54 protein-coding genes, 1 tRNA gene and 1 riboswitch (1 of these 56 cut by a window edge) are annotated in these 54,910 nt (G+C 68.6%); of the genes, 32 read left to right on the top strand and 23 right to left on the bottom strand.

Going from position 1 to position 54,910, the window contains the following annotated elements:
- Positions 1 to 736 carry the 5' portion of a tRNA (cytosine(32)/uridine(32)-2'-O)-methyltransferase TrmJ gene (gene trmJ, locus QLQ85_RS07980; protein WP_282738505.1) on the bottom strand. 41 nt of this gene lie to the left of the window's left edge, so only the first 736 of its 777 coding nucleotides appear in the window; it begins with the start codon at positions 734 to 736; the stop codon falls past the left edge of the window.
- Positions 737 to 902: 166 nt separating this feature from the next.
- Here trmJ and QLQ85_RS07975 point away from each other — a divergent pair, with 166 nt between their 5' ends.
- The gene (locus tag QLQ85_RS07975; protein ID WP_282738504.1) at positions 903 to 1,697 is read left to right on the top strand and encodes an inositol monophosphatase family protein; all 795 of its coding nucleotides are present in this window, start codon (positions 903 to 905) and stop codon (positions 1,695 to 1,697) included.
- A gap of 142 nt (positions 1,698 to 1,839) precedes the next feature.
- On the opposite strand, the gene secF is transcribed toward QLQ85_RS07975, so the two are convergent.
- The 5 genes from secF to queA form a co-directional block, all read right to left on the bottom strand.
- Positions 1,840 to 2,766, bottom strand: coding sequence for a protein translocase subunit SecF (secF, locus tag QLQ85_RS07970; protein ID WP_282738503.1), 927 nt, complete (start codon positions 2,764 to 2,766; stop codon positions 1,840 to 1,842).
- A 22-nt stretch (positions 2,767 to 2,788) separates the two neighbouring features.
- The gene (gene secD, locus QLQ85_RS07965) at positions 2,789 to 4,639 is read right to left on the bottom strand and encodes a protein translocase subunit SecD (protein WP_282738502.1); all 1,851 of its coding nucleotides are present in this window, start codon (positions 4,637 to 4,639) and stop codon (positions 2,789 to 2,791) included.
- Positions 4,640 to 4,781: 142 nt separating this feature from the next.
- Positions 4,782 to 5,117 (bottom strand): preprotein translocase subunit YajC, encoded by a 336-nt coding sequence (gene yajC / locus QLQ85_RS07960; RefSeq protein WP_102629134.1) that lies wholly within the window; start codon positions 5,115 to 5,117, stop codon positions 4,782 to 4,784.
- A gap of 106 nt (positions 5,118 to 5,223) precedes the next feature.
- Positions 5,224 to 6,342: a tRNA guanosine(34) transglycosylase Tgt gene (gene tgt, locus QLQ85_RS07955; protein WP_282738573.1), complete on the bottom strand. Its 1,119-nt coding sequence runs from the start codon at positions 6,340 to 6,342 to the stop codon at positions 5,224 to 5,226.
- Positions 6,343 to 6,414: 72 nt separating this feature from the next.
- On the bottom strand, positions 6,415 to 7,470 hold the full coding sequence (gene queA, locus QLQ85_RS07950) for a tRNA preQ1(34) S-adenosylmethionine ribosyltransferase-isomerase QueA (protein ID WP_282738501.1): 1,056 nt from the start codon (positions 7,468 to 7,470) through the stop codon (positions 6,415 to 6,417).
- Positions 7,471 to 7,617: 147 nt separating this feature from the next.
- Between queA and QLQ85_RS07945 the strand changes: the two genes are divergently transcribed.
- A tRNA-Leu gene (locus QLQ85_RS07945) sits at positions 7,618 to 7,704 on the top strand.
- A 50-nt stretch (positions 7,705 to 7,754) separates the two neighbouring features.
- Here QLQ85_RS07945 and QLQ85_RS07940 read toward each other — a convergent pair.
- The 4 genes from QLQ85_RS07940 to QLQ85_RS07925 all read right to left on the bottom strand — a co-directional run bounded on the left by QLQ85_RS07940 (position 7,755) and on the right by QLQ85_RS07925 (position 9,590).
- Entirely contained in the window at positions 7,755 to 8,030 is a 276-nt protein-coding gene (locus tag QLQ85_RS07940; protein WP_282738500.1) for a hypothetical protein, read from the bottom strand.
- A 233-nt stretch (positions 8,031 to 8,263) separates the two neighbouring features.
- On the bottom strand, positions 8,264 to 8,878 hold the full coding sequence (locus QLQ85_RS07935) for an exopolysaccharide biosynthesis protein (RefSeq protein ID WP_282738499.1): 615 nt from the start codon (positions 8,876 to 8,878) through the stop codon (positions 8,264 to 8,266).
- A complete protein-coding gene (locus tag QLQ85_RS07930; protein WP_282738498.1) occupies positions 8,868 to 9,023 on the bottom strand; it encodes a hypothetical protein in 156 nt (51 codons plus the stop codon). The genes QLQ85_RS07935 and QLQ85_RS07930 overlap by 11 nt, the downstream gene beginning before the upstream one ends.
- 315 nt (positions 9,024 to 9,338) lie before the next feature.
- A complete protein-coding gene (locus QLQ85_RS07925) occupies positions 9,339 to 9,590 on the bottom strand; it encodes a hypothetical protein (protein WP_282738497.1) in 252 nt (83 codons plus the stop codon).
- 594 nt (positions 9,591 to 10,184) lie between these two features.
- On the opposite strand from QLQ85_RS07925, the gene rnk reads away from it, so the two are divergent.
- The 3 genes from rnk to QLQ85_RS07910 all read left to right on the top strand — a co-directional run bounded on the left by rnk (position 10,185) and on the right by QLQ85_RS07910 (position 12,566).
- Entirely contained in the window at positions 10,185 to 10,598 is a 414-nt protein-coding gene (gene rnk / locus QLQ85_RS07920; protein ID WP_282738496.1) for a nucleoside diphosphate kinase regulator, read from the top strand.
- 22 nt (positions 10,599 to 10,620) lie between these two features.
- Entirely contained in the window at positions 10,621 to 11,244 is a 624-nt protein-coding gene (locus QLQ85_RS07915) for a LysE family translocator (protein WP_282738495.1), read from the top strand.
- A gap of 92 nt (positions 11,245 to 11,336) precedes the next feature.
- Positions 11,337 to 12,566 carry an EAL domain-containing response regulator gene (locus QLQ85_RS07910; protein WP_282738494.1) on the top strand — a complete coding sequence of 410 codons (1,230 nt, stop codon included), beginning with the start codon at positions 11,337 to 11,339 and terminating at the stop codon, positions 12,564 to 12,566.
- Here the strand turns inward: QLQ85_RS07910 and QLQ85_RS07905 are convergent.
- Positions 12,506 to 14,176, bottom strand: coding sequence for an acyl-CoA dehydrogenase family protein (locus tag QLQ85_RS07905; RefSeq protein ID WP_282738493.1), 1,671 nt, complete (start codon positions 14,174 to 14,176; stop codon positions 12,506 to 12,508). The genes QLQ85_RS07910 and QLQ85_RS07905 overlap by 61 nt on opposite strands.
- Before the next feature lie 131 nt (positions 14,177 to 14,307).
- Here QLQ85_RS07905 and QLQ85_RS07900 point away from each other — a divergent pair, with 131 nt between their 5' ends.
- From QLQ85_RS07900 to QLQ85_RS07880, 5 genes are all read left to right on the top strand, one after another.
- On the top strand, positions 14,308 to 14,853 hold the full coding sequence (locus tag QLQ85_RS07900; protein WP_282738492.1) for an NUDIX hydrolase: 546 nt from the start codon (positions 14,308 to 14,310) through the stop codon (positions 14,851 to 14,853).
- A complete protein-coding gene (locus QLQ85_RS07895; RefSeq protein WP_282738491.1) occupies positions 14,850 to 15,776 on the top strand; it encodes an AAA family ATPase in 927 nt (308 codons plus the stop codon). Before QLQ85_RS07900 ends, QLQ85_RS07895 begins: the two co-directional genes overlap by 4 nt.
- A 7-nt stretch (positions 15,777 to 15,783) precedes the next feature.
- Positions 15,784 to 16,734, top strand: coding sequence for a DUF58 domain-containing protein (locus QLQ85_RS07890; protein WP_282738490.1), 951 nt, complete (start codon positions 15,784 to 15,786; stop codon positions 16,732 to 16,734).
- Positions 16,734 to 18,848, top strand: coding sequence for a DUF3488 and transglutaminase-like domain-containing protein (locus QLQ85_RS07885; protein WP_282738489.1), 2,115 nt, complete (start codon positions 16,734 to 16,736; stop codon positions 18,846 to 18,848). The genes QLQ85_RS07890 and QLQ85_RS07885 overlap by 1 nt, the downstream gene beginning before the upstream one ends.
- 74 nt (positions 18,849 to 18,922) lie before the next feature.
- The gene (locus QLQ85_RS07880; RefSeq protein WP_282738488.1) at positions 18,923 to 19,408 is read left to right on the top strand and encodes a glutathione peroxidase; all 486 of its coding nucleotides are present in this window, start codon (positions 18,923 to 18,925) and stop codon (positions 19,406 to 19,408) included.
- Between the two features lie 11 nt (positions 19,409 to 19,419).
- Here the strand turns inward: QLQ85_RS07880 and QLQ85_RS07875 are convergent, their stop codons facing one another.
- Complete coding sequence (locus tag QLQ85_RS07875; RefSeq protein WP_282722816.1) at positions 19,420 to 19,806, bottom strand: DUF7079 family protein; 387 nt, start codon at positions 19,804 to 19,806, stop codon at positions 19,420 to 19,422.
- Between the two features lie 169 nt (positions 19,807 to 19,975).
- On the opposite strand from QLQ85_RS07875, the gene fabV reads away from it, so the two are divergent.
- From fabV to zapE, 12 genes are all read left to right on the top strand, one after another.
- Positions 19,976 to 21,187: an enoyl-ACP reductase FabV gene (fabV, locus tag QLQ85_RS07870; RefSeq protein WP_282738487.1), complete on the top strand. Its 1,212-nt coding sequence runs from the start codon at positions 19,976 to 19,978 to the stop codon at positions 21,185 to 21,187.
- 77 nt (positions 21,188 to 21,264) lie between these two features.
- A complete protein-coding gene (locus QLQ85_RS07865; RefSeq protein WP_282722819.1) occupies positions 21,265 to 21,480 on the top strand; it encodes a hypothetical protein in 216 nt (71 codons plus the stop codon).
- A gap of 122 nt (positions 21,481 to 21,602) precedes the next feature.
- Entirely contained in the window at positions 21,603 to 22,580 is a 978-nt protein-coding gene (locus QLQ85_RS07860) for a GlxA family transcriptional regulator (protein ID WP_282738486.1), read from the top strand.
- A gap of 108 nt (positions 22,581 to 22,688) precedes the next feature.
- Complete coding sequence (locus QLQ85_RS07855) at positions 22,689 to 23,246, top strand: isochorismatase family protein (RefSeq protein WP_407650367.1); 558 nt, start codon at positions 22,689 to 22,691, stop codon at positions 23,244 to 23,246.
- A complete protein-coding gene (locus QLQ85_RS07850) occupies positions 23,230 to 24,201 on the top strand; it encodes a GlxA family transcriptional regulator (protein WP_282738484.1) in 972 nt (323 codons plus the stop codon). The genes QLQ85_RS07855 and QLQ85_RS07850 overlap by 17 nt, the downstream gene beginning before the upstream one ends.
- A 193-nt stretch (positions 24,202 to 24,394) precedes the next feature.
- Positions 24,395 to 25,609, top strand: a complete 1,215-nt coding sequence (locus tag QLQ85_RS07845; RefSeq protein WP_282738483.1) for an aspartate aminotransferase family protein — start codon at positions 24,395 to 24,397, stop codon at positions 25,607 to 25,609.
- Positions 25,610 to 25,659: 50 nt separating this feature from the next.
- Positions 25,660 to 26,733, top strand: a complete 1,074-nt coding sequence (locus QLQ85_RS07840; protein WP_282738482.1) for an arginine N-succinyltransferase — start codon at positions 25,660 to 25,662, stop codon at positions 26,731 to 26,733.
- Positions 26,733 to 27,779 carry an arginine N-succinyltransferase gene (gene astA, locus QLQ85_RS07835; protein ID WP_282738481.1) on the top strand — a complete coding sequence of 349 codons (1,047 nt, stop codon included), beginning with the start codon at positions 26,733 to 26,735 and terminating at the stop codon, positions 27,777 to 27,779. The genes QLQ85_RS07840 and astA overlap by 1 nt, the downstream gene beginning before the upstream one ends.
- Positions 27,779 to 29,248 carry a succinylglutamate-semialdehyde dehydrogenase gene (astD, locus tag QLQ85_RS07830; RefSeq protein ID WP_282738480.1) on the top strand — a complete coding sequence of 490 codons (1,470 nt, stop codon included), beginning with the start codon at positions 27,779 to 27,781 and terminating at the stop codon, positions 29,246 to 29,248. Before astA ends, astD begins: the two co-directional genes overlap by 1 nt.
- Positions 29,245 to 30,594, top strand: a complete 1,350-nt coding sequence (gene astB / locus QLQ85_RS07825; protein WP_282738479.1) for an N-succinylarginine dihydrolase — start codon at positions 29,245 to 29,247, stop codon at positions 30,592 to 30,594. Before astD ends, astB begins: the two co-directional genes overlap by 4 nt.
- 89 nt (positions 30,595 to 30,683) lie before the next feature.
- On the top strand, positions 30,684 to 31,178 hold the full coding sequence (locus QLQ85_RS07820; protein WP_282738478.1) for a GNAT family N-acetyltransferase: 495 nt from the start codon (positions 30,684 to 30,686) through the stop codon (positions 31,176 to 31,178).
- Positions 31,175 to 32,350, top strand: coding sequence for a cell division protein ZapE (zapE, locus tag QLQ85_RS07815; RefSeq protein WP_282738477.1), 1,176 nt, complete (start codon positions 31,175 to 31,177; stop codon positions 32,348 to 32,350). The genes QLQ85_RS07820 and zapE overlap by 4 nt, the downstream gene beginning before the upstream one ends.
- Before the next feature lie 134 nt (positions 32,351 to 32,484).
- Here zapE and QLQ85_RS07810 read toward each other — a convergent pair whose 3' ends face one another.
- From QLQ85_RS07810 to QLQ85_RS07780, 7 genes are all read right to left on the bottom strand, one after another.
- Entirely contained in the window at positions 32,485 to 32,940 is a 456-nt protein-coding gene (locus QLQ85_RS07810; protein ID WP_282738476.1) for a hypothetical protein, read from the bottom strand.
- Between the two features lie 40 nt (positions 32,941 to 32,980).
- A complete protein-coding gene (locus tag QLQ85_RS07805; protein WP_240569067.1) occupies positions 32,981 to 33,307 on the bottom strand; it encodes an ArsR/SmtB family transcription factor in 327 nt (108 codons plus the stop codon).
- 155 nt (positions 33,308 to 33,462) lie between these two features.
- On the bottom strand, positions 33,463 to 34,512 hold the full coding sequence (locus QLQ85_RS07800) for an SPFH domain-containing protein (protein ID WP_282738475.1): 1,050 nt from the start codon (positions 34,510 to 34,512) through the stop codon (positions 33,463 to 33,465).
- A 2-nt stretch (positions 34,513 to 34,514) separates the two neighbouring features.
- Positions 34,515 to 35,009, bottom strand: coding sequence for an NfeD family protein (locus tag QLQ85_RS07795; RefSeq protein ID WP_282738474.1), 495 nt, complete (start codon positions 35,007 to 35,009; stop codon positions 34,515 to 34,517).
- A gap of 144 nt (positions 35,010 to 35,153) precedes the next feature.
- The gene (gene proX / locus QLQ85_RS07790) at positions 35,154 to 36,185 is read right to left on the bottom strand and encodes a glycine betaine/L-proline ABC transporter substrate-binding protein ProX (RefSeq protein WP_282738473.1); all 1,032 of its coding nucleotides are present in this window, start codon (positions 36,183 to 36,185) and stop codon (positions 35,154 to 35,156) included.
- Positions 36,186 to 36,281: 96 nt separating this feature from the next.
- Positions 36,282 to 37,187, bottom strand: a complete 906-nt coding sequence (locus tag QLQ85_RS07785; RefSeq protein ID WP_282738472.1) for an ABC transporter permease — start codon at positions 37,185 to 37,187, stop codon at positions 36,282 to 36,284.
- A complete protein-coding gene (locus QLQ85_RS07780) occupies positions 37,184 to 38,440 on the bottom strand; it encodes a quaternary amine ABC transporter ATP-binding protein (RefSeq protein ID WP_282738471.1) in 1,257 nt (418 codons plus the stop codon). The genes QLQ85_RS07785 and QLQ85_RS07780 overlap by 4 nt, the downstream gene beginning before the upstream one ends.
- A 316-nt stretch (positions 38,441 to 38,756) precedes the next feature.
- Between QLQ85_RS07780 and malE the strand changes: the two genes are divergently transcribed.
- From malE to malG, 3 genes are all read left to right on the top strand, one after another.
- A complete protein-coding gene (gene malE / locus QLQ85_RS07775; protein ID WP_282738470.1) occupies positions 38,757 to 39,947 on the top strand; it encodes a maltose/maltodextrin ABC transporter substrate-binding protein MalE in 1,191 nt (396 codons plus the stop codon).
- Positions 39,948 to 40,017: 70 nt separating this feature from the next.
- On the top strand, positions 40,018 to 41,607 hold the full coding sequence (malF, locus tag QLQ85_RS07770) for a maltose ABC transporter permease MalF (RefSeq protein ID WP_282738469.1): 1,590 nt from the start codon (positions 40,018 to 40,020) through the stop codon (positions 41,605 to 41,607).
- A 25-nt stretch (positions 41,608 to 41,632) separates the two neighbouring features.
- The gene (malG, locus tag QLQ85_RS07765) at positions 41,633 to 42,523 is read left to right on the top strand and encodes a maltose ABC transporter permease MalG (RefSeq protein ID WP_282722841.1); all 891 of its coding nucleotides are present in this window, start codon (positions 41,633 to 41,635) and stop codon (positions 42,521 to 42,523) included.
- 98 nt (positions 42,524 to 42,621) lie between these two features.
- Here the strand turns inward: malG and QLQ85_RS07760 are convergent, their stop codons facing one another.
- Entirely contained in the window at positions 42,622 to 43,395 is a 774-nt protein-coding gene (locus QLQ85_RS07760; protein ID WP_282738468.1) for a triose-phosphate isomerase, read from the bottom strand.
- Positions 43,396 to 43,437: 42 nt separating this feature from the next.
- Positions 43,438 to 44,232: a hydroxypyruvate isomerase family protein gene (locus tag QLQ85_RS07755; RefSeq protein ID WP_282738467.1), complete on the bottom strand. Its 795-nt coding sequence runs from the start codon at positions 44,230 to 44,232 to the stop codon at positions 43,438 to 43,440.
- Between the two features lie 189 nt (positions 44,233 to 44,421).
- On the opposite strand from QLQ85_RS07755, the gene QLQ85_RS07750 reads away from it, so the two are divergent.
- The 7 genes from QLQ85_RS07750 to QLQ85_RS07720 all read left to right on the top strand — a co-directional run bounded on the left by QLQ85_RS07750 (position 44,422) and on the right by QLQ85_RS07720 (position 53,174).
- On the top strand, positions 44,422 to 45,405 hold the full coding sequence (locus QLQ85_RS07750; RefSeq protein ID WP_282738466.1) for a sugar-binding transcriptional regulator: 984 nt from the start codon (positions 44,422 to 44,424) through the stop codon (positions 45,403 to 45,405).
- Positions 45,406 to 45,475: 70 nt separating this feature from the next.
- Positions 45,476 to 47,092 carry an FGGY-family carbohydrate kinase gene (locus QLQ85_RS07745; RefSeq protein WP_282738465.1) on the top strand — a complete coding sequence of 539 codons (1,617 nt, stop codon included), beginning with the start codon at positions 45,476 to 45,478 and terminating at the stop codon, positions 47,090 to 47,092.
- Between the two features lie 34 nt (positions 47,093 to 47,126).
- Positions 47,127 to 48,734 (top strand): glycerol-3-phosphate dehydrogenase, encoded by a 1,608-nt coding sequence (locus QLQ85_RS07740; protein WP_282738464.1) that lies wholly within the window; start codon positions 47,127 to 47,129, stop codon positions 48,732 to 48,734.
- 57 nt (positions 48,735 to 48,791) lie between these two features.
- Positions 48,792 to 49,436, top strand: coding sequence for a DUF2291 family protein (locus tag QLQ85_RS07735; RefSeq protein WP_282738463.1), 645 nt, complete (start codon positions 48,792 to 48,794; stop codon positions 49,434 to 49,436).
- 32 nt (positions 49,437 to 49,468) lie between these two features.
- Positions 49,469 to 51,010: a sugar ABC transporter ATP-binding protein gene (locus QLQ85_RS07730; RefSeq protein WP_282738462.1), complete on the top strand. Its 1,542-nt coding sequence runs from the start codon at positions 49,469 to 49,471 to the stop codon at positions 51,008 to 51,010.
- A 28-nt stretch (positions 51,011 to 51,038) separates the two neighbouring features.
- Positions 51,039 to 52,202, top strand: a complete 1,164-nt coding sequence (locus QLQ85_RS07725) for an ABC transporter permease (protein ID WP_282738461.1) — start codon at positions 51,039 to 51,041, stop codon at positions 52,200 to 52,202.
- Positions 52,203 to 52,214: 12 nt separating this feature from the next.
- Positions 52,215 to 53,174, top strand: coding sequence for a D-ribose ABC transporter substrate-binding protein (locus QLQ85_RS07720; protein WP_282738460.1), 960 nt, complete (start codon positions 52,215 to 52,217; stop codon positions 53,172 to 53,174).
- A 99-nt stretch (positions 53,175 to 53,273) separates the two neighbouring features.
- On the opposite strand, the gene QLQ85_RS07715 is transcribed toward QLQ85_RS07720, so the two are convergent.
- On the bottom strand, positions 53,274 to 53,753 hold the full coding sequence (locus tag QLQ85_RS07715) for a 6,7-dimethyl-8-ribityllumazine synthase (protein WP_282738459.1): 480 nt from the start codon (positions 53,751 to 53,753) through the stop codon (positions 53,274 to 53,276).
- 75 nt (positions 53,754 to 53,828) lie between these two features.
- A riboswitch (FMN riboswitch) is annotated at positions 53,829 to 54,005 on the bottom strand.
- A 76-nt stretch (positions 54,006 to 54,081) separates the two neighbouring features.
- Positions 54,082 to 54,910, bottom strand: an 829-nt coding sequence (locus tag QLQ85_RS07710; RefSeq protein WP_282738458.1) for a transketolase family protein, incomplete at its 5' end; no start/stop codon positions are given.

Here is a 54,910-nt window from a genome sequence, read left to right as displayed (position 1 = left end):
CGCCGCTCGCCTGCTTCTCGGTGGCGGAGAGAATCCCGCGCAGGATATTGAGCTCCATGCGCTCGGGGCGACTGCGCAGGGTCAGGCGGCGCAGCCGTGCCATCAGCTGGCGCGGCTGCGCCGGGTCATGGAAGCCGATGGCGATCAGGGTGCGCTCCAGGTGGGCGAAATAGTGTTCGAGCTCCTCGTGGCTGGCCAGCGGCTGGGCCGGCTCGGTGTCGGGGGCGGGCGCCTCCTGCTGCGCCAGCCAGGCCAGCCGGCACTCGTAGGCCAGCACCTGCACCGCGGTGGCCAGGTTCAACGAGCTGAAGTCGGGGTTGGCGGGGATGTGCACATGGGCGTGGCAGCGCTGCAGCTCGGCGTTGGAGAGACCGCTGTCCTCGCGGCCGAAGACCAGGGCGATCCGTGTCTCGGGCCCGGCCAGTTCCTCGGCCAGCCGGTCGCCGAGCTCGCGGGGGGTGATCATCGGCCAGGGCAGGGTGCGTGAGCGGGCGCTGGCGCCCACCACCAGGGTGCAGTCGGCGACCGCCTGCTCCAGGGTCTCGACCGTGCGGGCGCCGTGCACGATGTGATCGGCCCCCGAGGCCCGCGAGATGGTGTCGGCGGTGAGCGGTTCGCAGCGCGGTGCCACCAGGGCCAGGTCCTCGAGCCCCATGTTGTGCATGGCGCGGGCGGTGCCGCCGATGTTGCCGGGGTGGCTGGTGCCGATCAGGACGATGCGGATGCGCTCGAGCATGTGGAGAACCCTTGGGACGGCTGGAAATCGGGGAGAGAAGTCTAACATGCTGCCGTCGAGCTTCGAGTGCGTGGCGCAATCATCCCGGGTCTGCTAGGATGCGCGCCGACAGGTTCCCCCGAACCGCCCCCGTTCTTTAACACCACCGACTCCCCAAGGCCCGATCATGCATCCGATGGTCCAATTCGCGTTGCGCGCCGCGCGCAGCGCCGGCGAACAGTTCCTGCGCATTCGCGAGCGAATCGAGAACGCCCACGAAGAGCACAACCTCGACCGCCTGCTGGAGGACGCCGCCCGCAATGCCGAGACGCTCATCGTCCGCCAGCTCGCCCGCGGCTACCCGCAGCACGGCGTCACCGGCCGCTTCACGCCCTACCGCGCCGGCGAGGGCGACGGCAGCGATACCCTCTGGAAGATCGAACCCTTTCACGGCTATTCCAACCTCACCGTCGCCGCCCCCGGCTTCGCGCTGTCGGTGGTCTGCCTGGTCAAGGGCCGTGCGGAGCATGCGGTGGTGATCTGTCCCTTCAGCGACGATGAATACCTGGCCAGCCGTGGCCGCGGTGCCCAGCTCAACGGCAAGCGCATCCGCGTGCCTAAGGCGTCTGCCGTGGCCGGGACGCGTATCGCCATGGGCCTGCCGGAGACCTGGCTGCGCCCTCGCCATCTGCCGGCCTACCTGACCCTGGTGCAGCAGCTCGGCCCGCAGGTCGAGGTGCTGCGGGCCTCGGGCAGTGGCCTGCTCGACCTGGCCGATCTGGCCGCCGGGCGAGCCGACGCCGCCTTCGTGCTCGGCCTCGAGGAGCAGGACCTGCAGGTCGGCGCCCTGCTGCTCAAGGAGGCCGGTGCGCTGATGGGGAGCCCCGACGGCAAGCCCGCGGTGGAGGTCGAGGGCCGGCTGATGGCCGCCGGGCCGCGTCTCTACAAGGCCCTGGTGCAGCAGCTCCAGCCGCACTTCTGAGTCGTAAGCTGTAAGCCTTAAGCTATAAGCGAAAACCCCACGCGCCAGATGGCGGTGGGGTTTTTTAATGTCGTTGAAAGTGCATTCTATTCAACAGCTTACAGCTTACAGCTTACAGCTTACAGCTTACAGCTTACAGCTTTCAGGGCAGCTGCTCTTCTTCCTCGCTTGCCTCCTTTGGCGGCGGGATCAGGTCCTCGCGCTGGAGCTTGAGCGGCAGCAGCAGGGCCGAGGCCACATAGATGGAGGAGAAGGTGCCCACCACGATGCCGATGATCAGGGCCACGGCGAAACCCTCGATCATGTCGCCGCCCAGGAAGTAGAGGGCGAACAACACCAGCAGGGTGGTGCCCGACGTCGCCAGGGTGCGCGACAGGGTCATGTTGATCGCTTCGTTGAAGATCGCCGGCATGTCGTCGATGCGTGACTTGCGGATCGTCTCGCGGACACGGTCGTAGACCACGATGGTGTCGTTGAGCGAGTAGCCGATCACCGCCAGCAGCGCCGCCAGCACGGTGAGGTCGAACTCGAGCTGGAACAGCGAGAACACGCCGACCACGATGATCACGTCGTGCATCAGCGCCAGCAGGGCGCCGATGGCGAACTTGTACTGGAAGCGGAAGGCCACGTAGAGCATCACGATGCCCAGCGCCACCAGCAGGCCCAGCCCGCTCTGGTCGCGCAACTGCTCGCCGACCTGGGCGCCGACGAACTCGGCACGCACCAGCTCCACCCGGTCGCCGCCCTCGCGCAGCAGCGACACCACCCGGTCACCCACCTCGGGATCGAAGGCCTGCTGCAGGCGGATCAGCACCTCGGTGGAGGCGCCGAAGGTCTGGACCGAGACGTCGCGGAACTCGGCGGCCTCGAGGATCTGGCGCACCGCATCGAGCGAGGGCGCCACGGCGTAGCGGACCTCCACCAGGCTGCCGCCGGTGAAGTCGAGCCCCAGGTTGAGCTGCTGGAACAGCAGCGAGACGATCGACGCCAGGATCATCAGGCCGGAAATCGCGAAGGCGATGCGGCGCTTGCCCATGAAGTCGAACTGTCGGTTGACGAGGGTTTTCATGACCACCTCTGTTGTGAATGCATCAGATCCAGAGCTTCTTGACCGGCTTGCCGCCGTAGATGAGGTTGACCATGGCGCGGGTCACCAGCAGGGCGGTGAACAGCGAGGTCATGATCCCCAGCGACAGGGTCACGGCGAAGCCCTTGACCGGCCCGGTGCCGATCGAGAACAGGATCACCGCCACCAGCAGAGTGGTGATGTTGGCATCGATGATCGAGGTGAAGGCACGCTCGTAGCCGGCATGGATCGCCTGCTGCACCGAGAGCCCGCTGCGCAGCTCCTCGCGTATTCGCTCGAAGATCAGCACGTTGGCGTCCACCGCCATGCCCAGCGTCAGCACGATGCCAGCGATACCCGGCAGGGTCAGGGTGGCCCCGAGCAGCGACATGGCCGCCACCACCAGGGTCAGGTTGAGCGCCAGGGCGAGGTTGGCGAAGACCCCGAACACCTTGTAGCGCACCAGCATGAACAGCACCACCAGCAGCAGGCCGACCTGCACCGACATCACGCCGCGCTCGATGTTCTCGGCGCCCAGGCTCGGGCCGATGGTGCGCTCCTGGACGAAGTAGATCGGCGCCGCCAGCGAGCCGGAGCGCAGCAGCAGGGCGAGTTCGGCCGCCTCGGTGGGCGAGTCGAGCCCGGTGATGCGGAAGCTGTTGCCCAGCGCGCTCTGGATGGTCGCCAGGCTGATCAGGCCGCGTTCGGTGTAGGGCTCGCGCACCGTCACCTCTTCGCCGTCCTCGATCACCACCTGGTCGCGGGTCTTGTGCTCGATGAACAGCACCGCCATGTTGCGGCCGATATTGGTGCGGGTGGCCCGGTTCATCAGGGTGCCACCGGTGCCGTCCAGGTTGATGTTGACCTGGGGGCGACCGTTCTCGTCGAAGCTGCGGCTGGCGCTGGAGACGCTGTCGCCGGTGATGATCACGTCGCGCAGCAGGTCGGCGCGGCGTGACTCGTCGTTGCGGAAGTTGAAGGTCTCGGTCTCGGCGTCCGGGGTGTCCGGGCGGGCCTCGAGGCGGAACTCCAGGTTGGCGGTGGCGCCCACCACCCGCTTGGCCGCCACGGTGTCCTGCACGCCGGGCAGCTCGACCACGATGCGGTCCGGGCCCTGGCGCTGGACCATGGGCTCGGCCACGCCCAGCTCGTCGACCCGGTTGCGCAGGGTCGTGAGGTTCTGGTTGATGGCGTAGTCCTGGAGCTCGTTGACTGCCTGGTCGGTCATGGTCATGACCAGGCGAGCACCGCGCTCTTCGCCTTCGCTGGCGTAGTCGAAGTCGGGAAACTCGCGGCTGATCAGCCGCCGCGCCGCGTCGCGATCCTCGGCGTCGGTGAAGGTGATGGCGAGGGTGCGGTCGTCGATCTCGGTGTCGCGGTAGCGGATGCGCTCGCCGCGCAGCAGCTCGCGCATGGCGCTGGCATTGACCTCGAGGCGCTGCTCGAGGGCGGCGTCCATGTCGACTTCCAGCAGGAAGTGCACGCCGCCGCGCAGGTCCAGCCCCAGGGTCATCGGTGAGGCGGAGAGTGACCGCAGCCAGGGCGGGGTCGACTCGGCCAGGTTGAGGGCCACGACATACTCGTCGCCGAGCAGGGCGGTGATGCGGTCGCGGGCCTTGATCTGGTCATCGGTATCGAGGAGGCGGATCAGTAACCGGTTGTCCTCGTTTTCGATGGCCTTGATCTCGATGCCGGCCTCGCCCAGGGACTCCCGGATGCGCTCGAGCTGGCGCGCGTCGACGGAAGCATCGCCCCGCTCGCTGCTGACCTGCACTGCCGGGTCTTCGGGGAAGAGATTGGGCAGCGAATAGACCAGGCCGCCAATGAGTACGGCAAGTATCAGCAGATACTTCCACAGGGGGTAACGGTTGAGCATGCGAGCCCTGCCCTTGGTTGCTGACAATAGGAGGCTGACGTAATGACGTCATGGCCACCGACGCGTTCCGTTGCGGTGGCCGAAGGGCGGCCCGGCCGGGCGCGGGGGAGGGAGCGCCCGACCGGGCCGAGGAGGGCCCGGGTCAGATGGACTTGATGGTGCCCTTGGGCAGCACGGCGGCCACGGCGTTCTTCTGCACGTTGACCTCGGTGCCGTCCGCGACTTCGATGCGGATGAACTCGCTGTCGTCGCTGACCTTGGTGATACGTCCCAGCATGCCGCCGCCGATAACGATCTCGTCGCCCTTGGAGAGGCTGCCGATCAGTTGCTTGTGCTGCTTGGCGCGCTTGGCCTGGGGGCGCCACAGCAGGAAGTAGAAGATCAGCACGAAACCGACCAGCATGACGATCTGGGCGATGCCGCCACCGGCGGCGCCGGCGTCCTGGGCCATGGCCGGGGAAATGAAGAAGTCCAGCATCTGGATGTGTCTCCTGGGTTGTCAGAAACGATGTGTAGGAAGCGCGTCTTCTGAAACGGGTCCACGGTCGGCGCCGGGTGTCATGGTCCCGGGGGCCGACCGCGGATCAATTCGGAGCGGGAGGTACCGGCAGCCCGCGCTGCGCATAGAAGCCTTCCACGAAGTTCGCCAATGTACCCGCTTCGATGGCACCGCGCAAACCGGCCATCAGGCGCTGATAATGGCGCAGGTTGTGGATGGTATTGAGCATCGAGCCGAGCATCTCGCCGCAGCGATCGAGGTGGTGCAGGTAGGCCCGGGAGAAGTGCCGGCAGGTGTAGCAGTCGCAGCCCTCCTCGAGCGGGCGGGTAGCGTGGCGGTGCTTGGCATTGCGGATCTTGACCGTCCCCTCGGCGGTGAACAGGTGGCCATTGCGGGCGTTGCGGGTGGGCATCACGCAGTCGAACATGTCGACGCCACGCCGCACCCCTTCCACCAGGTCCTCCGGCTTGCCGACGCCCATCAGGTAGCGCGGCTTGTCGTCGGGCATCCAGGTGGGCAGGTAGTCGAGCACCCGGATCATCTCCTCCTTGGGCTCGCCCACCGAGAGGCCGCCGATGGCCAGGCCATCGAAGCCGATCTCCAGCAGCCCGGCGAGCGAACGCTCGCGCAGCGCCGGGTACATGCCGCCCTGGATGATGCCGAACAGTGCCGAGGGCGAATCGCCGTGGGCCTCGCGGGAACGCTGCGCCCAGCGCAGCGAGCGCTCCATGGAGAGTGCGGCTTCCTGCTCGGTGGCCGGGTAAGGGGTGCACTCGTCGAAGATCATCACCACGTCGGACCCCAGCGAGCGCTGTACCGCCATGGACTCCTCGGGGCCCATGAACACCTTGGCGCCGTCCACCGGCGAGCGGAAGTGCACGCCCTGCTCGGTGATCTTGCGCATGGCGCCCAGCGAGAAGACCTGGAAGCCGCCGGAGTCGGTGAGGATCGGCCTGTCCCACTGGGCGAAGTCGTGCAGGTCGCCGTGGGCCTCGATCACCTCCATGCCGGGGCGCAGCCACAGGTGGAAGGTGTTGCCGAGGATGATCTCGGCGCCGATCTCCTCCACCGAGGCCGGGGTCATGCCCTTGACGGTGCCGTAGGTACCCACCGGCATGAAGGCCGGGGTTTCCACTGTTCCCCTGGGGAACGTCAATCGTCCGCGGCGGGCCCGGCCGTCGCTGGCCAGTCGCTCGAAGGACATGAAGCATTCGTTACGCATGTGACTCTCGGCATTGAGACAAGGCGCGCTGAGGCGTTTAGGGCGTCTTGCGGGTCAGGAACTCTTGCGGGTCAGGAACATCGCGTCGCCGTAGCTGAAGAAGGCGTAGCGCTCGCGCACCGCCTCGCGGTAGGCGGCCATCACCTGATCGAAACCGGCGAAGGATGCCACCAGCATCAGCAGGGTCGACTCGGGCAGGTGGAAGTTGGTGATCAGGGCATCGACGCAGCGCCACTCATAGCCCGGGTAGATGAAGATATCGGTCTCGCCGCTGTAGGGAGCGATCTCGCCGCTCTGGTTGCTGCCCCCCTGGCGCTTCAGGCAGGCGCTCTCCAGGCAGCGCACGCTGGTGGTGCCCACCGCGATGACGCGGTTGCCGCGTGCCTTGGCAGAACGCACCTGGGCGCAGGTCGCCTCGTCCACCTCCAGCCACTCGCTGTGCATGCGGTGCTCGCGGATGTCGTCGGCGCGTACCGGCTGGAAGGTGCCGGCGCCCACGTGCAGGGTGACGAAGGCGCTCTCCACGCCCTTGGCGGCCAGGGCTTCGATCAGCGGCTCGTCGAAGTGCAGCCCGGCGGTGGGGGCGGCCACGGCGCCGTCGCGGCGGGCGTAGACGGTCTGGTAGCGCTCCCGGTCGGCGAGCTCGTCGCTGCGGTCGATGTAGGGGGGCAGCGGCATATGGCCATGCTTCTCCAGCAGCTCGACCAGGGGGGTGTCCCCCAGGAAGCGCAGCTCGAACAGGGCGTCGCGGCGGCCTTCGACCACGGCGTGGATGTCGCCCTCGAAGATCAGCTCGGTGCCCGGCTTCGGCGACTTGCTCGAGCGCAGGTGCGCCAGGCCGCGGTGGGCGTCGAGCGGGCGCTCGAGCAGCATCTCCACCTTGCCGCCGCTGACCTTGTGGCCGTGCAACCGTGCCGGGATCACCCGGGTGTCGTTGAACACCAGCAGGTCGCCGGGCGCAAGCAGTTCCAGCAGATCGGGGAAGCGGCGGTGGGCCCGCGCGCCGCTGGCGCCGTCGACGCACAGCAGGCGGCAGTCGCTGCGCCGCTCGGAGGGGTAACGGGCGATCAGCTCGTCGGGAAGCTCGTAATGGAAATCGGCACGCTGCATGCGGATCGGGGACTCGGGAGTGACGGAGGTTGACGAGGCGACGGCGACTGGACCGTCTGGACAAGCCGCCTAGGATACCGTCTCATGCGCGCGAAGTCAGGCGTCCCGATTGACCTGCTCGCACCGCCACGTATAATGCCACGCGCTGCCGGCGTGGCGGAATTGGTAGACGCAGCGGATTCAAAATCCGCCGGGTGCAAGCCCTTGTCGGTTCGAGTCCGACCGCCGGTACCAGAACATCAACCACTTAGCGTTTCCTTCCTCGGTTGATGTCTTGATGTCACTCATACCTCCCAAGCCATTTCCTGCGCGACATGCCCGGGCGTAGAGCGGCGGCGTGAGTCTGGATCGCCGGCACGCCTGTTGCAGACGGCCATGGCCTCGGTCAGGCTTGTGGCCACCGCATTCCACGGCAGCGATGAACCGGCGAGATGGCAGTGGTAGAGGGCGTCGCCATCGATCTCGACACGATGGATGTCGTTGCCCTGAGCGTCCTGCCACCAGTCGGCATGGACGTGCTGCCAATAGGGAGTGAGCGGGGTGATGATGGTGATGGTCATGACGGCTGTCCCTCCTCCAGCGATCCATGTCGGGTACTGGCTCAGGATGCTTTCCGGATCTGCAGGTGGGGCGCTTGTAGCCCGTGCCAGCGGGAGTAGAAGTCGAGCCTGCACCTAGCGTTCCCCTATCTTCAGGATAGTAGAAAAACAGTGTTTGTAAACGCTGTTTTCTAACGCTGTCCTCCCCGGCCATGCGAACAGCGGTGACAGGAGGCTGTCGGCCGATTCCGGTGTCAGACGATCGTGGTGACCACCACGGCGAAGGTGCCGACCGTCAGCAGGTAACCCAGCAGGGCCAGCAGGCCGTCATGGGCGAGCAGCGCCAGACCGAACAGCGTGAGTGCCAGGCCGGCGCCGGTGGCGGTGAAGGGCACCAGTTCCATGGGCGGCATGGCCAGGGCGATCAGCAGGCAGGTCAGGGCCACCGGCAGGTGGGCGGGCGGCCGGGTCAGCCAGGTGAGCCGTGGCTTGAGCAGGCGATCGACCCAGCTCGCCGGGCGCTCCATCCAGCGGGTGGCCTGCACGAAGCGCTCGCGGGCGACATGGCGCTGCAACAGCCAGCGCGGCAGCCAGATATGATCGCGTCCGACCAGCAACTGTGTGGCCGAGAGAACCACCAGGAGGGCCATCAGCGTGGGCACGCCGGGGATGTCACCGAGGATGGGTGCCAGGGTGATCAGCCCAGCGAGCAGCAGGAAAGGGGCGAAGGAGCGTCGGCCCACGCTGTCGAGCAAGGTGTCCAGGCTGACGCTCGTCTCCCGCTCCCCGGCCCGTTGCATGCGTGCCAGCAGACCGGTCAGGTCGGTCGGGCACTCGTTCGGCGGCTCATCGGGGAGCTCACTTGGCATTCTGCCTCCGGGTCCAGAGCAGGATCACGCCGAGCACGATCAGCGTGAGCCCCACGAACGCCGCGGGGTTGGTGGTCAGCCAGCCGACGACCACCAGGACGAGACCCAGCAGCAGCAGGGCGAGGGCGAAGGTGCGGACGTTCATACAGGGCTCCATCGTCGGGTATGCAGACAGTGTACCGGCCTCTCCCACGGGAGTGCAGCCGCCGGGGCTGTCCCGGTGGCCCGGAATGACGTCATGCTGGAGTTATCACCGTCCTTTGCCCGCTGTCGGGTGGAGGGCTATCATCGATCGGTTCGAGGCCGAGCGCCTGCAACGCGTCTCATCGACGAGGCCGACGATAAGGCACTTGCCCTGGCGGAGGCCCTCGACTAAAGGCTCTCCGCCAGCTGATCCGTCCCCTGGTCTATCCGCAGGTTCTCAGTGGCACCGAGGATGGCATCTCGGTGATGGCGCCGGCTACCTCGCCAGGTCGGGTATCAAGGCGTCGTGCGCCGGGCGTGCCCGGGCCCTCGAGGCGATCGCCATGGCCTCGTCCAGGCTCGTGGCCACCGCATCCCACGGCAGCGGCGATCCGGCGAAGTGGCAGTGGTAGAGTGTGACGCCATCGATCTCGGCACGATGGATGTCGTTGCCCTGATCGTCTTGCCACCAGTCGGCATGGACGTGCTGCCAGTGGGATGTGAGCGGGATGACAAGGGTGATGGTCATGATGGCTTCCCTCCTCAAGCATCCTGTCTAGGGCTCTGGCTCAGGATGCTTTCCATATCTGCAGGCGCGGCTCTTGTAACCCGTGCCAGTGGTAGTGGAAGTCGAGCCCGCGCCTGGCATGGTTCCTATTCTTAGCGTAGTATAAAAACAGCGTTTGTAAACGCTGTTCCCGTACCTTGTCTTCCTCGACTTCCGACCAGCGAGGGTCGTGGTGAACCGCCGCGTCGTGCGTCCCCGAGAGCGGTATCGCGGGTTCAGCCGGCCACCGACACCAGGGCCCGCATCAGCCCCGCGCGCCGCAGCGCCTCGAGCAGCTCCCGATAGCACCGATGCAGGTGGCGATGGGCTGCAGCGCACTGCTGGCCAGGGCCGCTTCGCTAACTTGGCGGGTGCGTGTCCAGAGATCGTCCATTTCGCTCCTCCCTGACGGCTGTAACTCCCCAGTGGGGCTATCAAAGCCGGTACCGAGGCCCTATGATGCAAGAAGACACCAGTCCTTCACCTCTCGCGGGTGGGGGGCTGTTTTTGTTGGTTGATGCCGTCATATCACCATTATGGCGCCCGGACCGCTGGCCGGGCGTTCAAGGAGGTCTCATGTCGTCCCGTCCCCCCATCATCATCAATCGGCTCGACGCCGAGCGCCTCCAGCGTCTCATCGACGAGGCCGGCGACAAGGATCTGGCCGTGGCGGAGTTGCTCGAGGAGGAGCTCGAGCGAGGAGAGGTGCTGGACCCCGAGGACATACCCGAGAATGTCGTCAGCATGAACAGTCGGGTGCAGTTCACCGACCTGACCCGCAACCGCCAGATGATCCGCACCCTGGTCTATCCCCATGCGCTGGCCGGCACCGAGGACGGCATCTCGGTGATGGCCCCGGTGGGGGCCGGCCTGATCGGCCTGCGCATCGGTGATATCATCGACTGGCCGCTGCCCGTCGGCGGCGAGATCAGGCTGCGCATCGATGCCATCCTGTGGCAGCCTGAGCGCGAGCAGCAGTTCCACCGCTGACACCACCCGAAAGCGAGCCGACATGCCCTTTTCCCTCTGGATCTCGTTGGTGGCGATCTGTGCCATGGGCGCCATGTCGCCGGGTCCCAGCCTGGCCCTGGTGCTGCGCCATACCCTGGGCGGCGGACGCGCCCCGGGCGTGGTGGCGGCGGTCTCCCATGCGTGCGGCGTCGGTTTCTATGCGCTGCTGACCGTGTGGGGCCTGGGGGCGCTGGTCGTGCGTGTTCCGCCGCTGTTTCAGGCGATCACCTGGATCGGGGCCGGCTACCTGGCCTGGCTCGGCATCAAGGCGCTGCGCGCCGGGCGTGCCGGGGCCCTCGAGGCATCCGCCATGGCCACCACCCAGCGCCAGGCAGCCCGGGAGGGCGTGCTGGTGGCGCTGGGCAACCCCAAGCTGATCCTGTTCTTCGTCGCCCTGCTCAGCCAGTTCGTCACCCCGGAGATGAGCGTTGCGGCGAAGGCCGTCATCGTGCTCACGGCGATGCTCATCGATGGTGGCTGGTACGTGCTGGTGGCGGTGAGCCTGTCGCACTCCCGGGTGCTGCCCTGGCTGCAGGCCCGGGCGCACTGGATCAATCGCCTCACCGGGGTGCTGCTGCTGGCCCTGGCGCTGAGGGTGGTGGCGGGGCCGCTCGGCGGCGCATGACGAAAACGTTGATGTCGGACAACTGCCGCAAGGTGTTGCCGCCCGGTGTCGGTGTTACGCTCGGGACTATTGCCTGACCGGAAATCCTGTCGATGAGCGAACTGTCGAGCGAGACGCAGGCGCTGGCGGTGGTCCTGGAAGCGGACCCCGACGTGGCCGCCGTCCTGTCACTACAGCTTCACGTACTGGGCATGGAGAGCCGCTACTACCGTCAGGCGACCCCGTTGCTGGAGGAGATCGCCCGCTGTCAGCCACAACTGGTGATCATGGGCCTGGAGTTCGGGGAACTGGACGGCATCGCCATGCTGCACCTGCTGGCCGAGTGCGACTACCGCGGGCGGGTGCTGCTGCTCAGCGGGGTGGAGCGCAAGATCGTGCGCATCGCCGAGCGAGTCGGCCAGACCCTGGGGCTGCAGATGCTGGGGTCGCTGGATAAGCCCATGCGGTTGACCGAGCTGCGCCAGCGTCTCGGCAGCCTGCGGGTCGGTCGCGAGGCGCCGGCGGAGGTCGAGGGCGACCCGGTCTTCACCGGCGACGAGCTCGAGCAGGCCCTCGTGCGGGGGGAACTCACCGTTCACTACCAGCCCCAGTTCGAACTCGCCTCGGGCCGCCTCAGCGGGGTCGAGGCCCTGGTGCGCTGGGCCCATCCCGAGATCGGGCTGATCGGGCCGGCGAGCTTCCTGCCGCTGTTGACGCCTGCCCAGAGCAAGCGCCTGACGCATCACGTGCTGCAGCAGGCCCTGGCCGATGCCGAGCAGTGGGGCACCATGGGGCTCGCGCTGTCGCTGTCGGTCAATGTCACCGCCGATGACCTGATGAGCCCCGACCTGGTGGCGTTGACCCGGCACCGCGCGCCGGGGGAGCCGCCGCCGGTGGTGCTCGAGATCACCGAGACCGCGGCCATGGACGACGAGCTGCTCGGCAGCGAGGTCGCGGCTCGCCTGCACCTCAGCGGCATGGAGGTCTCGGTGGACGACTTCGGCGTGGGTTTCTCGTCGCTCTCGCGCCTGCAACTGCTGCCGATCAGCGAACTGAAGATCGATCGCAGTTTCGTGCGCCATCTACACGAGGAGTCCCAGGACGCCGCCATCGTCGAGGCGGTGGCCCTGCTCGGCCGCCGGCTGGGTATCCGCGTGGTGGCCGAAGGGGTCGAGGAGCTGGGTTGCCTGGCGCTGCTCGAGCGCTTCGGCTGTACCCATGTGCAGGGCTTCGGCCTGTCGCGGCCGGTGCCGGCGGAGGCGATCCCCGCGCTGGCCCGCACTCAACTGCCGATCCGCGCCAGTATCGAGGGCAGCGGCGCGTCGCCGGGCAACACCCCGTAGGCCGGCCCGGCCTCGTCGCCGAGCCGGGCGCGGCAGAAGGTCGTGGCCACCTCGGATGGGGCGTGGCGCAGCAGCAGGGCGGCCTGCAGGCACTGGGCCAGGCGCTGGGTGAGCCAGCGGGCCCGGGCTTCGAGCTCCTCCGCGGGGCGGGCCAGGTCGCGCTCGAGTCCGGCCAGGGCGCGGTCGAAGTCGGCCTGTCGACCCTGTGCCCGGGCGAGCTCCGTGCGCAGCGCGGCCACCGCCTCCGGGTGGCGCGAGAGCACACGCAGCAGGTCGAGGCAGATCACGTTGCCCGACCCTTCCCAGATCGAGTTCACCGGTGCTTCCCGGTAGAGCCGGGCGAGCGGCGCCTCCTCCACGTAGCCGATGCCGCCGAGGCACTCCATGGCCTCGGCCATGAAGCCCGGCCCGCGCTTGTTGTGCCAGTACTTGGCCAGTGCCGGGAGCACCCTGGCCAGGGCGCGTTCGTGCTCCTGGTCCATGCCGTCGAAGGCCCTCGCCGTGCGCATCACCAGCGCCACGCCGGCCTCTACCTCCAGCGCCAGGTCGGCGATCACCTGCCGCATCAGCGGCTGTTCGGCGAGGGCGCGACCGAAGGCGTGGCGCTCGCGTACGTGGCGCCACGCCTCGCCCAGCGCCTGGCGCATCATGCCCACCGGGGCGGTGGCGGCATCCAGGCGGGTCTGCTGCACCATGGCGAGGATGGTGGCGACGCCGCGCCCCGGCTCACCCACCGCCTCGGCCCAGGCCCCGCGATACTCGATCTCCGCCGAGGCGTTGGCGCGATTGCCGCACTTCTCCTTGAGCCGCTGCAGCTCGATGGCGTTGCGCTCGCCGTCGGGGGTGAAGCGTGGCACCAGGAAACAGCCCAGGCCCTCGTCGCTGCGGGCCAGGGTCAGGAAGGCGTCGGACATCGGCGCACTGCAGAACCACTTGTGGCCGGTCAGCCGCCAGCCATCCTCCCCGGACTCGGCTCGCGTGGTGGCGAGGGGTTCGGCTCGCGTGGAATTGCTGCGCACGTCGCTGCCGCCCTGCTTCTCGGTCATCGCCATGCCGAAGGTCAGTCCGCTCTTGTCGGCCGCGGGCAGGGGGCGGGGGTCGTAGTCCCAGGCCAGCAGCCCGGTGGCCCAGCGCGTCTCCAGGCGCGACGACTGGCGCAGCACCGGCATGGCGGCGTGGGTCATGGTGATCGGACAGCAGAAGCCGGGCTCGGCCTGGGTCAGCAGGTAGAGGGCGGCGACATGGGCCTGATGGCCGCCGCGGCCCTCCTCCTGCCAGGCCACGGCGTGCCAGCCGTGGTCGATGGCCAGGTGCATCAGCTCGTGGTAGGCGGGGTGGTAGGCCACCTCGTCGAGGCGCCGGCCATGGCGGTCGAAGAGCCGCAGCTCGGGGGGGTGGCGGTTGGCCGCCTCCCCCAGCGCCTGGACGCGTGCGCTGCCGGCCTCGCGGCCCAGGGCGGCGAGGCGCCGGGCGACCCAGTCGGGGGCCTCGCGGTCCAGGGCCTCCTGCAGCGGCAGGTCCGTGGCCAGCAGGTCGCGGTCTCCGCCGGGGGCGGGCTGGTTGGTCACCTCGTGGGTGGCCAGCCGCGTGCGGGGGGCATGGTCGGACATGGGAGGGAACTCCGTGGTGCCTGCCTCTTCCGAGCATGGTGGCCGGACGCGGCGGGGTCAACGTGCGATCCCCGCGCGTGACGCTGTCGACGTGACTGGTTAGGCTGAAGGCATTTCCCAGGGAGAATGCCATGACCGATGCCTTAGGGCCCGGAGCGCTGATGGTGCCGTTCATCGCCGACGAGAGCATCCAGTTGGTGGATGCCCGCAACCGCCCCTGTGGCAGCGCCCCCCGGGTGCAGATGCGCCGCTTGGGTTTCTGGCACCGGGCTACCTACATCGTGGTGTGCAACGGTCGCGGCGAGATCTGCGTGCAGCGCCGCACCCTGACCAAGGAGGTCTTCCCCGGCGGGCTCGACCTGGCCGCCGGCGGCGTGGTGGGGGCCGGCGAGGCGGTCCACGTGGCGGCCCGCCGCGAGCTGGCCGAGGAGCTCGGCATCCGGGGCGTGCCGCTGCGCCATGTGCTGGAGTTCGTCCATGCCGAGGGGGGGCACCATATCTTCGGTAGCCTCTTCCTGGTCGATCATGACGGCCCGTTGACGCTGCAGGCCGAGGAGGTCGCCGACGCCTTCTGGCTGCCGCCCGCCGAGGCCCTGACCCTGGAGGCGGTCACCCCGGATACCCGCCAGGCCCTGGAGGCGTTGCTCGAGACCGGCCTCCTGGAGCCGAGATCATGAATCATCAGGCGCGCCTCGACAGTCTCGAGGCGGTGGTCGCCGCCCTCGAGGGCGTGGTGCTCGGCAAGCCCCGGGAGGTGCGCCTGGCGCTCTGTTGCCTGCTGTGTCGCGGCCACCTGCTGATCGAGGACCTGCCGGGGCTCGGCAAGACCACCCTGGCCCAGGCTTTGGCGCGGGTCACCGGGCTCGACATGCAACGCCTGCAGTTCACCAGCGACCTGCTCCCCGCCGATGTGCTGGGGGTGTCGGTGTTCGATCCACGCGAGGCGCGCTTCACCTTCCACCCGGGCCCGGTATTTCACGGCGTGGTGCTGGCCGACGAGATCAACCGCGCCACCCCCAAGACCCAGAGCGCCCTGCTCGAGGCGATGGAGGAGGGGCGGGTGACCGTGGAGGGCGAGACCCGCTCGCTGCCGGACCCCTTCTTCGTCATCGCCACCCAGAACCCCCAGGAGCAGGCGGGCACCTTCGCCCTGCCGGAATCCCAGCTCGACCGCTTCCTGATGCGCCTCTCCCTGGGCTACCCGGCCCCGCGAGCCGAGCGCGAGATCCTGCGCGGCCAGGCCGGGCGAGTGAAGCTGGGCTCGCTGCCGGTGCTGCTCGATGCCGAACGCTTGCGCACCTGGCAGGCGCGCCTTGGCGATATCCACGTGGCCGAGGCATTGCTCGACTATGTCCAGGCGCTGGCGGCGGCCAGCCGCGAGCATCCGGAGCTGGCCTGGGGGCTCTCCACCCGCGGCGCGCTGGCGCTGCTGCAGGCCTCCCGGGGCTGGGCGCTGCTCGAGGGGCGCGATCATGTGCTGCCCGAGGACGTCCAGGCGGTCTGGGTGGCGGTGGCGGGGCATCGGCTCAGCAGTGGGCGTCGGGAGGAGGGCGAGGCCCTGGCGCGCCACCTGCTCGCCCGCGTGCCGGTGATGGGGTAGCGTCGCCATGCCGGCGTGGGTCGCCTCGAGCTGGCGGGAACGCCTGCGCCGCCGCTGGCTCGGTCGCCTGACGGCACCGCTGGAGGCGCCCCTGCCGCAGAGCCGCCTGTTCCTGCTGCCGACCCGTTTCGGCCTCGGCTGGGCGGGGCTGGTGGTGGTGCTGGTGCTGTTCGGCATCAACTACCAGAACAGCCTGGCCTATGCGCTGGCCTTCTGGCTGTTCGCCCTCGGCGTGGTGACGCTGCTGCGCACCTGGCGCAACCTGCTCGGGGTGAGGGTCGCCCTGCGCCTGCCCCAGGAGGTCTTCGCCGGCAACGAGGCGCGCCTCGGCGTGACCCTGGAGGGAACGCGGCCGCGTACCGCCCTGACGCTGCGGGCCGGCGGGGCATCGGCACGGGCGGACCTGCCCGAGGGCCGGGGCGAGACGACCCTGGCGCTGTCGGCGCCCAGTCGCGGGGTACAGCCGCTTCCGCCGCTGCGCATCGAGAGCCGCTGGCCGCTGGGGCTGGTGCGGGTGATGGCCTGGCTCGAACCGGGCGGCCAACTGCTGGTCTATCCCCGACCGCTCGACGAGGACGAGCCGATGCACCGCCGCGCCGGCGCCGGCCTGGAGGCCGGCGACTTCGCCGGGTTGCGCCGCGCGGTACCCGGCGACAGCCCCGCGCGCCTGGCCTGGAAGCAGTGGAGCCGTACCGGCGTGCTCGCCGCCAAGGTGTTCAGCGTGCCACCGCGCCAGCAGCTGTGGCTCGACTACGACGCCTGCCAGGGCGAGGCCGAGCGACGCCTCTCGGTGCTCTGTGCCCGGGTGCTGGCCCACCACCTGGCCGGTGACCGCTATGGCCTGCGCCTGCCCGGCCTGACCCTGGCCCAGGGCGAGGGGGCTCGCCAGCGGCGGCTGGCCCTCGAGGCGCTGGCGCGCTTCGCTCCGCCGCCGGCGAACCCGGTGGAGGGCACGTGATGCGCCGGCGGCGCCCCGGCCAGGCCCCGGCGGTGCTGGCCGACGGCCGCGCCCTGAGTGCAGCGATGCTGCGCCAGCTGTTCGTCGGCCAGTGCCTGGTACTCGCCCTGCACCTGCCCTGGATGCCGGTCTGGCTGGTGGGGCTCGCCGTGGCGGTGGCCGGCTATCGCCATCTGCAGCTGCGGCGACGCCTGCCGCGGGCCAGCATGCTGCTGCGGCTCACCGCCGTGGGCGGCCTACTGGTGGCACTGTGGCTGGAGTTCGGCACCCTGCACGGCATGGATGGCCTGATCGGCCTGCTGCTCGGGGTCTATCTGCTCAAGTTGCTCGAGACCCACAACCGTCGTGATGCCCGGGTGGTGGTGATGATCGGCATGGTCGTTGCCACCGCGGCCTTCCTGCACGACCAGAGCCTGCCGATGGCCGGCGGCGCCCTGCTGGCGCTGGGCTGGCTGGTACAGTCGCTGGTATGGCTGAGTGGGGCCACCGGGGCCCGCCAGGCCTGGCGGGAGACGGCCTGGTTGCTGGGGCTCTCGGCGCCACTGATGGCGCTGCTGTTCGTCACCTTCCCCCGGGTCGGGCCACTGTGGAGCCTGCCCCAGGTCGACCGGGCCTCCACCGGCCTCACCGACGAGATCGCCCCCGGCGACATCGCCGAGCTGTCGCGCAGCGATGCCCGGGCCTTCCGGGCGCGCTTCGAGGGGCGCGAGCCGTCTCCCTACGAGCGCTACTGGCGGGTCTACACCCTCTCGCACTTCGACGGCGTGCGCTGGTCCCGCGCCGCGCCGCGCGAGCTTGCCGAGGCGCTGGGGCACCCGCTCGACCGCTTCGTGCGGGAGGGACTGCGCTCCCCCTGGCAGGCGAGCGGCGCCCCCCGTTTCACCGCCGAGCTGCTGCTCGAGCCCGACAGTCGGCCCTGGCGACCCTCGCTGGGCACCCCGCTGGCCAGTGACAGCCGGCAGCGCTTCCTCGCCGACGGCACCCTGGAGGGGCTGACGTCGCTGGGCTCGCGTAGCCTGCTGCGCCTGTCGAGCAGCGGCGCGGCCCCTTCGAGCCCCGATCCCGCCGGCCTCGCCTGGCACGCCATGCTGCCGGCGGAGGGCAATCCGCGCACCCGGGAGCTGGCCGAACGCCTCTGGCGCGAGAGCAACGGTGACGCTCGCACCTTCCTCGCCGCGGTGATGGCGCGCTTCGGCGAGGCGCCGTTTCGCTACACGCTTTCCCCGCCCCGGCTGACCTCCGCCGACCGGGTCGACGAGTTCCTGTTCGGGAGCCGCGCCGGCTACTGTACCCACTACGCCTCGGCGATGGCGGTGCTGGCCCGGGCGGCGGGGCTTTCGGCCCGGGTGGTGGCGGGCTTCCTCGGTGGCGAGCGGCACCCGGATGGTCATGTCACGGTGCGCGACTACGACGCCCATGCCTGGGTCGAGGTATGGCTGGACGGGGCCTGGCAGCGCCTGGATCCCACCGCAGCGATCGCCCCGGAGCGCATCGAGGAGGGTCCCCAGGCGATCCGCGACGGCAGGTCGGTGTTCCTGGCCGACGCGCCCTTCTCGGTGCTGCGCCTGCGCGAGCTGGATTGGGTCAACCGCCTGCGCCTGGAGTGGGAGCGCCTGGAGTACCGCTGGCAGCGCGGGGTGATCGGCTATCAGCGAGAGTCACGGCGGGCCCTGATGGCGCGCGTCTCCGAGTGGCTGCGCGGCCTGTGGGCCTGGCTCGTCGAGGTCTCGCCGGGGCGCGGGGCCCTGGTGACCGGGCTGACCCTGCTGGCCGCCCTGGGTAGCCTGGCGGGGGGCGCGTGGCTGCTGTGGCTGGGATGGCGGTACCACCGCCGCGCCCGCGACGAGCGGGGCCTGCTGCTGGCCCTGCAGGCCTGGCTGGCCCGGCGAGGCCTGGGACCGGAACCCGGCGAGTCCCCGGCGGCGCACCTGCGGCGTATCGCGCCACGGGCGGGGCCGGCCGGCCCCGCCCTGGAGGAGAGCGCCCGCCATCTCGAGCGACTCGTCTATGCCCCGGTGGGGAGCGCGGAGCGTCGCGAGCGGCAGCGTCGACTGGCGCGGCGAGTGGCCGAAGCGCGCCGGCGGCTGGGGCGCCGGAAATCCTCTGCCCCATGAGCCGGGACCGTCGAGGCTGGCATGCGGCCGGCGGGCGTGGCATCGTGGACACCATCACCCCTGAAGCTTCGACCATGTCAATTCACGATTACCAATGCCGCAACTATCGCGGCGAGCCCTTCAACCTCGGTGCCCTGCGCGGCCAGGTGCTGCTGATCGTCAACGTGGCCAGTCGCTGCGGCTTCACCCCTCAGTTGCGGGAGCTCGAGCGACTCTACCGCCGCTATCGCGACCGGGGGTTCACCGTGCTGGGCTTTCCCTGCAACCAGTTCGGCCACCAGACACCGGAGTCGGCGCTGGACTTCTGCGCCTTCAGCGAGCGGGAGTACCGGGTCAGCTTTCCGCTGATGGAGAAGGTCAAGGTCAACGGCGCCGACGCCCACCCGCTGTTCGAGGAACTCAAGCGCGAGGCACCTGGTGTGCTGGGCACCACCCTGATCAAGTGGAACTTCACCAAGTTCCTGGTGGGCCGCGACGGCCGGGTGATCCGCCGTTTCTCGCCCCGGGACGGCGAGTTGGAGCTTCGCGAGGCCCTGGAGAAGGCCCTCGATGAGCCCTGACGGTCGTTCGGTCAGGGCATCTCGCCGCGCTCGACCATCAGCCGCACCACCAGCTCGTTCCAGCGGTGACGCGTCATCATCGTGGTGAGCCCGGAGAACAGGGCCCAGCTCTTGCGGCGCCAGCCCGTGAGGCGCAGGTTGTGGGCCACCAACTGCTTCATCAGCTTGTGGTCGTCGAAGTGGCGCCACTCGCCGACCACCGACATCTGGTGGCGTGCCAGCACCGGCGCCAGCTCCAGCCGGAAGATCCACTCCAGCTCGTGCAGCGTCAGTTGGTGACGTTCGATGATCTCGATCATGCGGGCATAGTCGCGTTCGCCGGGCTCGCGTTCGAGCCACAACGGTGCCAGCGTCAGCCACAGCTCGCCGCGCTCGTCGACCAGGGTCTGTGCATCCATCTCGTGCCTCCAGCAAGAGGTCGTGCCCGGGAAGAGCATCCTGCCCCAGCGTTGCGCGCGGCTCAAGGGCGGACAGGATGCGGCGTGGTCGCTAGAATGTGCCCACTGTCACTCCGAATCAACGGGCGAGGCCAGGTGCCATGCCCGACACCCATCAGCGAGGTCTGTCGTGATCATCAAACCCAAGGTTCGCGGTTTCATCTGTACCACCACCCACCCCGTCGGTTGCGAGAAGAACGTGCTCGAGCAGATCGAGGCCACCCGGGCCCGGGGCCTGGACAAGAGTGCCGGGCCGAAGAAGGTGCTGGTGATCGGCGCCTCCAGCGGCTACGGCCTGGCCGCTCGCATCACCGCGGCCTTCGGCTATGGCGCCGACACCCTGGGGGTGTTCTTCGAGAAGCCGGGCAGCGAGAAGAAGCCGGGCACCGCCGGCTGGTACAACGCCGCGGCCTTCGACAAGTTCGCCAAGGCCGAGGGGCTCTACAGCAAATCGATCAACGGCGACGCCTTCTCCCACGAGGCCCGCGACACGGCGATCGAGCTGATCAAGCAGGACCTCGGCCAGGTCGACCTGGTGGTCTACTCGCTGGCCTCGCCGGTGCGCAAGCTCCCCGACTCGGGCGAGCTCAAGCGCTCGAGCCTCAAGCCGATCGGCGAGACCTACCGCGCCACCGCCATCGACACCAACAAGGACATCGTCATCGAGGCCGAGGTCGAGCCGGCCACCGAGCAGGAAATCGAGGACACCAGGGCGGTGATGGGCGGCGAGGACTGGGAACTGTGGATCGATGCCCTGGACAGGGCCGGCGTGCTCGCGCCCGGCGCGCGCAGCGTGGCCTTCAGCTACATCGGCACCGAGATCACCTGGCCGATCTACTGGCACGGTGCCCTGGGCAAGGCCAAGGAGGACCTGGACCGGGCCGCCGGCGAGATCGACGCCAGGCTCAAGGCCAGCGGCGGTGGCGCCAACGTGGCGGTGCTCAAGTCGGTGGTGACCCAGGCCAGCGCCGCCATTCCGGTGATGCCGCTCTACATCGCCATGGTCTACAAGGTGATGAAGGAGCAGGGCCTGCACGAGGGTACCATCGACCAGCTCAACCGCCTGTTCGGCGAGCGGCTCTATTCGCGTGAAGGCCAGGGCGGGGCGTTCATCACCGACGAGGCGGGCCGCCTGCGCCTGGACGACTGGGAGCTGCGCGACGACGTCCAGCAGGCGTGCAAGGCGCTCTGGCCCCGGGTGACCACCGAGAACCTGTTCGAGATAACCGACTATGCTGGTTACAAGCACGAGTTCCTCAAGCTGTTCGGGTTCGAGCGCGACGATGTGGACTATGACGCCGACGTGGACCCGGTGGCGGAATTCGATGTCGTAAACCTGTAGGCGGGCATTCCCGACCCGGCGTCTTCCCGGGCCACGCGCCTGCCACTCATCGACGACGGGATGCGCAGGAGGTCCGTATGGATACCAGGGAAAGCAAGACCCCGGAGGAAGAAAGGAACCACGTGATGGGGCAGCGTACTCCGGAGGACTACGACAACCCCGAGCCGGACGAAGAGCAACCCGAAGCGAAGGCCCCCTCCCACGGGCTTCATCGCGTGTTGCCCATCGTCATCGTCGTTCTCGGCCTGGTGGTGGCGGCGATGCTGATCTTCAGCGGTGGTGTCGGCGACTGACCTCCCGCCACCGGGCCTGCCGGTCCGGTGGCGCCTGATCCCTGGCCCGTTGTGAGGCGGGGCTGTGGTTCGCCCCGGCCTTGGGTAAGATAAGCCTTTGCCCGGCCAAGGCTCCGCTTCGCATGTCCGACTCCGTATCTCCTTCCCGCACGTCGACCCTGACGCGGCATGTCGGTGTCGTGGTGCTGCCCGGCTTCTCGCTGCTGGCCCAGGCCTGTGCCACCGAGCCGCTGGCGGTGGCCAACCAGCTCGCCGGCCGGACCCTCTATCGGCTTACCACCTTCGGCCTCGACGCCCGCCCGGTGACCAGTAGCTCCCAGCAGGCGCTGCTGGCCCAGGAGCGGGCCGGCGAGGCCTTCGTCGGGCTCGACATGCTGCTGGTCTGTGCCACCGGACCGCTGGCGGCGGGGGTGCCCGAGGCCCTCTTCGAGTGGCTGAAACGGCTGGCGACCCGTGGGGTGGTGCTGGGGGGCATCGGCGGCGGGACCGAGGTGCTGGCCCGGGCCGGGGTGCTCGACGGCTACCGAGCCACGCTGCCCTGGCAGCGCTTCGACGCCTTCGCACGGGCCTACCCCCGGGTGAGGCTTTCCCAGCAACTGTTCGAGATCGACCGCGACCGCCTCACCTGCGGTGGCGGCACCGCGGCCATGGACATGATGATGACCCTGATCGGCAGCCAGCAGGGCAGCCAACTGGCCGAGCGGGTCTCGGAGCACTTCGTGCTCGAGCGGGTGCGCATGGGTGACGAACCCCAGCAGGTCTCGCTGCGCTCGCGGCTGGGCCATGCCCCCCAGAGCCTGATCGAGGCGGTAGCCCTGATGGAGGCCAACATCGAGGAGCCGCTCACCACCCATGAGCTCGCCGAGCACCTGGGCATCTCGCGGCGCCAGCTCGAGCGGCTGTTCAAGAAGTACCTGCAGGCGGTGCCGAGCCGGTATTACCTGGGCCTGCGGCTACAGCAGGCGCGCAAGCTGCTGCGCGAGAGCGACCGCCCCGCCGGGGAGATCGCCCTGCAGACCGGTTTCTCCTCGGCGGCGCATTTCTCCACCGCCTACCGCAACCACTTCGGCATGACACCGCGGGAGGAACGGCTGGGGTAACCATAGTGAAATGGCCGAAAATGTCCGATGATGAGCCGCTCGTGGCCTGAGCGGGACGCGCGAAGACCGCTATGCTGGCATGACCATCCCCCACCGGAGACCATGCCGATGAGCAGCGCACTATTGATGATCGACGTCCAGGCGTCCTTCCCCGCCCGCGACTACTGGGATGAGGCCCTGGCAGAGCCGTGGCGCCAGCGGCAGCGCGCCTTGCTGGATAGCGCCCGGGAGGCCGGCATCCCCCTGGTGCGCATCTTCCACGAAGCGCCGGGTAGCGGTACGCCTTTCGATCCCGCGAATGGCCTGATTCATCCGCTCGAGGGATTCGACGATCCGGCTGCGACGACCTTCCACAAGCGCGCTCACAACGCCTTCACCGATACCGAACTGGCAAGCTGGCTGCGCGAGCGCGGCATCGGGCATCTGCTCGTCAGCGGCATCCGTACCGAGCAGTGCTGCGAGACCACCACCCGCGTTGCCTCTGATCTCGGCTTCACGGTGGACTTCGTGAGCGAGGCGACACTGACCTTCCCGATGCACCGCGCCGGTAGGACCTGGAGCGCCGAGGAGATCCGCGCGCGCACCGAGCTGGTGCTGGAGGGACGTTTTGCGCGCATCGTCGACGTCGCCACCCTGGGCGAGGAGTGGCGTGCACGGGTCGCCTGAGGGGCGGCCGATCCGGGTCGGGGTGCTGATGCTCCCCGGCCAGGTGCCGCTCGACCTGGTCGGCCCATTGCAGGTGCTGCACGGTGCCCAGCGGCACTGCGAAGGCATCTCGATCCGCTACTTCGGGCCCTGCGCCTCGCTCGACTGGCTGGGGCCGCTGTCGCTGTCGGGCATCGAGCCCCTGCCTGTGCGAGTCGAGTCGTGGGATCTGTTGCTGGTGCCGGGGCAATATCGTCGCGGCATCGTTCCCGCCTTCCAGCCGGTCTGCGTCGACTGGCTGAGGCGCCAGGCCACCGGCGCCGACACGCTGATGGCCGTGTGCTCGGGGGCGCTGCTGCTGGGTGAGGCGGGGCTGCTCGACGGTCGTCGCTGCACCACCCACCATACCTTGCTGGATCGCCTGCGGGGCGTGGCGCCCGGGGCCCAGGTACAAGGGGACTGTATCTTCATCGAGGATGGCCCCGTGCTGACCAGCGCCGGTATTTCCACCGGCGTTGATACCATGCTGCACTGGGTGACCCGTCGTCTCGGCCATCGTCTGGCACTGGGCGTGGCCCGCGAGATGGTGCTTTACCTGCGGCGCAGCGGCCAGGAACCACAGCTGGCCGGCTGGCTGGAAGGGCGCAACCATGTCGATGAGCGCATGCACCGCCTGCAGGATGCCCTCTGCGAGCGCCTGCGAGAACGCTGGACCCTGGAGGACATGGCCGAGGTGGCGGTGATGAGCGAGCGCCACCTGCGGCGTCGCTTTGTCGAGGTGGCCGGGATGTCGCCGCTGGACTATCTGGCGCGACTGCGCCTGCAATTGGCGCGACAGTTGATCGAGGAGACCCCCTGGAGCCTGGCGCGCATCGCCGAGGAGGTCGGGCTGGGCGGCGACCGGCAACTCAGGCGCGCCTGGAAGCGCTATGCGTCGGGCTCCCCCGGCGAGTGGCGGCGGTCCCGAGCCGACTGAGCGCCACCATCGATTCTTGCCGGCCGGCCACGCTGTCACGGAGAGAGGGGCGCGTGGCGATCGTCGCGCAGGCGGCTCCCCTCGCCGCTGCGTTTTCACAAGTTGGGGTCCCATTGCTGAAAGCTTCCCTCGACGTCGCTCCCTATACTCGAGTCTCATCCAGTGATTCCCGACCGATGGAGTGGAGACCGACATGAGCCAGACCCCGACCCGCGCCGATTTCGACCAGTACATGGTGCCCAACTACGCCCCCCAGAAGGCGATACCGGTGCGCGGCGAGGGGAGCCGCCTGTGGGACCAGGAGGGGCGCGAATACATCGACTTCGCCGGTGGCATCGCCGTCAACTCGCTCGGTCATTGCCATCCGGTGCTGGTCGAGGCCCTCACCGCGCAGGCGAGCCGGCTCTGGCACCTCTCCAACGTCTATACCAACGAGCCGGCGCTGGCCCTGGCGCGCAGCCTGGTCGAGCGCACCTTCGCCGACAAGGTCTACCTCTGCTCGTCCGGCGGCGAGGCCAACGAGGCGGCCCTGAAACTGGCCCGGCGCTGGGCCCATGACCGCCATGGCGAGCACAAGCACCGCATCGTCTCCTTCGCGCAGTCCTTCCACGGTCGCACCTTCTTCACCGTCAGCGTCGGCGGCCAGCCCAAGTACTCCGCCGGCTTCGGCCCGGTGCCGGGCGGCATCGTCCACGGCGAGTACAACAACCTCGACAGCGTGCGCGACCTGATCGACGACGACACCTGCGCGGTGATGGTCGAGCCGATGCAGGGCGAGGGCGGCATCATTCCCGCCACGCCGGAGTTCCTCCAGGGACTGCGCGACCTGTGCGATGCCCACGACGCCCTGCTGATCTTCGACGAGGTGCAGACCGGCGCCGGCCGCACCGGCTCGCTCTACGCCTACCAGCAGTACGGCGTGACGCCGGACATCCTGACCAGCGCCAAGTCGCTGGGGGGCGGCATCCCGGTGGGCGCCATGCTGACCACCGATGCCGTCGCCGGGGTCTTCACTCTGGGCACCCACGGCTCCACCTACGGCGGCAACCCGCTCGCCTCGGCGGTGGCGCTCGCGGCGGTCGAGTTCATCGATACCCCCGAGGTACTGGCGGGCGTGAAGCAGCGCCACGACCTCATCCGCGAGCACCTGGAGGCGATCAACCGCAAGCACGGCGTGTTCCGCGAGGTTCGCGGCATGGGGCTGCTGATCGGCGCCGAGATGGCCACCGACTACGAAGGCCGGGCCAAGGACATCCTGCCGCTGGCCCTCGAGGAGGGGCTGATGGCACTGATCGCCGGGCCCAACGTGCTGCGCCTGGCGCCGTCGCTGGTGATTCCCGAGGCCGACATCGCCGAAGGCATGGCACGCCTCGAGCGGGCCGTGGCGCGGCTGGTGGCGGCGCAGTGAGTCGCAGCTCCGCCATGGTTGACGACGAATCCCGATCCGGAGGCACCGCCATGCTGGTCGTACGCCCCGTCCGCTCGGCGGACCTGCCGGCCCTGGAGCGGCTGGCCGGGACCGCCACCCCGCGGTTGACCAACCTGCCGGCCCATCGCGACCGCCTCGAGGAGCGCATCACCCGCTCCCGCCAGGCCTTCGGCCACGAGGTGGAGTTTCCCGGCGACGAGCACTACACCTTCGTGCTCGAGGACCTGGAGCGCGGCGAGATCGTGGGCACCGCCACCGTGCGTGCCCAGGCCGGCGCCCGCGAGGCCTACTACACCTATCGCCAGGAAACGCTGATCCACGCCTCGCAGCAGCTCGACGTGCGTCGCGAGGTGCAGACCCTGGCGCTCTCCCACGAGGTCTCCGAGGCGAGCCTGCTGTGCGCCCTGTCGCTGGATCCGCGCTACAAGGGGACTAGCGCCGAGAGCCTGCTGCGTCGGGCGCGGCTGATGTTCATCGCCCAGTACCCGGAGCGCTTCGCCGACATCCTGGCGATGGCCTTCCCCGGCTACCTGGACGACGGCGGCGAGTCGCCGTTCTGGAACAGCGTGGGCCGCCACTTCTTCGTCCGCGACTACCAGGAGATCAACTACCTGGCCGGGGTGCGCTCGAAGAGCTTCATCGCCGAGGTGATGCCGCAGTTCCCGCTCTACCTGGCGCTGCTCACCCCCCAGGCCCGGGCCGCCATCGGCCGCGAGCATCCCGACCATGAGGAGGCCCTGGCCGAGATGCTGGCCGAGGGCTTCCTGCGCTCGCGCCACGTGGACATCTTCGACGCCGGCCCGGTGATCAAGGGCGAGCGCGAGCGGCTCGCCAGCTTCCGGCGGGCCGCCTGGCACCCGGTGCGCATCCGCCCGGAGCATGCCCTGCCCGATGCCGAGCCGGCCATGGTCGCCAACCAGCAGCTGGCAGACTTCCGCTGCGTGGTGACGCGCTATGCGCTGTCGCCCACCGGCCAGCTGATGCTCTCGCCCGAGCACGCCGACCTGCTCGGGGTCGAGGAGGGCCGCGCCGTGCTCGCCGCGCCGCTCGCCCTGCCGGGGGCGGAGGAACATGACCCGGGCTACGACGAGGGAGAACTGTGATGCGCATTCGACCCATCGCCGAAGGCGACCTGGACGACCTGCAGGCCCTGGCCCGGGAAACCGGCGTGGGCTTCACCTCGCTGCCCGACAACCGCGACTTCCTGGCCGCCAAGATCGCCCTGGCGGTGAGTGCCTTCGAGGAGCGCACCCCGCAGGACCAGCGGCTCTACTTCTTCGTGCTCGAGGACGAGGACCAGGGCAAGCTGGCCGGCTGCTGTGCCATCGAGGGACAGGTGGGGCGCGAGGTGCCCTTCTATCATTACCGGCTGGGCACCCTGGCCCACTCGTCGGTGCAGCTCGACATGCATCGCACCATCGATACGCTGTTCTTGAGCTCCGACCATACCGGCGATGCCGAGGTCGCCTCGCTGTTCCTGCGCCCGGAGTACCGCGGCGCCGACCGTCGCCACGAGCGCAACGGTGCCCTGCTGTCGATGATGCGCTGGCTGTTCATGGCCGAGTTCCGCGACCGCTTCCCGGACAAGGTGCTGGCGGAGATGCGCGGCGTCTTCGACGAGCACGGCAGGAGCCCCTTCTGGCACTGCCTGGGCAGCCACTTCTTCCCGCTGGACTTCGATGAGGCGGACAAGCTCACGGGGCTGGGGCAGAAGAGCTTCATCGGCGAGCTGATGCCCAAGTTCCCGATCTACACGCCCTTCCTCTCGGACGAGGCGCGGGCCTGCATCGGCCAGGTCCACGAACAGACCCGGCCGGCGCTGGCGATGCTGAAGAAGGAGGGCCTGCGCTGGGAGGGCTATATCGACATCTTCGACGGCGGCCCCACGGTGGAGGCCTACATCGACGACGTGCGCGGCGTGCGCGTGTCGCGCCACTGCCGGGTCGAGGTCAAGGCCGGTGCCGCACCCACCGACGCCCGCCGCCGCTGGCTGGCGGCCACCACCGGCATGGCCGGTTTCCGAGCCGCCTGGGTGGGGCGCGGGCCCGACGCGCATGACGTGCTGACGCTGAGCGAGGAGGAAGCGCGGCGGCTCGAGGTCGCCGCGGGCGATACCCTGCGCATACTGGATACCGAGGAGGAGGCGTGATGAAGGCGAGACGGCAACTGCTGATCGATGGCCACTGGCAGGAGGGAAGCGGCGAGCACTTCGCCAAGCACGACCCGGTGTCCAACGAACGCCTCTGGCAGGGGGCGGCCGCCAGCGAGGGACAGGTCGAGGCGGCGGTGGCCGCGGCACGCCGAGCCTTTCCGGCCTGGGCCCGCACCCCGTTCGCCGAGCGTCAGGCGCTGGTGGAGCGCTTCCGCGGGGTGCTGGAGTCCCACCGCGAGGACCTGGCCACGGCCATCGCCCACGAGACCGGCAAGCCGCTGTGGGAGGCGCGCACCGAGGTGGGGGCGATGATCGGCAAGGTGGCGATCTCTATCCGCGCCTACCAGGAACGCACCGGCGAGCGCCGTCGCGACCTGGGCGATGCGACGGCGGTACTGCGCCATCGCCCCCACGGCGTGATGGCGGTGTTCGGTCCCTACAACTTCCCCGGCCACCTGCCCAACGGCCATATGGTGCCGGCGCTGCTGGCCGGCAACAGCGTGGTGTTCAAGCCCAGCGAGCAGACCCCGCTGACCGCCGATCTCACCCTGCAGTGCTGGCAGGAGGCGGGGCTTCCCGACGGCGTGATCAACCTGGTGCAGGGGGCGGCCGCGACGGGCCAGGCGCTCTCGGCCCACCCCGGCATCGACGGCCTGCTGTTCACCGGCAGCGCCAAGGTGGGCGGGATCCTGCATCGCCAGCTAGCCGGCCAGTTCGACAAGATCCTGGCGCTGGAGATGGGCGGCAACAACCCCCTGGTAGTGAGGGACGTGCCCGACCAGGACGCCGCGGTGCTGACCATCCTGCAGTCGGCCTTCCTCTCCGGCGGCCAGCGCTGCACCTGCGCGCGACGGCTGATCGTGCCCGAGGGGCAGGTCGGCGACCGCCTGCTCGATGCGCTGAGCGACGCCATCTCGCGGCTGCGGGTCGCCGGGCAGTTCGCGGAGCCGGCCCCCTTCTATGGCGGCCTGGTAAGCCCCCGGGCGGCCGACGGCCTGCTCAAGGCCCAGGACGAGCTGGAGGCCCTGGGCGGGGTGGTGCTGTCGCGCATGGAGCGCCTGGAGGAGGGCACCAGCCTGCTCACACCGGCGCTGATCGATGTCACCGGCCTGGCGGTGCCCGACGAGGAGCACTTCGGCCCGCTGCTCAAGGTAACCCGTTACCGGGGCTGGGACGAGGCCATCGCCCTGGCCAACGACACCCGCTACGGCCTCTCCGCCGGCCTGATCGGCGGCGAGCGCGCCGACTGGGACGACTTCCTGCTGCGCATCCGTGCCGGGATCAGCAACTGGAACCGCCAGACCACCGGTGCCTCCGGCGATGCCCCCTTCGGCGGGGTGGGCGACAGCGGCAACCATCGCCCCAGTGCCTTCTATGCCGCCGACTACTGCGCCTATCCGGTGGCCTCCATGGAGAGTGAAGACCTGCATCTACCCGACCAACTGCCCCCGGGAGTGGTGTTATGAACTACCGTGAGGTCAATTTCGACGGCCTGGTGGGGCCGACCCACAACTACTCGGGCCTGGCGCTGGGCAACGTGGCCTCCATGACCCACGAGGGGCTGGTGGCCAATCCCAGGGAGGCCGCCCTGCAGGGGCTGGCCAAGATGAAGTCGCTGATGGACGCCGGCTACGCCCAGGGGGTGCTGCCGCCCCAGCAGCGTCCCGACCTCGGGGCGCTGCGCTCGCTCGGCTTCACCGGCAGTGACACCGAGGTGCTGGCCCGGGCGGCGGGCGAGGCGCCGCAGATCCTGCGCGCGGTCTGTTCGGCCTCGAGCATGTGGACGGCCAATGCCGCCACCGTGACGCCGAGCCTCGACGCCCCGGATGGCCGGGTGCACTTCACCCCGGCCAACCTGCAGTCGAGCTTCCATCGCTTCCTGGAGCCGGCGACCACGGCGCGGGTGCTGGCGGCGATCTTCCGCAGTGATGCCCACTTCGCCCACCACCCGGTGCTGCCGGCGAGCCCGGCCTTCTCCGACGAGGGCGCGGCCAACCACACCCGGCTCTGCGGCGGTCACGGCGAGCCCGGCGTGCACCTGTTCGTCTATGGCCGCGAGGCCTTCGGCTGGGGGGCGGAAGAGAGCGTCGCCCCGAAACGCTTCCCGGCCCGCCAGACCCTCGAGGCGAGCCAGGCGGTGGCCCGCCAGCACGGCCTCGGCGAGTCGCAGACGGTGTTCGCCCAGCAGCACCCCGACGCCATCGATGCCGGGGTCTTCCACAACGACGTCATCGCCGTGGGCAACGGCCCGGTGCTGCTCTACCACGAGATGGCCTTCCTCGACGAACGGGCGACCCTCGACGAGCTGCGCGCCAAGCTCGCCACGCCCTTGATCCCGGTACGGGTGCCGCTGGAGGCGGTGAGCCTCGAGGACGCCGTGGCATCCTACCTGTTCAATTCCCAGCTGCTCTCCAACCCGGACGGCACCATGACCCTGGTGGTGCCCGGCGAGTGCCAGGAGCGCGAGAGCGTCTGGCGGACGATCCAGGATCACCTGCTGGCGGGCAACAACCCGATCGCCGAGGTGGTGGTCAAGGACGTCAAGCAGAGCATGCGCAATGGCGGCGGTCCCGCCTGCCTGCGGCTGCGGGTGGTGCTCGGCGAGGCCGAGCGCGCCGCGCTCTCCGGCCGGGTGTTGCTCGACGAGGCCCTCCATGGTGAGCTCATCGCCTGGGTCGAGCGCCACTATCGCGACCGCCTGGCGCCGGAGGATCTCGCCGATCCGCAGCTCGTCGTGGAGACGCTTGCCGCCCTGGATGAGCTGACGCGGATCCTCGCAATCGGTGCGGTTTATCCCTTCCAGCTGGGCTGACGCCGAGACGGCGTGAGGCCCCGGTCCGCCCTGGTGGCGGGCCGGGGCCTTTCTGTTATCGTGGGCCGACATGCCACGGAGTGACGACGATGACGCCCCCCCTGAGGATCGAACGGCTGAGCTTCCGCTCGTCCCATATCGCCATCGTGGCGGCCTGGACCCATGCCGAGTGGGGGCATTTGACGCCCGGCGAGACACGGGCCTCGCGGCGGGTGGGGCTGCGTGATGAGTGCGGCCCGGCCGGGGTGCCGTCGGTGTTCGTGGCCCTGGTCGATGACGAGATGGGAGGGGAGACACCGGTGGGCACGGCCAGCCTGGTGAGCGACGACATGCGCGTGCGCCGCGAGCTGAGTCCCTGGCTGGCGTCGGTGTTCGTGCCGCCCGAGTGGCGGGGGCAAGGCATCGCCTCGCGACTCGTTCGGCGGGTCGAGGCCGAGGCGGCCGCGAGCGGACTCGCCTGTTGCTACCTGTTTACCCCGGATCAGCAGGCGCTGTATCGCCGGCTGGGCTGGCAGGATCACGAGGCGCTGAACTACCGGGGCGAAGACGTGACCATCATGATCCGCCGCCTGGACGCCGAATGACGGCGGCCTCGCCCCTGGCGACCTATCGGCGGGCGGTGGAACGCCACGGTTTCGTGGCGGACGAGGCCCAGCAGTCGGCAGCCGTCCGGCTCGAGCGCTGCTTCCATGCCGTGCACCGGGACGCTGACGCGGTGCATAGTGAACGGATACCGGGCGTCTATCTCTGGGGACCGGTCGGGCGCGGCAAGACCTGGCTGATGGACGGCTTCCATCGCGGCCTCCGGGTGCCGGCCCGGCGCCTGCATTTCCACCATTTCATGCGCTGGGTTCACCGGCGCCAGTTCCAGCTGCGCGGGACCGCCGACCCCCTGGCGGCCCTGGCCCGTGAACTGGGTGACGAGGTTCGGGTGCTGTGCCTCGACGAGCTGTTCGTCAGCGATATTGCCGATGCGATGCTGCTCGGCCGGCTGCTGGGCGCGATGTTCGATCACGGGGTGACGCTGGTCTGCACGTCCAATCAGGCACCCGACCAGCTCTATGCCGATGGCTTCAACCGCGAGCGTTTCCTGCCGGCCATCGCCGCCATCGAGCGCCATATGCAGGTGGTCGAGCTGGATGGCGGCCGCGATCACCGGCTACACCCCGGCAAGGCGCACCCGCGCTACTGGGTGAAGCCGCCCGCTCGACCGAGTGCGCTGGGCGCGGTGTTCGAGCGGTTGAGCGCGGGCGAGGCACGCGACGATGGACCCATCGAGCTGGGACATCGCCGCATCGCAGTGCGGTGCCGCAGCGCGACGGTGGTCTGGTGCCGCTATGTGGATCTGTGCGAGCAGCCCCTGGCGGCCCTGGACTTCATCGCCCTGGTCGACCGCTTCGACCATGTCCTGATCGGCGAGGTGCCGCGTCTGAGCGACACGCATCGTGTCGGTGGCATCGCACGCGGTACCGAGGATGGCGCCGAACGCGTGGTGGCCGGGGAGCGGGAACTGCCGCCGCTGTCCCGCAAGGACGACGGCGTGCGCCGCTTCATCGCCCTGGTCGACGAATGTTATGACCGGCGCACGCCGCTCTACCTGGAGGCCGAGGTGGCGCTGCCCGATCTCTACCCTCGCGGCTACCTGGCCTTTCCGTTCCAGCGCACCCTGAGCCGCCTGCAGGAAATGCAGCTGGAACGCTTCGGTATCGGCCCGTCGGTTGATCGCTGGACCACTGCGCCAGGAGATCCCGAATGATCGATCACCGGGAGATCGTTCGATTGATCGCCGAGTCCCGCCACCTCGTCCGGATCGCGGCCTGACGGCTGTTCCACGAGCCCGGACCGCGGTCAGGTGCTCTCGTCGGATATCCGCGTCATCGGTGCCATGGCCTATGTCGTGTCGGCGGGCTTGCGCGGCAGGTAGGCGTCCAGCCCCCACAGCAGGATCCCGAACAGCAGGTGCGGCAGCAGGGAGGCCGGAATCAGCCGGGGACCGATACCCAGCCCGGCGATCCCCCAGCCCACCACCGGAAAGAAGATCACCAGGATCACCAGCCACAGCGCCGCGGCAAGCCCCAGGGCCGTCTTGATGTTGCGTTGCGGGAAAAAACGCACGAACACCACGCACCAGAAGGTCACGTAGACGGTGTGGAACAGCAAGCCGACGGGTAGCGGCAGGCTGCGTGCCAGGATCGTTTCGGCGAAGGCCAGCGAGGGCGGTTGGGGGAAGGGAGAGACCCCCAGCCCCATCAGGGCACCCATCACCAGCGCCGTCAGCAGGGAAACGATCAGCCCGATTCCAATGGCGCGAGGCCAGGAACGGCCGGAGGGTTGGACATCATTCATGCTGAACTCCTCGATCCGAATGGGCGTGAGCGAGCCGACGTCACCGTCTTGCGGAGGGGCAGCGCGGGCCACACGCCTCGGGCGTGTCGGCACAGCAGGCGCCCACCAGGCCATCCGCCAGATCGAGCAGGTCGCTGAAAGCCGCGGTATAGATCATGAACTGCCCTTCCCGGCGTGAGCTGACCAGGCCGACATGGGCCAGCTTCTGCAGGTGGAACGTCAGGGCGCTGGGCGCGATGCCCAGGGATTCCCCCAGTTTTCCGGCCGGCAGGCCGGCGGGACCGGCCCGTACCAGTGCCCGCACGATCGCCAGGCGCACGGGATGCGCCAGGGCGCCGAGTCGTTTGACCATCAGCTCATCGTTCATGTGTTTCATCATTACATGAGTTCATGAATTATTGAAATATCGATTATGACTAGGATCATGACGAGTATCGGTGATGCCGCGATGCCCTTCACCAGCGCGCCGCACGCCGCGCTCGGCCAGGGCTTGCCCGGGCGTTCGCGGCGTGCGGCATTCGCTCAGCCGCCCGTGGCGGCCCCCCCGACCACGCCGCCGCGCAGGCCGCTGTGGTTGCCGTTGGCCCTCAGGTGGCTGGCCACGGCGTCTTCCGGGGAGCCGGCCATCTCGCGGAACATGCCCATCGAGCCGAGCAGGGCGCTGGATTCGTAGGGCACGAACACACGCTCCCCTTCACCGGCCATGTTCGGCAGGACCTTGATGTAACTCTGGCCCAGCAGGTAGCCGACCACGGTGCGCTTGTTCTCCTCGCTGTCGCCGATGGCATTGAGGACCAGCTTGATCGACTCCTGCTCGCCCTGGGCCCGCAGGATGGCCGACTCCTTGTCGCCCTGGGCATTGAGGATCGCCGATTCGCGCTGCCCCTGGGCCTTGGCGATGGCCGCGGCCTTCTCGCCCTCGGCCTCGGTCACCGTGGCGCGACGCTTGCGCTCGGCGGCCATCTGCAGGCGCATGGCGGTCTCCACCTCCTCGGGCATGGCGATGTCCTGCACCTCGACCCGCGAGATCTTCACCCCCCACTTGGAGGCGGGCTCCTCCATGGCGGCCTGGATCTCGTTGTTGACCTCGGCGCGGGACTCGAACAGCTTGTCGAGCTCCATCTTGCCGACCACCGACCGCAGGGTAGTCTTGGCCAGCACCTCCACCGCCTGGCTCATGTTCTCGACCTCGTAGACGGCCCGCTTGGGGTCGATGATCTGGTAGTAGAGGGCGCCGTTGATGGTCACCGTGACATTGTCGGTGGTGACCACCGGCTGGCCGGGGAAGTCCATCACTGTCTCGCGGCGGTCGATGCGGATCTCGTCGCTGGTGATCGGATGGTACTCCTCGCCCATCTTCCGATAGCGGATCATGGTGATGGCGCGGGGCTGCTCGATGAAGGGGATGATGATGTTGATCCCGCTCTCGAGCAGCCGGTGGAACGACCCCAGGCGCTCGATGACCAAGACCTCGGACTGGCGCACGATCACCAGCCCCTTGACGATGACCAGGATGCCGATGACGACGATGATCAGGCTGAGGATCAGGCCCGGGCTGAATGGTAGATCCATGTTCACTGCTCCCTGTGTGGTGTGGATGAGACGCTTGTCGTGGAGGAATCGGGGGGGATGGGCGAGACGAGGGCAGTCGTGCCGTCGAATCGCTTGAAGGTCACCCGGGTACCCGCCGGCAGCTCGGTGGCGCCGGTTTCCACCACCCGCAGGCGGTAGAAGTCGCCGTTGATCTTGATGCCGGTGGCCCCGTCGAAGTCGCGCTTGAGGGTGGTGTAGGTGCGATGCTTCTCCACCCCGGTGCCGGTGGTGCCGTAGGCCACGCCACGGGGCGAGAACCGCGGCCGGATCACCATCACCGCCAGCGGCACCAGCAGCCCCGAGAACACGCCCATGCCCAGCAGCTGCCAGGGCAGCGCCAGCTCCAGGGCGGCCAGGCCGGCGGTCAGGGCGGCGGCCACGCCCAGCGCCAGCAGCACCAGCCCGCCGGACATCAGTTCCGAGAGGCCCAGCAGTAGGGCGATGGCCAGCCAGAGATAGGCGAGGTTCCAGTCCATGGGGGCTCCGATCCCGAGGTTGAGGCAGACAGCTCAGAGAGTAACAGATTGTCATTCCTCGGTAGTGCTCTTGTCAGTGGAATCGTGATGCCTTGCCCGGTTCGACACGGCCACGCCCCGAGGCGTGGTCGTGTCGGGCCGGCCTTACTCGGCGGCGCCGCGGGCGGCTTCCAGCCATTCGTCCACGGTGTCGCGGTTGGCGGCGATCCATTCGGCCACCAGCGGACGCACCTCGTCGTCCCTGAGATTCTGTTCGTCCATGGCGCCGTCCACCTCGCTGATCCACTCCAGCGGCAACCGCACCTGCCGGAACAGCTCGGCGGCGGCCGGGTTGGCCTCGAGGAAGTCGTTGTTGGCGGCGACCTGGATATCGGCGGCCACAAAGCCCATCTCGACGGGATCGCTGACTGCGCCCTCGACACCCTCGGTCCGCTCGGCCTCGTCCTCGACGATGCCCGGGGCGTTGATCCACATCACGTCATCGCCGGGCACCAGCGACAGCAGCCAGGCGCTGGGACCCCAGGTGTAGTAGAGCGCCGGTTCGCCGTTCTGGATGCGCGACAGGGCCTCGGCGAAGTTGGCGGCGTAGCCGGCATCCACGTGGTTGATATGGTCGCGCAGCTCGAACTTGTCGAGCATGGCGTTGATGCCCTCGTGGCAGCCCCAGCCCGGGGGGCAGCCGAACAGGTCGGCCTTGCCGTCACCGGTGGCGTCGAAGGCGGCCTTCACCTCGTCGCGGGTGAAGTCATTGATCCCGGTGATGTCGTACTCCTCGATCGACGGGGTATCCACCAGGTAGCCCTGGATGCCGCAGGCCGGGCAGTGGGGATCGAAGAGGGTGGCAACATCGTGGAAGCCATCCGGGAGCTGCGGGTCGTGCAGCGGGAACCAGCCGTTGGGCCAGTAGTGGGCGTCGCCTTCGGTGATCGCCAGGTAGGCGACCGGGTTGGAGAGCGAAATGGGAGTCTGCACATCGTAGCCGAGTTCCGTGAGCAGCTCGACGAACACCCAGCTCACGGGCACCGCCGAGGTCCAGGTCGCCACGGCCGGTTGCACCGACACGCCCTCGCCGGGTTGGTCGGCTGCCGTGTTCTCGGTGGCGGTGAGGGCCCAGGCCGCGGCGGCAGCCAGTATGGCCCACTTCAGCGGACGCACAGTACGGGCATGGAGTTTCATCGCTTCAGCCTCCCAGCATGTTGTGAACGACAGGGAAATCGCTGCCCTGCCCCGGTGTCTTCGGTCGTCTGCGCGGTCGTGTCACCTCCTTCCCGGTCAGGGCGCTTGCTTGCTGTCCTTGCCGGGGCCCTTGTCACCCAGCCCCTGGGTGATGCGGTCCAGGACCATGGCCAGCAGCACGATACCGATGCCGCCGACGAAGGCCTGCCCGATATTGAGCCGCTCGAGCCCGGCGTAGACCTCGAGGCCGAGGCCGCCGGCCCCGATGATGGCGGCGATCACCACCATGGACAGGGCGAGCATGATGGTCTGGTTGAGCCCGGCCATGATGGTCGGCATGGCCAGGGGAAACTGCACCTTCCACAGGATCTGGCGTGGGGTGGAGCCGAAGGCCACCGCCGCCTCGATATACTCCTGGCGCACCTGGCGGATGCCCAGGTTGGTGAGGCGGATCATCGGCGGCATGGCGAAGATGATGGTGGCGATCAGCCCCGGCACGTTACCGATGCTGAACAGCATCACCGCCGGCACCAGATAGACGAAGGGCGGGGTGGTCTGCATGATGTCGAGAATCGGGCGCATGGCGTTGGCGAAGCGGTCGCTGCGCGAACAGAGGATGCCCAGCGGCAGGCCGATGATCATGCAGAACAGCACCGCGGTGGCGACCAGCGACAGGGTGACCACCAGGGCATCCCAGACGCCCATGAAGCCCACCAGGGCGAAGGCGATCAGGCTGAACAGCCCCACCCGCCAGGAGGCGGCCCGCCAGCCGACCAGGAAGATGCCGATCAGGAACAGCCCGGGGGGGATGCCCCCCAGGGTCGTCTGGGTGAAGCCCATGACGCCCCGCACCGGCGGGCTGACATAGGTGCGGAAGAAGTCGCGGAAGTTGCCGACGATCCAGTTGACCGCGTCGGTGATCCACTGCCGCACCGGCAGGGCCTCGAGCAGCCCGAAGGGATCGATGAGCAACTGGCGCAGGAATTCGAGGAACTCGGTCATGGTGACACCTCCTCCCGGGCCGGCTGCGGTTCGCTGCCGGCTGCCGGCCCGCGCTTCTCCAGGATGCCCCTGATCAGCTGCGGCTCGTCGATCAGGCCGACGACACGGCCATCCTCCTCGGTCACCAGCACCGGCAGGGCGGAGCGGGTGCGTCCCCGCAGCACCCGTCGCAACACCGTTGCCCGCGGGCACTGCATCAGCAGGTCCTCGCGGCGGGTCTGCGGCGCCTCGGAGGCCAGCACGGTCTCCAGCGGCTGAATCTCCAACTCACGATCGCCCAGCCGGGCCCGGCGCAGGCGGCCGTGATCATCCAGGCCGTACTGCAGCTCGGGCAGGTCGCGGCTGGCGACGAAGCGCACCCCCTCGGCGTCTGCCTGCCGGGGGAAGGCCTGGGGATCGAAGGGCAGGGCGATGGTGCCGGCGGTGATCACGCCGGTGGGGTCGGCATGCTCCACGAACCGGGCGACGTACTCGGTGCGCGGATTGACCAGGATCTCCTCGGGCGTGCCGAGCTGGACGACCTTGCCCTCCTCCATGATGGCGATGTGGTCGCCGATGTGCATGGCTTCGTCCAGGTCGTGGGTGATGAACAGGATGGTGCGGCCCAGCTGCGCCTGGATCCTCTTCAGCTCCTGCTGCATGTTGACCTTGATCAGCGGGTCCAGGGCCGAGAAGGGCTCGTCCATCAGCAGCACCCGGGCATCGGTGGCCAGCGCCCGGGCCAGCCCGACCCGCTGTTGCATGCCGCCCGAGAGCTCGGCCGGGTAGGCGCGGCCCCAGTCGCCGAGCCCCACCATCTCCAGCATCTCCCCGGCGTGGCGCAGGCGTTCGGCCGACGGACGGCCCTGGACTTCCAGGCCATAGGCGACATTGGCGAGCACCGTACGGTGGGGGAAGAGGGCGAAGTGCTGGAAGACCATGCTCATGTGGTACTTGCGCAGCTGGCGCAGGCGTTCCGGGGACAGCCCGGTGATGTCCACTTCCCCTTCGTCGGGGTGCTGGAAGAAGATGTGCCCGGCGGTGGGCTCGAACAGCCGGTTGACGCAGCGGATCAGGGTCGACTTGCCGCTGCCCGAGAGCCCCATGATGACGAACACCTCGCCGGGCTCCAGGGCGAAGCTGACCTTGTGCACCCCCAGCACATGGCCGGTCTCGGCCTGGATCTCGCTCTTGCCCTTGCCCGCCTCCAGCAGCGGCAGCACCGACGCCGGGGCGGGGCCGAAGATCTTGGTGACGTCCTCTGCGCGTATCAAGCCGATCACTCCCGGCTCCGCTCGCGTCGTTCGGCGTTCTTGTGGGCGGAGCCCCGTTGCCCTACGTCACAGGCTAGCCCGCATCCTGCCCCCGCCGGCACGACACGCCTCCGGCACCCAGGGACCGGGATGCCCCTACCAGTATAGCGGCTCAATCGGGTTCGGCCTGACCGCCATGACTACGCCCCACCCATACGCCACCCCTGCGCCCCTCGGGGAGGAGGTCGTCGACGCGGCGATTGGCGAGGCTAGCAACGTTCGACAGTCACGCGTCGGACACGACGCTTGATAACAACAATCAGGAGGTACGAGACCCATGATCAAGGCACGCCACGGTTTCATGTTCCCGCTACTGGCCGCCACCCTGGCCGCCGGTCTCTCGCTGCCCGCCATGGCCTTCGAGGACGACCGCCTGACCATCTGGATGGGCGACAACAAGGGCCCCGAGGGCATCCGCGAGGTCGCCGCCCGGTTCACCGAGGATACCGGCATCGCCATCGAGATCGTCCACCCCGACAACCTCACCGACCGCTTCCAGCAGGCCGCCGGCAGCAGCCAGGGACCGGATATCGTGATCTGGGCCCACGACCGCATGGGCGAATGGGCCCAGAGCGGCCTGCTCACTCCGATCTCGCCGTCGGACGGCTTCCGCGAACGCTACTTCGACTTCACCTGGGACGCCGCGCTGTGGAACGGCGAGACCTATGGCTACCCGATCTCGGTGGAGTCGCTGGGGCTGATCTACAACAAGGCGCTCGTCGACCAGGCGCCGGAGAGCTTCGAGGAACTGGCGGCCCTGGACGCCGAGCTGGCCGAGCAGGGCAAGAAGGCGATCCTCTTCGATTACAGCGAGCCCTACTACGGCTGGACCCTGCTGGCCGCCAACGGCGGCTACCCCTTCCGCCAGACCGAGGACGGGTTCGACGTGGCCGACATCGGCGTCAACAACGAGGGGGCCGTCCAGGGTGCCGAGCTGCTCGTCGGGCTGATCGAGAGCGGCGTGCTGCCCCGCGGCACCGACTACAACCTCGCCGATACCCGCTTCAACCGCGGCGAGGTGGCGACCATGATCAGCGGCCCCTGGGCCTGGAGCAACCTCGAGCGCAGCGGCATCGACTTCGGGGTGGCGCTGCTGCCCAGGGTGGGCGACCAGCGGGCCCGGCCGATGTTCGGGGTGATGACCGCGATGATCAGCTCGGCTTCACCCAACGACTTCCTGGCCATCGAGTTCCTCGAGAACTACCTGCTCAGCGAGGAGGGGCTGCGCACTTTCAACGGCGACGGCTCGCTGGGGGCGGTGGCCCACATCGCCTACCAGGAGGCGCTGGAGAGCGACCCCAACATCGCCGCCACCCTGTCCAACGCCGAGGTCGGCATGCCGATGCCCAACATCCCCGAGATGGGTGCCTTCTGGGCCGCCATGGAGCCGGCGCTGCAGAACATCGGCAGCGGCCGCCAGTCGCCCCGGGAGGCCCTCGACGCCGCGGCGCGCCGCATGCGCCAGTAACCGATGCCCCTTCATGCTCACCACGGGCCGGCGCGGCACGCCGCATCGGCCCATCCCGCAGGACACTCCCATGTATACCACCAACGCCTCCCGAGGCCTGCCGCGGCATCGTTCGCGTCACCTCGGGGAACGCTATACCCGCTGGGCCCTGCGTGCCCTGGTCGCCACCCTGGTCCTGGCCCTGCTGTGGCTGGTGCTGGCCTTCCACCTCAACGGCCAGTGGATGTTCGCCCTGCTGTTCCTGGTGCTCGGTGCCGCCATGGCGGTGGTGTTCACCCGGCGCAGCCTGATGAGCCACCGCTACATCTTCCCGGCGGTGGCGGGGCTCGGGGTGTTCGTGATCTTTCCACTGCTCTACACCATCGGCATCAGCTTCAGCAACTACAGCTCCAGCAACCTGCTCAGCGAGGAGCGGGTGCGGGCCCAACTGATGTCGCGCAGCTATCAGGAGGAGGGGGCCGCCTTCCCCTTCTCGCTGTACCGCGAGGGCGAGCTCGTCCGGCTCTATCTGGAGGCGGAGGCGAGCGGCGAACTGGATGAGGTCATGGCGGGGCAGCGGCGCTTCGTGACCGCGCCGCTGAACCTGGCCAACGAGGAGGCGCGGACCATCGACGTCCAGCCCGTGGAAGCCCCGCCGCAGGCCGAGCCGCTGGCCATGCGCGAGGTGATCTCGGCGCGCGGCGCCCTGCAGGCCCTGACCCTGGTCACCCCGGAGGGGGTCGAGCTGCGCATGGCGGGCATGAGAAGCTTCGCGCCGATGCTCGACCGCTACCAGGCCCGCGACGACGGTTCGCTCTACGATCGCCGCGACGACCGGGTGCTGACGCCGGATCAGGAGACCGGCTTCTTCGTCACCGACGACGGCGCGACGATCACCCCGGGCTGGCCGGTGGCGGTGGGGCTCGACAACTACACCCGCATCGTCGCCGACCCGGACATCCGCGGGCCCTTCGTGCAGATATTCGTCTGGACCTTCGCCTTCGCCGGGCTCACCGTGCTGTTCACCCTGATCGTCGGCTTCGTGCTCGCCTCGCTGCTGCAGTGGGAGCAGCTCAGGGGCAAGGCGATCTACCGCACGCTGCTGATCCTGCCCTACGCGGTGCCGGCCTTCATCTCGATCCTGATCTTCAAGGGGATGTTCAACCAGCACTTCGGTGAGGTGAACATGATCCTCGACTCGCTGTTCGGCATCCGCCCGGAGTGGTTCACCGACCCCTGGCTGGCGCGCACCATGCTGCTGATCGTCAATACCTGGCTCGGCTATCCCTACATGCTGCTGCTCTGCATGGGGCTGATCCAGTCGATCCCGAAGGATCTCTATGAGGCCTCGGCGGTGGACGGCGGCGGCCCCGTCACCAACCTGCTCAAGATCACCCTGCCGCTGATCCTCAAGCCGCTGACGCCCCTGCTGATCGCCTGCTTCGCCTTCAACTTCAACAACTTCGTGCTGATCGCCCTGCTCACCGGGGGGAACCCGGATATCCTCGGCGCCAGCACGCCGGCGGGCACCACCGACCTGCTGGTCAGCTACACCTACCGCATCGCCTTCCAGGACGCCGGCCAGAACTTCGGCCTGGCGGCGGCCATCGCCACCCTGATCTTCCTGCTGGTGGCCGGCATGTCGCTGCTCAACCTGCGCCTCTCCAAGGTCAAGGTCTGATTCACACGGTCTCAGGAGCTTTCCCATGGCAATGGTCCAACCCCGTTCGATTCGCGCCCGCCGGCTGGGCGCGCACCTGGCGCTGATCGGCTTTGTCTCGCTGATCGTCTTCCCGTTGCTACTGGTGATCTCGATCTCCTTCCGCGAGGGCAACTTCGCCACCGGCAGCCTGATCCCCGAGCGCTTCTCGCTGGAGCACTGGGCACTGGCCTTAGGCATCCCCTGGGAGCGCGCCGACGGCACCGTCATCCAGCCGCCGTTCCCGGTGCTGCTGTGGCTGTGGAACTCGATCAAGGTGGCGGTGGTATCGTCCTTCCTGATCGTGATGCTGGCCACCACCAGCGCCTACGCCTTCGCGCGCATGCGCTTCAAGGGCAAGGAGCCGCTCCTCAAGGGCATGCTGATCTTCCAGATGTTCCCGGCGGTGCTCTCGCTGGTGGCGCTCTATGCGCTGTTCGACCGCCTGGGCCAGTTGGTGCCCTGGCTCGGCATCAACACCCACGGCGCACTGATCGTCGCCTCGCTGGGCGCCGTGGCGCTGCACATCTGGACCATCAAGGGCTACTTCGAGTCCATCGACGGCTCGCTGGAGGAGGCCGCCATGGTCGACGGCGCCAGCACCTGGCAGGCGTTTCGCTACATCCTGCTGCCGCTGTCGGTGCCGATCCTGATGGTGGTGTTCATCCTCGCCTTCGTGATGAGCATCATGGAGTACCCCATGGCCTCGGTGCTGCTGGTCGACGAGCACAAGCTGACGCTCGCCGTGGGCGCCCAGCAGTACCTCGCCGACCACAACCAGCGCTGGGGCAACTTCGCCGCCGCCGCGGTGCTCTCCGGGTTGCCGATCACCGCCGCCTTCCTGATCTGCCAGCGCTGGATCATCGGCGGGCTGACCGCCGGCGGCGTCAAGGGCTGAGGCCATGGCGTGAACCGGACTGTTTCCTCGTCCTGAGCAGAGCCTTGCTCGACCCCGGCCGGATGGCCGGGGTTTTTTATGGGGAAGTAGGCGGGGCTTCAGGCACCAGGACGGGCCGCGAGGGCCCGCTCGGCGATCCGCAGCAGCCCCTCGGGCCGCCAGGCGCTGCGACCGATGAACAGGCCGGCCACCTCCGGCAGGGCGGCGAGCTCGGCGCAGTTGTCCGGGTTGACGCTGCCGCCGTAAAGCACCGGCAGGGGCTCGCCCCGTGCCGTCGTCGGCAGCGCCTCGCGGATGCGGCGGTGCATCCAGCCGGCGTCCTCGGCGGTGGCCGGGGTACCGTGCTCGCCGATGGCCCAGACCGGCTCGTAGGCGATCAGCACGCGCTCCAGGGCCTCGGCGGGGACGCCGCCGAGGGCGATCCGGCACTGGCGGATCACGGTGTCGGCGGCCGCCCCCAGGGCCTTCTCCTCGGCGGTCTCGCCGACGCAGATCAACGGGCGCAGGCCCTGGGCCAGGGCGGCCTTGACCTTGCGGTTGATCGCCGCGTCGGTCTCGTTGAACGACTCGCGCCGCTCGGAGTGTCCCAGCTCGACGATATCGGCACCGCAATCCCTGACCATGGGCGGCGACACTTCCCCGGTGTAGGCGCCCGAATCGGCCCAGTGCATGTTCTGGGCGCCCACCATCACCGGCGTGTCGGCCAGGGCCCGGCACACTTCGCTCAGCGCGGTGAAGGGCGGAATCACGAAGCCTTGCAGGCGCGGATCGCGCAGCAGCTCGGCGTCGTGCAGGGCCGCACAGTAGTCGGCGGCCTCGCCCAGTGTCTTGTTCATCTTCCAGCTGGTGCCTATCCAGAATGGCATGGTCATGGCGTGCTCCTCATGCTGTCGGTGTGTCGGTCGATGCCTGGCTCAGGCATGCCGGATGCCATAGTCGCGGATCCAGTCGAGCGACGCCTCGGTGTCGGTGCTGGGGCTGTATTCCAGCGAGATGAAGCGATCGAAGGCCATGCGCTCCAGCTCGGCGAACAGGTAACGGTAGTTGATCTCCCCGGTACCCGGCTCGTGGCGTCCCGGGTTGTCCGCCAGTTGCACGAAGCCGATGCGATCGAGGTGGCGCCGCAGCGTCTCGATGAGCTCTCCCTCGGATCGCTGCATCTGATAGAAGTCGTACTGGATCAACAGGTTGGGATGGTCGACGGCGTCCTGCAGGTCCACCGCCTGGGCCGTGTTGACCAGCGGGTAACCGGGATGGGTGATGGGATTGAGCGGCTCCACCAGCAAGCGAATGCCGGCCTGGGCCGTGGCCTCGGCGGCATGGCGCAGGTTGTCGATCAGGGTCTGGTGCTGCGGTGCCCGGGGCAGGTCCGGGTGTGGATAGCCCAGCGGGCAGTTGAGCTGGCCACAGCCCAGCCGGCCGGCCACCTCGATGGTGGTGTCGAGCCCCTCGCGGAATTCGTCGGTGCGCTCGGGCAGGACCGCGATGCCGCGCTCACCCGCCTCCCAGTCGCCCCCCGGCAGGTTGAAGTGGATGATCGCCACGCCGGCCCGGCTCGCGGCATCGCCAATGTCCTCGAGGCGCTCGCAGAACGGGTAGGGATTGTGGAACTCCACGTAGCGAAAGCCCGCGGCACGGGCTCGGGCGAAGCGCTCCAGGAAGGGCACCTCGGTGAACATGAACGTCAGATTGGCGGCGAGCTTGAGCACGCTGACCTCCCGCTTTGTCGTTGTCGGTGTGGGGCCGGGCCCGCCACGGCGTGGCGCCATCAGGCCCGCTAGCGCGAGGCTTCCACGGGGGATGCCCAGGACATGGGGAACGTCTTGACAGCCCCGAAAACCTCCACTAGCGTTATTTTTAACAGTGCACGAACAAAATATCAAAAACCGGAGTGAAGCATGAAGAATAGCTCGCCGAGTCACAGCGAGACCGACCTGGCCCTGAGGGCGGCCTGGCTCTCCTATGTGGGGGGCTATACCCAGGCGCAGATCGCCGACCGCCTGAGGGTGTCGCGCATGAAGGTGCACCGGCTGATCGCCGCGGCCCACGAGATGGGGGCGGTGCAGGTGTTCATCCAGGGCTCGCCCGAGGCGTTGCTGACCCTGGAGGACGAGCTCATGCGGCGCATGAACCTCGAGATGTGCTCGGTGGTGCCGGCGATGCCGGCGGAGGAAGGCGCCAACCCCTTTGCCAACCTGGGCATGGCCGCGGCCTACTACCTGAAGAGCCGGCTGGATGCCAGGAGCGTCGAGGTGCTGGGACTGGGCTGGGGCCGCAGCCTGTCGGAGATGGTCAACTGTCTGCCGCAGATGGACTGTTCGGGGCTCAAGATGGTCCCCGTGCTGGGCAGCGTGGTGCGCAAGATGGCCCTGAACCCCTACGACGTCATCCACCGTCTGGTCGACAAGACCGGCGGCGAGGGCTACCTGCTGCCGGTGCCGTTGTTCGCCGATACCGCCGAGCACAAGCGCGTGCTGATGGAGCAGCGCAGCGTCCAGGACGTGATCAAGCTCGCCACCGCCGCCGACCTGACCATGGTGGGGCTGGGCGCGGTGCCGTCGCAGGGCCATTCCCTGCTCATGGAGCTCGGGGAGATCGATGCCGAGGATACGCGCCGGCTGCACGAGGCCGGTGCCGAGGCGGAACTGCTGGGCCAGTTCCTGGATGCCCAGGGCCACCAGGTGGATTGCGAGATCAATGGCCGCACGCTGGGACTGAGTCTCGAACAGCTGCGCGACCACCATATCGTCGCCGTCGCCGGTGGCGAGGAGAAGGTGCGCGCCACCCTATCGGTGCTGCGCAGTGGCCTGCTCAAGGGGCTGATCACCGACGAGGTCGTCGCCCGCGAGGTGCTCGCCCTGCTCGACGAGGACGAGACCTAGCCACGGCGGGCCCGGCCCGCACCATCACGACACAACGATTACTACAACGACAACATCAGGAGACACGCCCATGAACGACAACGCGGGCGGCGCTCACGCTTTCCATCCTGCCCCCGAGGGGCCCCATGCCGATGACGTGATCGTCGGCCTGGATGCGGGCACCTCGGTGATCAAGGCGGTGGCCTTCGATCGCCAGGGCCGGGAGCTGGCCAAGACCCAGTGCGAGAATCGCCTCGAGACCCGCCCCGACGGGGGCGTCGAGCAGAGCCTCCCGGGCACCTGGGAGGCAGCCCGGGCCACGCTCCAGCGCCTGTTTGCCGAGCACCCGGCGCTCGCTCCGCGGCTGGCCGCCATCGCGGTGACCGGTCAGGGCGACGGCACCTGGATGATCGACGCCGAGGGCCGGCCCGTGGGCAATGCCCTGCTGTGGCTCGACAGCCGCGCCAGCGACATCGTCTCCCACTGGCGGGCGACCCGCACCGGGCCCGAGGCGTACCGACGCACCGGGACCGGGCTCAACCAGTCGATCCAGAGCGGCCAATTGAGCTGGCTCGAGCGTCACGAACCCGAGCGTGTCGCCGCGGCGGCCACCATCTTCCACTGCAAGGACTGGCTCTACTTCTGCCTGACCGGCGATCGCGCCACCGACCCGGCCGAGGCGCTGTGGACCTACGGTGACTTCCGCAGCGGCGACTATTCGGACGAAGTGCTCGAGGCGTTCGGTCTGGCCAGGCACCGCGAGCGACTGCCGCGGATCCTCGACGGCAGCCGTGAACATGGCGCCCTCAGCGCCGAGGTGGCCCGCGAGATCGGCGTGGCCGAGGGCACCCCGGTGGTGCTGGCGCCGGTCGACATGCTGGCCACCGGCCTCGGCGCCGGCGTCTATGAACCCGGCAGGCGGGTGGCCTGCAGCATCATCGGCACCACCGGGGCCCACCTCTGCGTGCGCGAGGACCCGCGCGACATCGTGCTCAGCAACCAGTCCTGCTACACCATGCCCGGCGTAGCGCCCGACACCTGGGTACAGCTGTGCTCCAACATGGCCGCCACCCTCAACCTGGAGTGGTTCATCAAGGGCCTCAACGCGATGCTCGAGGCGTTGGGCGAGGCGCCGCTGACCGCCGAGGGGCTGTTGCCGCGGCTCGACGCGGCGCTGGCCACCACCGAGCCGGGGCGGGTGGTCTATCACCCCTTCATCTGCGCCAACGGCGAACGCGGCCCTTTCTTCAATCCTCGCGCCCGGGCCCAGTTCCTGGGCCTCTCCACCGAGGTCAACCATCTGCACATGGCGCGGGCCATCTACGAGGGCGTCGCCTTCGCCGCCCGCGACTGCTACCACGCCCTGGAGGCCCACCCGGAGGAGCTGCGGCTGACCGGCGGCGCCGCCCAGAGCAGGACGCTGTGCACCATCCTCGCCTCGGTGATGGGGGTCCCGGTACGCACCCTGACCCGGGGCGAAACCGGCGCGGCCGGCGCCGCCATGGTGGCGAGCCTGTGCCTGGGGCACCACCGCGACCTGGCCGAGGCCTGCCGGACCTGGGTGACCCCCTTCCTGGCCGAGGAGTGCATGGCGCCCGATCCCGCCCTGCAGAACCTCTACGAACGGCTGTTCGGGGTCTACCGCCGTTCCCATACCAATTCGGACGGCTTCTGGCGCCACCTCGAGCGCGTCACCGCCGAACGCTGAAGCGGTCCACGTCACTCCCCGACCGGAGGCAAGAATGTCCGATTCATCCGCCACGATCCAGACGCGCGACCGCCGTCCCCTCTACGACCTGCTGATCATCGGTGCCGGCATCAACGGCGCCGGCTTCGCCCGGGACGCCGCCGGCCGCGGCCTGTCCGTCGCCTTGTGCGAGAAGGACGACCTGGCCCAGGGCACCTCGTCGCGCAGCGGCAAGCTGATTCACGGTGGCCTGCGCTACCTGGAGTACTATGAGTTCCGCCTGGTGCGCGAGGCGCTCAAGGAGCGCAGCGTCATGCTCAAGCAGGCGCCGCACATCATCTGGCCGATGCGCTTCGTGCTGCCCCACAGCCCGGAGCAACGCCCGGCCTGGCTGGTCCGTGCCGGCCTGTTCCTCTACGACCACCTGGGCGGCAAGGACGACCTGCTGCCCGGCAGCCGCGGCCTCGACCTGCGTTCCTGCCCGGAGGGCGAGGCGATCCGCGACGACTACCCCAGGGGCTTCGAGTACGCCGACTGCTGGGTGGACGATGCCCGCCTGGTGGTGCTCAATGCGCTCGACGCCGCGCGCCTCGGGGCCAGGGTCTACCCGCGTGCCGCCTGCACCCGGGCGAGCCGGCGTGCCGATCACTGGGAGGTCGAGCTCACCGACACCGAGAGCGGCGAGATCACTCCCCTCGCCGCCAGGGCGGTGATCAACGCCGCCGGCCCCTGGGTGGACAGGGTCCTCAAGGGCGCCTTCGTCGACCAGGGAGGCAAGGACGGGGGCAGCAAGGACAGGGTCAAGCTGGTCAAGGGCAGCCACATCGTGCTGCCCAAGCATTATCCCACCGCCAACTCCTACCTGCTGCAGAACGACGACAAGCGGGTGATCTTCGTCAACCCCTACGAGGGCGACAAGCTGCTGGTGGGCACCACCGACATCGTCTACGAGGGCGATCCGGACCGGGTGGCCATCGACCGGGAGGAGATCGACTACCTGCTTCGCGTGGTCAATCGCTACTTCAAGACGCCCTACACCCGGGACGACATCCTGACCAGCTTCTCCGGCATCCGGCCGCTGTTCGATGACGCCCGGGACAACCCCTCGGCGGTGACCCGTGACTACGTCTTCGACGTCTCCGACGCGGGCGGCAGGGCGCCGCTGCTGTCGGTGTTCGGCGGCAAGATCACCACCTACCGCAAGCTCGCCGAGCACGGCCTGGAGAAGCTCGCGCCCTACTTCCCGGAGCTGGGCAAGAGCTGGAACGAGACCGCGCCCCTGCCCGGCGGCGACATGCCGGGGGCCGACTTCGAGGTCTTCCTGAAGGGCCTCAAGCGCGACTACCCCTGGCTCGAGGAGGCCACCGTCACCCGCTATGCCCGCCTCTACGGCACCCTCGCCCGACGGATCCTCGGCGAGGCCAGGGGCTACGCGGACCTGGGCGAGCACCTGGGGGCCGATCTCTACGCCTTGGAAGCCCGCTACCTGGTCGATCACGAGTGGGCGCGCAGCGCCGCCGACATCCTCGAGCGACGCACCAAGCTCTACCTGGTGATGAGCGATGCGGAGGTCGAGCGGGTCGCGGCCTGGGTGGCGCGGGAGGTCGACGCCCCCCGGGGCGCCGGGGCCGACGCCCGCGCCGACAGTGTCGCCACCTCCTGAGCCCGGCCCGCCGCTTGCGCCGGCACGGACATTCCAACAACAAGAGGTCTTTTCACCATGAACGCATCACTCAACGCCGGACCGCTGCCGCGCCCCAGGAAGGGGCGTGGCCTCGCCACGGCAATCGGTATCGCGATCGTCCTGCTGGGCGCCATGGCCCTGGACACCAAGGTCGTGAAGATCGGATCGGAAGTGAAGCCAATGGATGGCGGCTTTTCAGCGGTGGAGCAGTTTCCCCTCATTCGCGACAGCGTCGAGGAACGTGCCGTCGAGGTTAGCCAGCTAGCGGTCGCCATCGCCGAGGACCAGGCAGCGGCCGGCGAGCGCCATGGCGTGCCGGCCGGCATCGGTCCGGTGGTCCCCCTCAGCTTCTCCGGCGTGGTTGGGGAAGGCAAGGCCGGCATCTACACGGTCGATGTCGAAGGCGTTCCCGACGATCTGACGATTCGGGTGCAGACCGGACCGGCCATCAACGGGACCGATCTGCGTGATGCCACCGGCACCATTCGATTCGGCCAGTTCACCAACCAGATCGAATACCAGAATGCCGCAGCGGCGCTCAACGACGAGATGAAGCAGCAGGTGCTGGCGGATATCGACACCGGTGAGCTGACCGGCAAGACCATTTCGGTCACTGGCGTCTTCCAACTGATCAATCCGCACAACTGGCTGGTGACGCCGGTCCGGCTGGACGTGCAGTGAGCCGGAGATACCCAAAGACGGATGAGCATGCCATGAACCAGACATCTCCAGAACAAGACAGCGTCGACGAGGTCATCCTCTCGGCACGCCACATCGCCAAGTCCTTCGGCAATGTCCATGCCCTGAAGACGGTGAACTTCGATATCCATCGCGGCCAGGTCACCACCCTGTTCGGGGAGAACGGTGCCGGCAAGTCGACGTTGATGAAGATCCTGTCGGGGGTGCTGCAGCCGACATCGGGCGAGATCCTCCTGGAGGGCCGACCGGTAAGCGTCGCCTCGACCACGGAGGCACAGCGTCTCGGCATCTCGATCATCCATCAGGAGTTGAGTCTCGCGCCCAATCTCAGCGTGCGCGACAACATCTTCATGGGACGCGAGCTGGGAGGGCCGACCAACATCGACTACGCCGAGGAGGAGCGCCAGACGCGTCTGCTGATGGAGGAGCTGGATGAGCCCATCGATCCGCTGACCTTGGTGGAAGACCTGCGCCTGGGGCAGCAGCAGATCGTCGAGATTGCCCGGGCGCTGTCGGTGAACTCGCGCATCCTGATCATGGACGAGCCGACCTCGGCGCTCTCCGCCTCGGAAGTCGAGGTGCTGTTTCGGGTGATCCGCGACCTCAAGAGCCGTGGCGTCTCGATCGTGTATATCTCTCACCACCTCGAGGAAGCGCTGCAGATCACCGACCACGCGGTGGTGTTGCGCGACGGCATCATGACGGCCTACGCGCAGCGCCAGGACATCGACCTGGAATGGATCGTGCGCCACATGGTCGGCGAGGGCTTCGACCTCGGCTCACCGCCGACCGGCTACCGCATGGGTGAGGTCGCGCTGTCGCTGCGCGAGGTGTCCGTCGCGGACGCTTCGGTACCCGACCGGTCGGTCGTCGACCGGCTATCCCTCGACGTGCGTGCCGGTGAGATCGTCTGCATTTACGGCCTGATGGGTGCGGGGCGCACCGAGCTGCTCGAGAGCGTCGCCGGCCGCCTCCCGCCGACGGGAGGCAGCGTCGTGCTCGAGGGCCGAGACGTCTCGCGCCTGAGCATCGCCGAGCGCATCGAGCAGGGCCTGGTGCTGGTGCCCGAGGACCGCCAGCGCGACGGGCTCGTGCAGACGATGTCGGTGGGCGAGAACCTCTCGCTGGCCAGCATCGGTGCCTTCACCCAGTGGCTCTTCACCTCACGACGGCGGGAACAGGAGGTCGTCGAGGCCTCCATCGACAACGTGCACATCAAGGCCGACGGCGGCGGGGCCGACATCGGTTCGTTGTCGGGGGGCAACCAGCAGAAGGTCGTGATCGGCAAGATGCTGGCGACTCAGCCCCGGGTCGTGCTGCTCGACGAGCCCAGCCGCGGTATCGACATCGGTGCCAAGGCCGAGGTGTTCCGGCTGCTCGGCGAGGGGGCGCGGCAGGGGCTGGCCGTCGTCTTCTCGACCTCCGAGGTCGGCGAATGCCTGAGCATCGCTCACCGGGTGGTGGTGATGAGTCGCGGCAGGATCTCGGCAGAGTTCGGTGCCGACGTCACTAAGGAAGAGATCATGGCCGCCTCGGGTGAAGCCGTGGTCGCCTGATCCCCACAGAATAGCGGAGTACATAACAATGACCGATATCAGCCAAGCTCACGATGGCTCCCGAGCGGGAGCGCCGGGTGGCGGCCTCGACCTGGGACGCCTGCTGCTCGAAGGCAGGGCATTCTTCGCCCTGATCGCGATCATCCTCATCTTCTCGATCCTGTCGCCGGTCTACTTCTCGGCGAACAACTTCCTGACCATGTCATCGCATGTGGCGATCTTCGGCCTGTTGTCCATCGGCATGCTGCTGGTCATCCTCACCGGCGGCATCGACCTGTCCGTGGGCTCGACGCTGGGGCTCGCGGGCGTCTTCGCCGGCTTCCTGATGCAGGGGGTGTCGTTCGAGTTGTTCGGCGTCGTGGTGTATCCCCCGGTGTGGGCGGTGGTCGTGCTGACCTGCGCCCTGGGGGCCCTGGTCGGCGCGATCAACGGCGTGCTCATCGCCTTCTTCAAGGTGCCGGCCTTCGTCGCCACCCTGGGCATGCTCTACGTCGCCCGCGGCGTCGCCCTGCTGATGACCGACGGCCTTACCTTCAACAACCTCGGCGGCAACCCGGAACTCGGCAATACCGGCTTCGAATGGCTCGGCTTCAATCGGCTGTTCGGCGTGCCGGTCGGTGTGCTGATCATGGCGGCCGTGGCCATCGCCGCCATGCTGGCGCTGTCACGCACTCCCTTCGGCCGCTGGGTCTATTCCACCGGCGGCAACGCCCGGGCGGCGGAGCTGTCCGGGGTACCGGTCAAGCGCGTGCAGGTGTCGGTCTATGTGCTGTCGGGGATCTGCGCCGCCATCGCCGGCCTGGTGCTGTCGTCGCAGCTGACCTCGGCAGGGCCGACGGCGGGTACCACCTACGAACTGACAGCCATCGCCGGCGTGGTCATCGGCGGTGCGGCGCTGACCGGCGGCCGTGGCAACGTGCGGGGCACGCTGCTCGGGGCCTTCGTGATCGGCTTCCTGTCCGACGGGTTGGTGATCATCGGCGTCTCGTCCTACTGGCAGACCGTGTTCACGGGGGCCGTCATCGTGCTCGCCGTGCTGCTCAACAGCATTCAATACAGCGGCCGGAAGAAGAAGCGCCCGGCGCCTTCCGACGCTCAGACGTCTTCCTCACAGCAGCGTACCGCGACCTGGCATGCGGATACTGCTGTGGAAAGCCCAGCCGAGGAATCGGCATCACAACCACAACAGTAAGGAAGGTCCATCATGTTCAAGACTGGAAAGCGCCTGCTGATCGCCGCTCTCGCCGTGAGCGCTCCGCTCTTCGCCGGAGCCGTCTCGGCCCAGGATCAGGGGCTCATCTCGATCATCGTCAACGATAACTCCAACCCCTACTGGTTCACCGAGGGCAAGGTTGCCCGCGAGACCGCCGAGGAGTTGGGTTATGAAGCCAACGTGAGTTCCCACAAGGGCGATACCAACGCCGAGAGCCGGCAGATCGATACCGCGATCACCAACCAGGCCAAGGCGATCATTCTCGACCCGGCCAACGCCGACGGTTCCATCGGCGCCGTGCGCAAGGCCGTCGATGCCGGGATCCCGGTGTTCATCGTCAATGCCGAGATCAACCAGCAGGGACTGGCCGAGGCGCAGCTCGTATCCAACAACGCCCAGGGAGCGGCGTTGGGCGCCCAGCAGTGGGTGCAGGAAATCGGCGACGAGGCGACGTACGTCGAACTCGAGGGGGCGCCTTCCGACAATAATGCCGCGACGCGCTCGAACGGCTACCAGACCGTGCTCAACCAGTACCCGACCCTGGAACGGGTCGGCTCGGACGTCGCCAACTGGGATCGCACCCAGGGCTACAACAAGATGCAGAGCATGCTGCAGGCCAATCCCGACATCGACGGCGTGATCAGCGGCAACGACGAGATGGCGCTCGGCGCGATCGCCGCACTCAAGGAGGCGGGCAAGCTCGACGAGGTGGTCGTCGGCGGCTTCGATGGCTCACCCGACGCGATCGATGCGGTCAAGGCCGGCGAGATGGCCTATACGGTCCTGCAGCCGGTGGCCATCTTCTCCGAGCAGGCGGTTCGCCTGGCGGACCAGTTCATCCGCACCGGCGAAACCGGCATCGATGGCGAGAAACAGCTCTTCGACTGCCTCCTGGTCACCGCGGACAATGTGGATCGGTACACCGCCCCCTTCGTGCTCGCGCAGCAGTAGAGCGCCTTTTCAAACACCAAGCCCATCAGCCCACCTGATACGACACTGCCCGGCGCAAGGCCGGGCAGTGTCGTCGAGATAACGCTGCGGTGTGGTGCGTCAGTCGGCCAGCCGGCGTGCCTGGCGGAGGTTCTCCAGCGTCATGGCGCAGGCGTCGGCGGCCTCGCGGCCCTTGGTCACGAAGTGCTCGTGGAAGAACGCCGTGTGGGTGGCGTGTTCGTGGAAGTGGTGCGGGGTGAGCACCACCGAGAGCACCGGCACCTCGGTGTCGAGCTGGACCCGCATCATGCCGTCGATCACCGCCTGGGCGACGAAGTCGTGGCGATAGATGCCGCCATCGATCACGAAACCGGCGCCGACGATGGCGTCATAGCGCCCGCTGTTGGCCAACAGCTTGGCCTGCAGGGGGATCTCGTAGGCGCCGGCGACGCTGAAGACCTCGACCCGGTCGGCTTCGATACCGTGCCTCTCGGCGAGGGTGGCGGTGAACGCCTCGCGGGCCTGGCCGACGATATCGCCGTGCCAGCCGGCCTGAATGAAGGCGATGCGTGGGGTGTGACTGGGGGTGGACTGATTCATGGTTTTCCTCGTTGATCTCACCAGAATCAGGGCATACGGGCCCGCGCGCCAGGCGCTACCGGCACCTGGCGCACGAGCCGTTCTCTTCCATCCGGACTATCACCGTCGGCTTCGGAATCGCACCGAATCTGCTGACCCCGGTCTTGGTCGCGTCACCAGGAGAGACGCAGGAACCGGACCGGGCGCTCGCGGGCTGAGGCGAAAGCCGCCATCACCGCCGGTGGGGACTTTCACCCCGCCCTGAGAACAATGACCGCGGCTCGGCCGCGGTCGCGTGCATTTTACCCGGCATGGTGTCGTGCCGCCAGACAGGCGCGACGTCTTCGCGTTACTCGGTGGTTGCCTTCCGCGGCCGTTGGACGTCGTCTTTCAGCAGCTCGTTGGCCTGCTCGACGATGTTGTCGACGGTGAAGCCGAAGTGCTTGAACAGGTCTTCCGCCTTGCCGGACTCGCCGTAGGTGGTCATGCCGACCACCCGGCCGTCGAGGCCCACGTACTTGTACCAGGCGTCGACGTGGCCGGCCTCGATGGCGAGCCGCGCGGTCACCGCCCTCGGCAGCACGCGCTCGCGGTACTCGGCGTCCTGGGCGTCGAAGCGGTCGGTGGACGGCATCGACACCACGCGCACCGCACGGCCGGCCTGCGCGAGCTCGGCGGCGGCGTCCATGGCCAGGCCGACCTCGGCGCCGGTGGCGATCAGGATCAGCTCGGGGGTGCCGTCGCCGTCCTTCAGCACGTAGCCGCCGCGCTGGATATTGGCCAGCTGCTGCTTGTCGCGGGCCTGGTGAGGCAGGGTCTGGCGCGACAGCACCAGGGCGGTGGGGCCGGCCTGGCGCTTGAGGGCGGCATCCCAGGCGGCGGCGGTCTCCACGGCGTCGCAGGGGCGCCAGGTGGCGAGGTTGGGCGTCGCGCGCAGGGTGGTGAGCTGCTCGATGGGCTGGTGGGTGGGGCCGTCCTCGCCCAGGCCGATGGAGTCGTGGGTGAAGACGTAGATCGCCCGGGTGCCCATCAGCGCGGCCATGCGCACGGCGTTGCGCATGTACTCCATGAAGATCAGGAAGGTGGCGCCGTAGGGCACGAAGCCGCCGTGCAGGGCGATGCCGTTCATGATCGCGCCCATGCCGAACTCGCGCACCCCGTAGTGCAGGTAGTTGCCG

Source organism: Halomonas kalidii (genome assembly GCF_030010475.1).
GTDB classification, from domain to species: domain Bacteria; phylum Pseudomonadota; class Gammaproteobacteria; order Pseudomonadales; family Halomonadaceae; genus Halomonas; species Halomonas heilongjiangensis.
Note: the sequence above shows the minus strand (reverse complement) of the source record. Positions and strands in the feature narration are given on the sequence as shown.

What these genes read in the sequence shown, in the direction of transcription:
- secF (WP_282738503.1), bottom strand. Translation starts at nt 2,766, where the DNA reads ATGAAAACCCTCGTCAACCGACAGTTCGACTTCATGGGCAAGCGCCGC.
- astB (WP_282738479.1), top strand. Translation starts at nt 29,245, where the DNA reads ATGAACTACCGTGAGGTCAATTTCGACGGCCTGGTGGGGCCGACCCAC.
- zapE (WP_282738477.1), top strand. Translation starts at nt 31,175, where the DNA reads ATGACGGCGGCCTCGCCCCTGGCGACCTATCGGCGGGCGGTGGAACGC.
- malF (WP_282738469.1), top strand. Translation starts at nt 40,018, where the DNA reads ATGTATACCACCAACGCCTCCCGAGGCCTGCCGCGGCATCGTTCGCGT.
- QLQ85_RS07930 (WP_282738498.1), bottom strand. Translation starts at nt 9,023, where the DNA reads ATGAACGTCCGCACCTTCGCCCTCGCCCTGCTGCTGCTGGGTCTCGTC.
- QLQ85_RS07865 (WP_282722819.1), top strand. Translation starts at nt 21,265, where the DNA reads ATGGATACCAGGGAAAGCAAGACCCCGGAGGAAGAAAGGAACCACGTG.
- QLQ85_RS07860 (WP_282738486.1), top strand. Translation starts at nt 21,603, where the DNA reads ATGTCCGACTCCGTATCTCCTTCCCGCACGTCGACCCTGACGCGGCAT.
- QLQ85_RS07915 (WP_282738495.1), top strand. Translation starts at nt 10,621, where the DNA reads ATGCCCTTTTCCCTCTGGATCTCGTTGGTGGCGATCTGTGCCATGGGC.
- QLQ85_RS07885 (WP_282738489.1), top strand. Translation starts at nt 16,734, where the DNA reads ATGCGCCGGCGGCGCCCCGGCCAGGCCCCGGCGGTGCTGGCCGACGGC.
- rnk (WP_282738496.1), top strand. Translation starts at nt 10,185, where the DNA reads ATGTCGTCCCGTCCCCCCATCATCATCAATCGGCTCGACGCCGAGCGC.
- QLQ85_RS07875 (WP_282722816.1), bottom strand. Translation starts at nt 19,806, where the DNA reads ATGGATGCACAGACCCTGGTCGACGAGCGCGGCGAGCTGTGGCTGACG.
- QLQ85_RS07905 (WP_282738493.1), bottom strand. Translation starts at nt 14,176, where the DNA reads ATGTCCGACCATGCCCCCCGCACGCGGCTGGCCACCCACGAGGTGACC.
- astD (WP_282738480.1), top strand. Translation starts at nt 27,779, where the DNA reads ATGAAGGCGAGACGGCAACTGCTGATCGATGGCCACTGGCAGGAGGGA.
- QLQ85_RS07715 (WP_282738459.1), bottom strand. Translation starts at nt 53,753, where the DNA reads ATGAATCAGTCCACCCCCAGTCACACCCCACGCATCGCCTTCATTCAG.
- yajC (WP_102629134.1), bottom strand. Translation starts at nt 5,117, where the DNA reads ATGCTGGACTTCTTCATTTCCCCGGCCATGGCCCAGGACGCCGGCGCC.
- QLQ85_RS07760 (WP_282738468.1), bottom strand. Translation starts at nt 43,395, where the DNA reads ATGACCATGCCATTCTGGATAGGCACCAGCTGGAAGATGAACAAGACA.
- QLQ85_RS07940 (WP_282738500.1), bottom strand. Translation starts at nt 8,030, where the DNA reads ATGACCATCACCATCATCACCCCGCTCACTCCCTATTGGCAGCACGTC.
- QLQ85_RS07805 (WP_240569067.1), bottom strand. Translation starts at nt 33,307, where the DNA reads ATGAACGATGAGCTGATGGTCAAACGACTCGGCGCCCTGGCGCATCCC.
- proX (WP_282738473.1), bottom strand. Translation starts at nt 36,185, where the DNA reads ATGAAACTCCATGCCCGTACTGTGCGTCCGCTGAAGTGGGCCATACTG.
- QLQ85_RS07935 (WP_282738499.1), bottom strand. Translation starts at nt 8,878, where the DNA reads ATGCCAAGTGAGCTCCCCGATGAGCCGCCGAACGAGTGCCCGACCGAC.
- QLQ85_RS07810 (WP_282738476.1), bottom strand. Translation starts at nt 32,940, where the DNA reads ATGAATGATGTCCAACCCTCCGGCCGTTCCTGGCCTCGCGCCATTGGA.
- QLQ85_RS07745 (WP_282738465.1), top strand. Translation starts at nt 45,476, where the DNA reads ATGAACGACAACGCGGGCGGCGCTCACGCTTTCCATCCTGCCCCCGAG.
- QLQ85_RS07750 (WP_282738466.1), top strand. Translation starts at nt 44,422, where the DNA reads ATGAAGAATAGCTCGCCGAGTCACAGCGAGACCGACCTGGCCCTGAGG.
- QLQ85_RS07725 (WP_282738461.1), top strand. Translation starts at nt 51,039, where the DNA reads ATGACCGATATCAGCCAAGCTCACGATGGCTCCCGAGCGGGAGCGCCG.
- tgt (WP_282738573.1), bottom strand. Translation starts at nt 6,342, where the DNA reads ATGTCCTTCGAGCGACTGGCCAGCGACGGCCGGGCCCGCCGCGGACGA.
- QLQ85_RS07890 (WP_282738490.1), top strand. Translation starts at nt 15,784, where the DNA reads ATGCCGGCGTGGGTCGCCTCGAGCTGGCGGGAACGCCTGCGCCGCCGC.
- astA (WP_282738481.1), top strand. Translation starts at nt 26,733, where the DNA reads ATGCGCATTCGACCCATCGCCGAAGGCGACCTGGACGACCTGCAGGCC.
- QLQ85_RS07840 (WP_282738482.1), top strand. Translation starts at nt 25,660, where the DNA reads ATGCTGGTCGTACGCCCCGTCCGCTCGGCGGACCTGCCGGCCCTGGAG.
- QLQ85_RS07720 (WP_282738460.1), top strand. Translation starts at nt 52,215, where the DNA reads ATGTTCAAGACTGGAAAGCGCCTGCTGATCGCCGCTCTCGCCGTGAGC.
- QLQ85_RS07900 (WP_282738492.1), top strand. Translation starts at nt 14,308, where the DNA reads ATGACCGATGCCTTAGGGCCCGGAGCGCTGATGGTGCCGTTCATCGCC.
- secD (WP_282738502.1), bottom strand. Translation starts at nt 4,639, where the DNA reads ATGCTCAACCGTTACCCCCTGTGGAAGTATCTGCTGATACTTGCCGTA.
- queA (WP_282738501.1), bottom strand. Translation starts at nt 7,470, where the DNA reads ATGCAGCGTGCCGATTTCCATTACGAGCTTCCCGACGAGCTGATCGCC.
- QLQ85_RS07925 (WP_282738497.1), bottom strand. Translation starts at nt 9,590, where the DNA reads ATGACCATCACCCTTGTCATCCCGCTCACATCCCACTGGCAGCACGTC.
- QLQ85_RS07895 (WP_282738491.1), top strand. Translation starts at nt 14,850, where the DNA reads ATGAATCATCAGGCGCGCCTCGACAGTCTCGAGGCGGTGGTCGCCGCC.
- QLQ85_RS07975 (WP_282738504.1), top strand. Translation starts at nt 903, where the DNA reads ATGCATCCGATGGTCCAATTCGCGTTGCGCGCCGCGCGCAGCGCCGGC.
- QLQ85_RS07800 (WP_282738475.1), bottom strand. Translation starts at nt 34,512, where the DNA reads ATGGATCTACCATTCAGCCCGGGCCTGATCCTCAGCCTGATCATCGTC.
- QLQ85_RS07740 (WP_282738464.1), top strand. Translation starts at nt 47,127, where the DNA reads ATGTCCGATTCATCCGCCACGATCCAGACGCGCGACCGCCGTCCCCTC.
- QLQ85_RS07795 (WP_282738474.1), bottom strand. Translation starts at nt 35,009, where the DNA reads ATGGACTGGAACCTCGCCTATCTCTGGCTGGCCATCGCCCTACTGCTG.
- QLQ85_RS07730 (WP_282738462.1), top strand. Translation starts at nt 49,469, where the DNA reads ATGAACCAGACATCTCCAGAACAAGACAGCGTCGACGAGGTCATCCTC.
- QLQ85_RS07880 (WP_282738488.1), top strand. Translation starts at nt 18,923, where the DNA reads ATGTCAATTCACGATTACCAATGCCGCAACTATCGCGGCGAGCCCTTC.
- QLQ85_RS07820 (WP_282738478.1), top strand. Translation starts at nt 30,684, where the DNA reads ATGACGCCCCCCCTGAGGATCGAACGGCTGAGCTTCCGCTCGTCCCAT.
- QLQ85_RS07735 (WP_282738463.1), top strand. Translation starts at nt 48,792, where the DNA reads ATGAACGCATCACTCAACGCCGGACCGCTGCCGCGCCCCAGGAAGGGG.
- QLQ85_RS07785 (WP_282738472.1), bottom strand. Translation starts at nt 37,187, where the DNA reads ATGACCGAGTTCCTCGAATTCCTGCGCCAGTTGCTCATCGATCCCTTC.
- QLQ85_RS07845 (WP_282738483.1), top strand. Translation starts at nt 24,395, where the DNA reads ATGAGCCAGACCCCGACCCGCGCCGATTTCGACCAGTACATGGTGCCC.
- malG (WP_282722841.1), top strand. Translation starts at nt 41,633, where the DNA reads ATGGCAATGGTCCAACCCCGTTCGATTCGCGCCCGCCGGCTGGGCGCG.
- QLQ85_RS07855 (WP_407650367.1), top strand. Translation starts at nt 22,689, where the DNA reads ATGAGCAGCGCACTATTGATGATCGACGTCCAGGCGTCCTTCCCCGCC.
- malE (WP_282738470.1), top strand. Translation starts at nt 38,757, where the DNA reads ATGATCAAGGCACGCCACGGTTTCATGTTCCCGCTACTGGCCGCCACC.
- QLQ85_RS07910 (WP_282738494.1), top strand. Translation starts at nt 11,337, where the DNA reads ATGAGCGAACTGTCGAGCGAGACGCAGGCGCTGGCGGTGGTCCTGGAA.